The sequence below is a fragment of the Anaerococcus jeddahensis genome (genome assembly GCF_001182725.1).
Taxonomy (GTDB): domain Bacteria; phylum Bacillota; class Clostridia; order Tissierellales; family Peptoniphilaceae; genus Anaerococcus; species Anaerococcus jeddahensis.
Genome location: NZ_CWHU01000005.1, coordinates 576,712 through 634,382 on the forward strand (window position 1 = coordinate 576,712; position 57,671 = coordinate 634,382).

Here is a 57,671-nt window from a genome sequence, read left to right on the forward strand (position 1 = left end):
GATAACTTCTCATCAGCCCTTTCAGGATTAGTTGGAGGAGTTCCAACAACAACCTATGGTGAAAATATAGGAGTTATGGCAATAACTGGAGTATATTCAGTCCAAGTAATAGGAGGAGCAGCAATAATTTCAATATTAATGGCATTTATAGGACCACTTGCAGCCTTAATTCAAACAATACCTGGAGATGTAATAGGAGGAGTAACCTTCTTGTTATACGGAATGATAGGAACAAGCGGAATCAGATTATTAGTAGACCAAAAAGTAGACTATTCAAAATCAATAAATTTAATCCTAACCTCAACAATATTTATAGCAGGACTTTCAGGTCTATCAATAAAATTTGGCTCAATCAAATTACAAGGCATGGTACTAGCTTCTGTAGTAGCAGTTTTACTATCAGCATTTTTAACCTTATTAAGAAAATTAAATTTAATAAATCATTAAAATTTTAAAAGTTCATCATTAAGATGGACTTTTTTAAAATAAATAAATTTTTAAAAATAAAAAAACATAATTTGAAAAAAATTTAGAATTTAAAATTAAAAATGGGCAAAAAAATGGAGCCACTTCCCAGGATCGAACTGAGGACCTCATCCTTACCATGGATGCGCTCTACCGACTGAGCTAAAGTGGCACTGGAGATAATATACCATAGAAAAAATATTTTTGCAAATTATTTTTAAATATGCAAAATAAACGGTATAGTGAATATAATTGTAGTAAAAATATAAAATTTATGGTATAGTAATTTTATAATATTTAGGAGGAAATAATGAGTAAAGAAACATTTGAAAGAAGTAAACCACATATTAATATTGGTACAATCGGACACGTAGACCACGGTAAAACAACAACAACAGCAGCAATCACCCAAGCATTAAATAAAAAATATGGAACAGGTGAATTCATAGACTACGATAAAATTGATAAGGCTCCAGAAGAAAGAGAAAGAGGAATCACAATCAATACATCTGTAGTAGAATACGAAACAGAAAAAAGACACTACGCACATATAGATGCACCAGGCCACGCTGACTACGTTAAAAACATGATTACAGGAGCAGCACAAATGGACGGAGCAATCCTAGTAGTATCAGCTGCAGACGGTCCAATGCCACAAACAAGAGAACACATCCTATTAGCAAGACAAGTAGGAGTTCCAAAAATCGCAGTATTCCTAAACAAAGAAGACCAAGTAGACGATCCAGAACTAATCGAATTAGTAGAAATGGAAGTAAGAGATCTACTATCAGAATACGACTTCGACGGAGACGATGCACCAGTAATAGTAGGATCTGCATTAAAATCATTACAAGAAGGCGGAGAAGGCGAATGGTCAGATAAAATATTAGCTCTAATGGATGCAGTAGACGAATACTTCGACATCCCAGAAAGAGATAACGACCAACCATTCCTAATGCCAGTAGAAGACGTAATGACAATCTCAGGAAGAGGAACAGTAGCAACAGGAAGAGTAGAAAGAGGAACACTAAAACTAGGTTCAACAGTAGAAATCGTAGGCCTAACAGATAAAACAAGAGAAGTAGTAGTAACAGGAATCGAAATGTTCCATAAATCACTAGACGTAACAGAATCAGGAGATAACTGTGCATTACTACTAAGAGGAGTACAAAGAAACGAAATCCAAAGAGGACAAGTAATAGCAGCACCAGGCTCAGTACACCCACACACAGAATTCGAAGGCCAAGTATACGTACTAACCAAAGAAGAAGGAGGAAGACATACCCCATTCTTCTCAGGCTACAGACCACAATTCTTCTTTAGAACAACAGATGTAACAGGAGACATCCAACTAGAAGAAGGAACAGAAATGGTAATGCCAGGAGACAACGCAACATTCAAAATCAAATTACAAAAACCAATCGCTCTTGAAGAAGGATTAAGATTCGCAGTAAGAGAAGGTGGAAGAACAGTTGCTTCTGGAGTTGTTTCTAAAGTAATTCAATAATATTATTTAGAGCGAGTCTTTTAGACTTGCTCTTTTTTTAATTTATTTTGGCTAGGAGTTTATATGAAATATAAAAAAATATTTATATTATTTTTGTTTTTAATTTCTATTACATTTTCTTCTTGTGCTTTTAAAAATAATAAAAAAACAGATGAAAGTAATTCAGTATCTGATATAAATTCTAATTTAACTTTAAATAATAAAAAGGAAAAGAAACCTAAAGGTGAACCGTATCTTGTAGGTGTTGCCCCTGATGATTACAATATGGATTATGATACATCTAGATTAAAATCATTAAATGAAAAAAAATCTAAATTTTATCCCAAAGATGGGGTAAAAGGTATCTATTTTAATCCTTATTCTGCAAATGATCCAAAATCTTTAAAAAAAATAGTTAATTTAATTGATAGCACTAAGTTAAATACAGTTGTTATTGATGTTAAAGATGATTGGGGAAACATTACTTGTGATTTTAAATCTAATGATAAAGATATAAAGTACGCCACTGATAAAATTATTGATGCAAAAGATTTTATTTCAAAAATGCATTCAAAAGGAATATATGTGATTGCAAGGATTACAACTTTCAAAGATTCTGTTATGTCTGAAAAACATCCTGATTGGGGATTTAAATTAAATGATGGTTCTTTGTTGGTTAATGGACTTGGAGAATCTTTTGTTAATCCATATATGGATGAAGTTAGAAATTATAATTTGAAAATTGCTGAACTTGCAGCTAATGCTGGTTTTGATGAAATTCAATTTGATTATGTGAGATTTGCTGAAGGATTTGAAAATATGGGCGATAATTTATATTATTCTAAAGGCAAATGGGAAAATCTAAAAATGAAAGATGGTGACAAAAGAGTTAATGCCATTACTAGTTTTGTAAAAGATGCTAGGGAAGTCCTTCAAGACTATGATACTCCATGTGGTGTTGATGTTTTTGGTTATTCTATGCAAGTTGGAAGAGCTGATGGAATCGGTCAAGATTTTAAAGAAATTTCTAATCAAGCTGATGTAATGAGTTCTATGATTTATCCGTCTCACTGGGGATTTTATGCATTTGATATTGCAAAGCCAGATCTTGAACCTTATGAGCTTGTAAAAAGATATTTAAAAGAAGAACAAAAAGAATTTTCTGAAATTGAACATAAGCCTCAATCAAGACCATGGATTCAGGATTTTACTGCTTCTTGGATTGGAAGTGGAAATTACATGGAATATGACAAGGAAGCTGTCGAAGCTCAAATAAAAGCTATTTATGATTCTGGTCAAAATGAATTTTTACTTTGGAACTCGGCGTCAAAATATACTAAGGACGTTGATTATTAAAAGAAAGTAGATTTTATGGAAAAAAAATTAAAAGAAAAAATTGAAGTGGCTATTAAGGCTGTTGAAATTATAATATGTGTAAGTATTTTATTTTCTTTAATTTTGTCAATACCAATTCTTGGAAAATATGCAATTTCTGTAATAAAGGCTTCGGATTTTAAACAAAATTATGACCTGTTAAATGAATTTTTAAAGTTTGCACTTTTATTGGTTGTAGGAATTGAGCTTATTGAGATGATTTTAACTAAGTCTCATGAGGCAATCCTAACCTTAATTTTGTTTGTAATAGCTAGGAAAATGCTTTTATATTCAGTTGATTTGATAGATATTTTAGTTGGTTCTTTATCAATAGGATTAATATTTGTTATTATTAAATTTGTTGTTAAAGATGATAGCTTAATGGCGAAAATTGATAATACTTATTCGGCAGCTATGACTGTAAAAAAAATAAAACAAGATTACAAACTAGATATACCTCAAGATATGTCAAATACTTTGGGTGGTTTAGTTTATGAAATAGCTAAGGTCGAAGGTATAGACGAATTAAAAGAAAATACAAGACTAATATATGGATCTTATAAATTTAAGATAATTAGCATGAAAGATGGAGTTATTAAAAGAATTAGAATTGAAGAATTAAAATAATAGAAAAATCATTAGCTTAAGCTAATGATTTTTTTTGAATTTATATTCTATGATTTTTTCTAAATTGGGAAGGTGTCAAGCCCACTTTTTTTCTAAAAACTTGGTTAAAATATGATTGAGAATTAAATCCTACTATTGATGAAATTTCTTCCATTGAATGATTGGTACTTATGAGTAAATTTTTGGTAACTTCTATTCTTTTTAAAATTAAATAGTCAATAGGGGTAACCCTATAGGATTGTTTAAATTCTGCAATTAAATGAAATTTATTCATATAAGCCATTTTTGAAAGACTTTCAAGTTTAATATCTTCTGAGTAATTATTATCGATGAAATTTTTTATGTAATCAATTTGTTTGTTGATTTTAATGTCGTTTGTTATAACTATTTCATCTTCGAATTTTCTAAGTAAGGTTATTACAAATTCGCTTGCTTTTGCATTTGCCATTGATTGGGCAAAAATATTGTTAGAATTAAATTCTTCATTAATAATATCAAAAGATTTTATAAAATAATCTTGGTCTTTTTCTATATTTTTATAAATGTATTTATCTTCATCAATATTATCATCATTTAAAAGATTTTTTACAAAAATACTGTCTACTCCAAAAGATATATAAACTAAATTTTCATCTTCTCCTGAGTATATACTGTGGCCAACATTTGAATTGATGATAAAAAAATCATCTTTATTTGTATTTATTACCCTATCTTCAATTGAAAATTTTCCCTTTCCGTCTAAAATAAAATAAAATTCCGTAAAGGGATGAAAATGAATCCTAGAATTTATATTATTGGAAGTGGAAAATTTTTTTGCATAAAGCACTTTGAGATAGATACTTTGCATAGTTGAGTTATCGTTTTCGTGTTTATCTAAAATTTCCATAAAATTTGTTCCTTATTTCTTTTATTCACATTATATTATACATAAAAAATCACTTTACTACAAGATGATTTCCGGGGATAAGAAACATATATGATATAATAAATAATGAATTAAAAGCTGATTATTTTATATTAAATATGGAAAGGAAGATAGATGGATACTAGGAAATATTTAGATGGGGAATCGTTTGATGGCTTTAAATTTTTTGGAAATCATAAAAAAAGTAAAAATTCTTATATTTTTAGGACGCTTGGTCCAAATGCCAAAAATATTTACATAGTAGGTGACTTTAATGGTTGGAAAGAAGAAAAACTTAGAAAATATTCAACTGGTGTTTTTTCAAAAACTATAAATAATGTTAAAGAATATGATAAATATTTATATGTAATTGAAGATAAAAATGGTAAAAAATCATATAAATTAGATCCATTTTCCAAATTAACAGATGAAAAATATGAAAATTCATTAGTTTTTGATAAGGCTTTTGAATTTTCTTATAAAATTAAAGAAAATAAAAATTTAAATATTTACGAAATAAACTTTAGAAATTTTGATGGTAAAATTTTTTCAAATGAAAAGTCTATTGATAAATTCATTTTTTATGTAAAAGAAAATAACTTTACTCATGTAAAATTAATGGATGTTTTTACTTACAGTTTTTCATATAATGAAAAATTACTAAATTTAGAAAAGTTAAAATTATTTATTGATATCTGTCATAAAAATGATATAGGAATAATAATGGATTTGGATATTTCTTCTTTTTATCCAAGTGAAAAATATTTATTAAGATTTGATAATTCTAATATGTATAACTACGACTATGATGACATTTTGTATAATTATGATGGAAGAATAAATTTAGATCCAAGCAAAAAAATTGTTAAATCATTTATTTTATCTTTCATTTCATATTTATTTGATGAATTTAAGCTAGATGGCATATCTTTTATAAATTTAGAAAATTTGATATTTTGTCAAGGAGATAAGTCTAGAGGTTTTAACCATAATTGGTTAGATCTTATCAAAATAATAAATACCCATATAAAAAACTTAAATAAACTAAGTCTTGGATTTTATAATTCTATTTGGAATGATGATATAGATTTTAATCTTGGATTTTCCTATATTTATGATAGAACTATGGCAAAGATAATAAAAATTATGCAAAATTTTCCATATAAAAGATATAATTATTCTAATATTGTAAAAAATTTGATTGAGACAGATTTTAAAAAATTTATTCTTGGTTTTAATTATTATGATAGTTTGGGTGAGGGGGCAAGTCTTGCTATGAAAATGCACTCAGATGAAAAAAAATATGACCAATTGAAGTCCCTATTTTTACTTACCTATACCTTAAATTCTAAAAAAATCCTTTTTATGGAAGATGAAATTGGATCTTTAGAAACTTACAGTTTTGATAAAAAAATAGATTTTAAAGCAAAAAATCAAAATGAGAAAGATTTTAATAAATTTTATAAGAAAATTTCCAAATTTCTCTTTGATAATAAGGAATTTTATGAAGAAAATAGCAAGACTCAAATTTTAGACATTGAAGGTTATTCGCTTTTTGCTTTTAAAAGAAAGTCTAAAAATTTTGAGTATTTAATTATAATTAATTTGACGGATTTGGAATATAAGATTAAATATCTCGATAAAACAAAAACAGTTTTGACAAGTTTTGATGAAAATTTAAAAAATAAAAATATTATACCTGCTTTTGGATCAGGAATATATAGAATAAAATAAAAGAAGCTCTTGCAAATAATAAATTTTGCAAGAGCTTCTTTTTATAATTTTTTAATCAATTTATATTCATTTTCTAAATTATGGGCAATATTTGTAAATCTTTCTAAAATTGTTTTTCTTGTAATTATTCCAACAAAATAGCCATTTCTGTGGGTTATACATATAAAATTATTATTTATTAGAAGCCTTAAAACATCTTCAAGTTCTGAATCGTCAAATAAAATTGGGACAATTTGATCCATAACTTCGCTGACCTTGGTTTTGGTAAGAATTTCTTCATTAAAAAAAGTAACATCTTCTGATGAAATTACAATTTTTGAAATTGAAATTAAACCTCTGACCCTATCCTTGTCATCAAGAACTGGAATAGTTTGATAGCCACGATTTGAAAGAACAATTATTGCGTGTAAAAGCGTATCATCTTCTCTTAATACAGCAACATCACTTGCTGGAGTTATTATATTTGCAGTAGGTTGATTAAATAATTTTTTTAATTTTTCACCAATCATTTTTACTCCTTCTTAAAAAAATAGCCTTTTGTAAAAACAAAAGGCCTTATAGAGTATATTATGTAAGCACACCCAAGCTTGTACAATAAAATTTATACGTTACTCAAACAGCCAGCTCATGACAGGTAACCTTACGGCACATAAGAAGATCTACTTAATGCTGCTACGTTCCCGTCCTGACATGGTTCATAGTTTCCTATTGCGTAAGACCCATCAATCAACACCGCTTATTTGAGGCAGACTATATATTTTAAAATCCTAACTTGGGAATTCAATCCTGCTGTAGCGGATTGCAGGTTACAGGGCACCGCTAACTCCCCATCTAGTGCATGGCGGAGAGCAAGGGATTTGAACCCTTGATACACTATCAATGTATACACGATTTCCAATCGTGCTCCTTAAGCCACTCGGACAGCTCTCCATGCTTACAGATTTAAACTATACTTTATTTTTAAAAAAATTCAAATAAATTTAAAAGTAAAAAAATATTTTCTCTATGGTATAATCTTTAAGGAAAGGAAAGATTATGGCAAAAGCTTTATATAGAGAATACAGACCCCAAAAATTTTCTGATGTTTTGGGTCAGGATAGGGTTGTAAATGTTTTAAAAAATCAGATTAAATCTGGTCAAATATCTCACGCATATTTATTTGCTGGAGAAAGAGGATGTGGAAAGACAACTTGTGCAAAAATTTTTGCCAAGGCTATAAATTGTCTTAATCCCAAAGATTCATCTCCATGTGGCGAGTGCGAAAATTGTAAATCCATAGAAGAAGAATCTACTATGGATGTTGTAGAAATGGATGCTGCAAGTAACAGAAGAATAGATGATATTAGAAATTTAAAAGAAACTGTAGTTTATCCACCAAATAATTTGAAATACAAGGTCTATATTATTGACGAGGCCCACATGATTACAAGAGAAGCTTTCAATGCTTTATTAAAAATTATGGAAGAGCCACCAAGTCATTTAGTTTTTATTCTTGCTACAACAGAAATTGAAAAAATTCCAAAAACTATTTTATCAAGAGTTCAAAAATTTGAATTTAATAAAATAGGACGCGATGATATTATTAAACAAATTGACATAATTTTGTCTGACAGAAATATTTCTATGCAAGAAGAAGGAAAGGACCTTATTGTAAAAAAAGCAAAGGGAGCAATGAGAGATGCACTTTCTATTTTGGACCAAGTTTTATCAATAGAAAAAGATTATTTTTCTCTAAAAGATGTAGAAAATATTTTAGGTTTAGTTGATTTTGAATCTTTGGACAAATTAGTTGATAATATAATTTCCTACAATCAAAAACAATCCTTGGATTTACTTTTTTATTTAAGAGAAAACGACAAGGATGATGAAGATATATTGGATGGGCTTGTTGGATATTTTAGGGATATTATGGTTTATAAGACAAGCCAAAATGAAGAATATATAGAAAATTTAGATTATCTTGAATTAATAAAAGAAAAAATTAAGAAAATTTCTTCAGAAAGGCTAGTTGGATATCTTGAAATATTAAATGAATATTCAAATAGGATGAAATTATCTGATAATTCTTCACTTCTTATGGAAATGGCGATTTTAAGACTTATAAATTTAAAAGATGAAGAAGATATCCTATCAAGACTTAAAAAATTAGAAGAAGAAAAAAAAGAAAATATAATCGACATAATAAATAAATTGGTTGATCAAAAATTTGAAAATATAAATCCAGATAAATTTATAGTAAAAGAAAATTCTAATCCTATTAAAAAAGAAAAAATAGAGGATGAGGAAAATCTAGTAAAATCTTTTGAAAATAATAATATTTCAGATGATAAAAAAATAATAGAAGAAGAAAAAAATGATCATGAAAATCTTATTGAAAAATATGAAAATGTAGAAAAAACAGAAGAAAATAGTGAAAAAAGTATAAGTCTTGACAAGGACCAAGAAGAACTTTTTGTAAGTGAACTTTCATCAACATCCTCACCAATTTTAAGGGCTATGTTTAAAGATGAAGGTTTTAATTATGATATTTTAAATGAAAAATTCATAATTTATTATTCTAATGTTTTGTATTACCAATTTTTAGAAGAATCCAAGCCAAGAATGAAAGAAATTTTGAAGGCGGTTACAGGAAAAGAATTTGACCTAAAAGTTTCATCTATTGACAAAAAAATTTCTAACAAGAATAATAGTATAAGAGGATCTAAAAAAGATTCACAAGATGATGTAATAAAAAAACTAGAAGAAGTTTTTGATAATGATTTAATAATTGAAGAATAAAGGAGAAAATTATGGCAAGAGGCGGATTTCCAGGCGGAAATATGAACAACATGATGAAAAAAGTGCAAAAAATGCAAAAAGAAATGGCAAGGGCCCAACAAGAAATTGAAGAAAAAGAATTTTCTTCAACAGCTGGTGGCGGGGTTATCGAAGCTGTTGTAAATGGTAAAAAGGAATTAGTTAAAATTAATATTGATGAGGATGTTGTTGATCCTGAAGATACAGAAATGCTCGAAGATTTAGTTGTTGCAGCTGTAAATGATGCATTGAAAAAAGCTGACGAATACACACAAAGAGAAATGGGAAAATTAACAGGAAATATTAATATTCCTGGACTAATGTAATGAGTTTGTATCCTGAAAGTTTAACTAAATTAATTGAGCAATTCCAAAAACTTCCAACAATTGGTAAAAAAAGTGCCGAAAGACTTGCGATGAGTATAGTAGGAAAAGATCTCGACAGTGTAGAAGAATTTTCAAATGCTCTTCTTGAAGTGAAATCCAAAATTCATCCTTGTAAAATTTGTGGAAATTTAACAGAAGATGAAGTTTGTGGAATTTGTAAAGATGTTTCAAGAGAAGATAGTATAATTTGTGTAATTGAAGATGTGAAAAATTTATATGCCATTGAAAAATCACAAGTTTTTCACGGAAAATACCATATTTTGGGAGGACTCATTTCTCCTTCCGATAATGTAAAGGCAGAAGATTTATCTATTGATAAATTATTAGATAGGATTGATAAGGAAAATATTACAGAAATTATTTTGGCGATTTCTTCAACAATTGAGGGAGAAACCACTTCCTTGTTTTTGGCTCATTTATTAGAAGGAAAAAATGTCAAGGTTTCTAAAATTGCATCAGGGATTCCTGTTGGATCAAATTTGGAATATTTTGACCAACTCACTTTAGAAAGGGCCTTGGAAAATAGAAGAGAAATTTAATTTTTTGGAAAAATTAATTTATTTTGTGATATAATGAGAAAGAATTAACAATAAGTTTTGTAGATAAATTAATCTAATAAATTTTTGAAAAAATTTTAGTTTAGTGGAAAATTTTAAAGCTGAATATAAAACTTAACAAAACCATCCTTTTAGGGTGGTTTTTAATCTTAAAGGAGAAAAAATGGCTATTTATAATGTAAAATCAAAAAATGCGGAAGAATTTATTAATCACGAAGAGATTTTGGAATCCATGGAATATGGTAGAAAGCACAAAGATGATAGGAAATTAATTAAAGAAATTTTAGAAAAGGCAAAAAAAGCTAATGGTTTAAATCACAAAGAGGCATTTGTACTACTTTCTTGCAATCAAGATGATTTAAATAAAGAAATATTTTCCTTAGCAAAAAAGTTAAAGCTTAAATTTTATGGTAACAGAATAGTTTTATTTGCCCCACTTTATTTATCAAATTATTGCGTAAATGGATGTTTGTACTGTCCTTATCATGCGAAAAATAAAACAATACCTAGAAGAAAATTAAGCCAAGATGAAATTAGAAAAGAAGTTATAGCTCTCCAAGATTTAGGCCACAAAAGGCTTGCTCTTGAAACTGGAGAAGATCCTGTAAATAATCCTATTGACTATGTTCTAGAATCAATTAAAACAATTTATTCTATAAAACACAAAAATGGATCAATAAGAAGAGTTAATGTAAATATAGCTGCAACTACAGAAGAAAATTATAAAAAATTATTGGATGCAGAAATTGGTACATATATTTTATTCCAAGAAACTTATAATAAGAAAAATTATGAACTGCTCCACCCAACTGGTCCAAAACATGATTATGATTATCACACAGAATCTATGGATAGGGCAATGAGTGCAGGAATTAATGATGTTGGATGTGGAGTTTTGTTCGGACTAGAATCTTATGAATATGAATTTATTGGACTTTTGATGCATGCAGAACATTTGGAAGCTAGATTTAATTGTGGACCTCATACAATTTCAGTTCCAAGAGTTCAACCTGCTGATGATATTGATCCGAATGAATTTGACAACTCATTGAGTGATGAAATGTTTGAAAAAATTGTAGCTTGCCTAAGACTTGCAGTTCCTTATACAGGAATGATAATTTCTACAAGAGAGTCCAAAAAAGTAAGGGAAAAAGTTTTGGATCTTGGAATAAGTCAAATTTCTGGAGGTTCAAAAACTACAGTTGGTGGTTATTCTGATGATATTGGAGATGTAGAAGGATCAAATCAGTTTGAACTTGCAGATGATAGAAGTCTAGATGAAGTTGTTGATTGGTTATTAAATATGGATTATTTGCCATCATTTTGTACTGCCTGCTACAGAGAAGGAAGAGTCGGCAAAGACTTCATGAAAATTGTTAAAAATTATGGAATTGGAAATATGTGCCAACCAAATGCTATTTTGACACTAGATGAGTATTTAACAGATTATGCGAGTGAAAAGACTAGAAAAGATGGAAGGGCCTTAATTGATAGAGAAATTGAAAAAATTGAAAATGAAAAACTCCGTATAAATACAAAAAAATGGCTTGATCAAATTAGAGATGGAAAAAGAGATATACACGTATGATAGCATATAATTCAGAAAGACTTAGCTTTGTTTTGTTGGGCAAGACTAATTCAGGAAAATCTTCTTTTTTAAATTTTATTAGTGACCAAGATGTTTCAATTGTTTCAAGCAATAAGGGAACAACAACAGATCCCATAAAAAAATCCATGGAAATCCACGATTTTGGTCCAGTTTTATTTTATGATACTGCAGGTTTTGATGATGATACAAGTTTATATGAGAAAAGAATTTCAAAAACAAAAAAGACAATCGAAAAAGCCGATGTGATTTTGTATTTGTTATCAATAGATGATGAAATTGACGAGCTTTTGGATTTAAAAAATAAGCATAAAAATATTTTATTCATTGCAAGCAAGCAGGATTTGGAAATTGGGAAAAATATTTTTGAAAAATTTGAAAGCCTTGATCCTTTGCTTATAAATTTGAATAAAAAGGATGATAGGGAGAAATTTTTTGAAAAAATTAGGTCAAAATTTGAAATTGAAGATAAGACTATAACAAAAAATCTTGTAAAGGCTAATGATTTGGTTTTATTGGTAATTCCTCAAGATGCTGAAGCACCAAAATTTAGGCTAATAAAGCCACAAGTTATGACTATAAGAGAAATTATAGACAAAAATGCTACGGCAGTTTCAACAAATCTTGAAAATTTAGAAAATACTTTAAATTCATTTAAGAAAAAACCAGACCTTGTTATAACTGATTCCCAATATTTTAAAGAGGTTTATAATATTTTGGATAAGGATATAAAACTTACTTCATTTTCAGTTTTATTTTCTGCCTTTAAGGGAGATATAAAATATTATGTAGAATCAGTCAAAAAACTTGACCAAGGAGCAAAAAAAATTCTAATAGCAGAAGCTTGTTCCCATCCACCAATGACTGAAGATATAGGAACAGTAAAAATTCCAAAACTTTTAAAGAAAAAATATAAGGATATAGAAATAGACTTTACAAGAGGAGAGGATTTTGAAGATATTGAAAAATATGATCTTATAATCCAATGTGGAGCTTGTATGTTTAATAAAAAATACGTCATAGAAAGAATAAAAATGGCGAAAGAAAAAAATATTCCCATGACAAATTATGGGATAGTTTTGGCATATTTAAATGGAATTTTGGATAAAATTTATAAATAGAGGCCTTGGATCAAAGAATTTATTTCTTTGGTCCAAGGCTATTTTTTATTATTTCTTGGCTATTTTTATAAAAAATTGACGGATCTACACTTTTTTTGTTTCGTTTTTTTAGAGTCAACAAGTAAAGACTGTTTTTTGCCCTTGTAAGACCAACATAAAAAATTCTTCTTTCTTCTTCAAGTCTTTCCAAATAATCTTCTCCATCCAAAATAATAGGAAATTCATTTTTAACCAAGTCAATTATAAAAACTTTATCATACTCAAGCCCTTTTGAGGAATGAATTGTTGAGAGTTTTATATTAGATTCTTTTAAAGATTTTGACTTTTTTTCGATTAGGTCAATTTTTTCATAAATTTCTTCAAGATTTTTGCAAGATTTGGAAAAATACATTAAACTTTCTATATAAATATCCTTGTTTATAGTTTCTTCATCGTATTTTCGACTTATCATATTTATATAAGAATTATAAGAGAGACTTTTGTAAATAAAGGAGATTTTTTTGTCTATTGGAAGTTTTCTTATATGGATTAATTTCTTTTCAATATTAAAAAGACTATCTTTTTTGAAATCTTCAATTTGAGAATTTTCATAAAAATCAAAAATATTTTCATTAATAGCCTTATACCTTAATTTTTCAATATCTTCTTTTGATAAGTAGGTTACGATTTTATAATAAATATCTGAAAAAATCTCGACATCTGAAAAATCTTCTGAAAATTTAATTATATTTACCATATCAATAAAAATTTTAGATTCAAAAAAATCAATAATATTTGATCCTATTGTAAAATCTATATTATTTTCTAAAAAATATGAAATTAAAGAAATTGCAGATATATTATTTCTAAATAAAATCCCAGTGTTTTCATTTTTATCAATATTTTCTAATATATAGGTATATTCCTTGCTAAAATCAGAAAAAGTTTTGATTTTAATTTGTCCAGGGATTTTTCTAGAAGTTATGAAAGTTTTTTTATACCTATCTTTATTTTGCCCTATAAAATTTTCCCCTAAAATTACTATATTTTCACAAGACCTGTGATTTGTGTCAAGGTTTAAAATTTTGGCATCCTTATATATATTTTTAAAATTTAAAAGGTATTTTGGATCAGCTGCCCTAAAAGAATAAATAGATTGGTCATCATCAGCAACAATCAAAAGATTATTTTCAGGCCAAACAATTTTTTCTAGAATTTTAAATTGCAAAAGGGAGGTATCTTGGCCCTCATCAAGTTGAAAATATTTGTATTTATTTTTTATAGATTTGAGTAATGCCTTATCTTCCAATAATTTTAAGGCTAAAACTTGCATATCATCAAAATCTAAAAGGTGTTTTTCCTTTTTTACTTTTTCATATTCAAAATAAATTTTTTTGATATTTGAAATTTCAACTTGGTCAAGATAAGAAGGATCAAGGAGGGAGTTTTTCATGAAAGATGTTTTTTGGAAAAACAAATTCAAATCTTCTTTTGAAATTTTTTTATTATTAATCTTTTTATAAATTTCACCCACAAGATTGTATTTATTATAAATTTTTTCATCTTCAATAAGCTTTACTTCTCTATTATATTTTTTTAAATAATTTCTAATTATAAGATAGCAAAAAGCGTGAATGGTCATAAAGTTTGATTTTTTTCCATCAAATCTTACTTCCATATCCCTAGCCTGAGTTTTAGAAAAAGTTAAATTTAAAATATGTGAAGGATCAATATTTTTGGATAAAATTTTAATCCTTTCTAAAAGCATGGTTGTTTTTCCAGATCCTGGAATTGCTAAAACCAACATGGGACCATCCAAATGATTTGCTGCTTGTAATTGTTTGCTTGTAAATTTCATATTTATATTTTATCATATAAGTATAAGAATTTGCTTAGCATTTGCCAATAGATTCATTTAACAATTGTCTATTTAAGGTATAATATTAAAAATGGGAGGAATTATGTTAACTACAAATTTTTTAAAAACTAGAACTTCTACAAGAGATTTTAAAGATCAAGATGTAGATGAAACAAAAATCAAAAAGATTTACCAAATAATTACAGAAATTCAAAATAGATTTGGTGAAAGCGATCTTAACTATCAAGTAAATAAAAAAGGCGAAGAAGTTTATTTCAAATTAAAAGGAAATGCAGGTTACAAGGGAGTTATGATTAAGGCTCCATTATATGTTGGACTTGAAATTAAAAACGAAAACAAAAATGCCCTAGTAAAAGGAGCTTATGGTCTTGAAGAATTAATTACAAAATTAGAAGAAGAGGGACTAGGCTCATGCTATATTACAGTAAGTGGAGTAAGTGATGATATTTTAAAATCAGCTTTTGTAAATGCTGAAGGAAAAATCATGTCTATTCTTGCAATCGGTGAAGCTTCAAAAGAAGAAGTAAGAGAACACAGATATGATGATAGAAAAGGAATAAATGAATTTGTATTTATTGATAGCCTTGATCACAAAGCAAGCGTTGAAGAATTATCTCAAAGAGGACTTGATGATTTATTCTCATACCTAAGATTTGCACCATCATCATACAATTCACAACCATGGAGATTTGTTTTGATTGATAATCTTGTAAAATTATATCTAGAAGACTACAAAGATGAAGCAAATTTAGTAGATGCAGGAATTGTAATGTATTATTTTGACCAATTAACAAAAGATATTTCTATAAATTCAAATTGGGATGTTGATGTAAAATTAGATCAAGAAAAATTCCAATTTATTGCCCAAAAAGAATTATAAAATATAGAAGGAATTTTAATGATAAGACTTTATACACAAAACGATATAGAAAAAATGTATGGGGCTTCAGAAATTCTTTGCCAAACACACCTTGCAATAAAAGAAATTATAAGAGCCGGAATTACCACAAAATATCTTGACGAATTTGCTAATAAATTTATCAAGCACAAAAATGCAAGACCAGCTCAATTAGGTTATCAAGGCTTTCCATATACACTTTGTATATCTGTAAATGATGAAATTTGCCATGGATTTCCTTCAGATTATAAATTAAAAGAAGGAGATGTAGTTTCAATAGATAATGTTATTGATTACAAGGGTGGACTTGCTGATTCATGTTGGACCTACAAAATTGGGAAATTAAGCGAAGAAAATGAAAGATTAGTTGATGTAAATTTAAAAGCTCTTTACAAAGGAATAGAAGCTGCAAAACCAGGAAATAGAATAGGCGATATAGGCCACGCTATCCAAGAATACGTTGAAGGCGAAAATGGATTTTCAGTAATAAGAGATTTTATTGGACACGGCATAGGCAAAGAAATGCACGAAGATCCCCAAGTTCCACACTACGGAAGAAAAGGATTTGGTCCTAGGATAGAAGAAAATATGGTATTTACAATCGAACCTATGATTGCTGTAGGCGATTGGAAATCAAAAATGGATGCAAATGGATGGACAGCAAGAACCAAAGATGGTTCAGTTTGTTCACAATTTGAACACCAACTTGTTATAAGAAAAGATGGGGCAGAAATAATAACTGACCAAAACAAGTTTTCTTTAACAGAAGAAGATAAAAAATTTATAGAAGCATACAAATAGGAGAGAAATCTCCTATTAGAGCGTATACAAATCCTCAAGCACGAATATCTGACTTCCAAAATTGGTGATTTCTAAATTTTAAAATTCTAAAATCGTAAACTCGCTAACGCTCAAACAATGCGATTTTTGTCGAATTTTTAAATTTGAAATCAAATCAATTTTTTCCGTATGATATTCTTAGCGTGAGGATTTGTATACTTTGTCGACAGTCTGATAGGAGAGAAATCTCCTATTTTTTTATAAAAAATAATTTTTTTCAAAAAGATAAAATATACCAAAATAAAGTAAATAAGTGAAAATAAATAATAAAAATACAAAATAAAATGTTTTCAAATTTATAATTAACAAAAATACCAATAAGGAAATCTCATGATTTGCAAATAAATATAAAAAAATATGAAAAAAATTTTAGAAAAGACTTAATAAGTAATTAAAAAAATGGTAAAATATAAAATAAATGAGGGGGACTTATGGATATATTAGTTATAGGATTTGCATTATTTGCAATGTTTTTTGGAGCGGGGAATTTAATTTTTCCACCAATGTTGGGATATACTTATGGAGATAAGTGGTTATTGGCATCAGTTGCCTTTACAATTGTAGGTGTGGGGCTAACTTTATTGGCTGTAGTTAGTATGGCAAAAAGACATGGAAATATTTTTACTTTTACTTCCCTTGCAGGAAATAAACTTTCAAAAGCAATTATTTTAATTATAGCTCTTTGCATTGGACCTCTTGGAGCAATACCAAGGACGGCTGCAACAAGTTTTGAAATGGTTCAATCTGCAGGATTTAATATAAATATTTTTGTCTTTACAATGATATTTTTTGGCCTATCCTTATTTTTAGCCTTGTCAAAAAACTCGGTTGTAGATTTGATAGGTAAGTTTTTAACACCGATTTTATTAATTTCATTATTAATAATGATAATATTTGGAGTAGTAAATCCAATTGGGCAAATAAAAGAAATTAATTTGAGTCAAGGAAAAATATTTTCCGATTCAATGCTTGAAGGATACAATACTATGGATGCTTTGGCAGCTCTTGCTTTCACACCAATTATTGTTGAAAGTGTTATAAAAAAAGGATACAAAAACGAACTTTTGAAAAAAACAATCCAAGCATCATTAATTGCAGTTTTGGGTCTTGCTTTTGTTTATGTTTCTTTGACATTTTTGGGAGCAAGTGTTTCAACTAGTATAGATACAGATTCAAGAGTAAGCTTGTTAAATTTTATAGCTGAACAAGTTCTAGGAAATAAGGGTAAATTTGTTTTAATAGCAGCAATTATAATGGCATGTTTTACAACATCAATAGGTTTGATTTCATCTATATCAAATATATTTGCCGAATTTTCAAAAAACAAAGTTTCATATAAATTTTTTGCAATAGTAATAGCTTTGGTTTCATTAATACTTTCAGCTCTGGGAGTAGAATCAATAATCAGATTAACAGGACCATTTTTACAATTTGTTTATCCTTTAGCAGTTATCTTGGTTATATTTAACTTGATTGGAAAAGATCATATAAGTAAACTTGTAATAAGAAATTCATTTTTTGTAGTTGCAATAGTTTCTTTTATAGATGCTTTTGTTAACTTGATGGAAATTTTATCAGATATGTTTAATGTAAATATTTCAATATTAAAATCTTTAGAATCAATATTAAAAGGATTTGTAAAAATAATTTCTTTAAATATAGTAGATTTTCCATGGGTAGTACCAGTACTTGTAACTATAATAATTACAAGCTTGTATTTAAAATTAAATAAAAATAAATAATTTTTACATCCAAATTTTTGGATGTTTTTTTATTTAAATTTTTGCAAATTTTTTATAATCCTGTATATTTTTATTGTAAGTAGATACAAAAGAAAAAGGATTTCAAAATCCAAAATAAAATTTTGAGAAATGTTTGATAAATTTTTAACTACATGTTATAATTATATTGTAAGTTAAAATAACAAATTATCAGATATAAATTTGAAAGGGGAAATTATGACAAGAAAAGTAGTAATTGCAAGTGCAGCTAGAACTCCAGTTGGAAGCTTTGGTGGAGCATTAAAAACAAAAAGTGCTGTAGATTTAGGAGTAGTTGCAGCTAAAGCAGCTATCGAAAGAGCAGGAATCAAACCAGAAGATATTGAAGAAACTGTTTTAGGTTGCGTTTTACAAGCAGGACTTGGACAAAATGTTGCTAGACAAATTTCACTTGGTGCAGGAATTCCTATTACAACTCCAGCTATGACAATCAATAAAGTTTGTGGATCAGGTCTTAGAACAGTTTCATTAGCAGCTCAAATGATTTTAGCAGGAGATGTTGATGTAGTATTAGCAGGTGGATCTGAATCAATGTCAAATGCTCCATTCTTATCAAATGAAGCTAGATGGGGAGCAAGAATGGGCAACAAAAAATTTGTTGACGAAATGATTACTGACGGTCTTTGGGATGTTTATAATGACTATCACATGGGAGTTACAGCTGAAAACGTAGCTAAAGAATATGGAATTACTAGAGAAATGCAAGATGATCTTGCAGCAGTAAGTCAACAAAGAGCAAGCAAAGCTCGTGCTGAAGGAAGATTTAAAGATGAAATCGCTCCAGTAGAAATTAAAGATAGAAAAGGAAATGTTACAGTAGTTGAAGATGATGAATATATAAGAGACGGTGTAACACAAGAAGGAATTTCTAAATTAAGACCAGCATTTATAAAAGATGGTACAGTTACAGCAGCTAACGCATCAGGAATCAACGATGGAGCAGCTTGTCTTGTAGTTATGAGTGAAGAAAAAGCTAAAGAATTAGGAGTTAAACCACTAGCTACAATCGTAAGCTATGCATCTGCAGGAGTTGATCCAAAAGTTATGGGAACTGGTCCAATTCCATCAAGTAAAAAAGCTCTTGAAAAAGCAGGATGGAAAGTTGAAGATCTCGACTTAGTTGAATCAAACGAAGCTTTCGCAGCTCAATCATATGCTGTAAGAAATGAAATGGGATTTGATCCAGAAAAAACAAATGTAAACGGTGGAGCAATTGCAATAGGTCACCCAATCGGAGGATCAGGAGCAAGAATTCTTACAACACTTTTATACGAAATGGAAAAAAGAGATTCTAAAAAAGGACTCGCTACACTTTGTATAGGTGGAGGAATGGGAACAGCTCTAGTAGTTGAAAGATAATAATTTTATAAATAAAAAAAGGTTGCTATAAACAGCAGCCTTTTTTGTTTGTAAATATAAAATTTTTAAAAAATAAAACTACTCAAAATGAGTAGTTAAATTTGATCTAGTGAAATTTGATTTTTATTTTTTTCTCTATCTTTCATTTTTCTATTGAAGCATGATCTACACAAGGGTTCGTAGGAATCTTGGGCGCCTATTTCAATCCTATCTTCATTGTAAGATTTTCTAAATGAAACCCAAGCATCTTCACCGCATGATGCACAAATTGCATGATGTTTTATTAACTCATCAGCTATTGGCATTAATTCTTTTACAATTTCAAAAGGCCTTGCCTTATAATCCATATCAAGACCAGATACAACAATTGTAATGTGATTTTGCATAAGTTTTATAAAATATTCAACAATTTTTGATGGATGGTCTGGAAAAAATTGAACTTCATCAATTCCTATTGCATCAATTTCATTGTTTTGTGCATATTCTAAAATTTCTTTTACAGACTCTATTTTTATTGCATCAAGCTCTAGATTATCGTGGCTTATAATTTTTTCGTCTTTGTGCCTTGAATCTACTGATGGTTTAAAGGCTACAGTTTTATAGCCTGCAATTTTCATCCTATACAATTCACGCCATAGGGAAGTGGTTTTTCCAGAAAACATTGAACCTGTGTGAACAATAAGTTTTGCTTGTTTTTTCATATTTCACCTAAACATTGAATTTGAAGTTGGTAATATCTCCATCTTTCATAACATAATCTTTTCCTTCCATACGAAGTTGACCATGCTCTTTAACTTTCGTCATATTACCATATTCTTTAAGGGTATCAAAACTTACGATTTCTGCTTTTATAAAACCTCTTTGTATATCTGTGTGGATTTTTCCAGCAGCGTCAACCGCCTTTGTTCCATTTGTAATTGTCCAAGCCCTTGTTTCATCTTCTCCAGTTGTTAAAAATGAAATTAAATTTAATGTTTTGTAAGAATCTTTTATAACTTGATCGCAACCAGATTCATTAAGACCGATCATTTTCAAAAATTCTTTCTTTTCTTCATCACTTTCAAGCTCTGAAATTTCTTGTTCTATTTTTGCACTTACTACAGAAACTTGGGCATTTTCTTCTTTGGCAAATTCTCTAACTTTTTGAACAAATTCGTTATTATCTCCATTATCTGCAACGTCTGTTTCATCTACATTACAAACATATATAATTGGTTTTGTTGAAAGAAGTTGGTAAGTTTTAAGAAGAGCTTTTTCCTCATCGTGTAAATTTAAAACTCTGGCAGATTTTCCTTCTTCCAAAACTTCTTTTATTCTTTTTAATAATTCAACTTCACTTCTTGCTGATTTATCTGATTTTGCAACTTTTTCTCTTTTTGCCAAAACTTTTTCAACAAGTTCAAGGTCTGAAAGTATAAGTTCAAAATTTATTGTTTCAATATCTCTTAGTGGATCGATGTTTCCGTCAACATGGGTTACATTTGGATCATTAAAACAACGTAAAACTTCAACAATCGCATCAGTTTCTCTGATATTTGACAAAAATTTATTTCCCAATCCTTCGCCCTTGCTTGCTCCTTTTACAAGTCCTGCTATATCATAAAATTCTATAGCTGCTGGTACGATTTTTTTTGAATTGTGCATTTTTGCAAGATAATCAACTCTATAATCTGGAACATTTACAAGTCCTACGTTTGGATCTATTGTACAGAAAGGATAATTTGCAATTTCTGCTCCAGCTTTTGTAATAGCATTAAATAAAGTTGATTTGCCCACATTTGGTAGGCCAACTATTCCTAATTTCATTTAATCACTCTCTCTTTTTTATTCTTTATTTAGCATTATTAATTATATATAAAGAGATTGAAAAAATCAATTTTATATTTTTTCTTAAATTTTCTAACAATGGTATAATAATTTATAAGATAAAAATTAAAGGAGAAATTATGAATATTAATCAAAGACTAGAAAAGCTTAGAGAGCTAATGGCTGCTAGAAAAATAGATGCATATATTATAAATACTTCTGATCCTCACCAATCAGAATATATCAGTGATTATTACAAAACTCGTGAATATATTTCAGGTTTTACAGGTTCTGCTGGAGTTTGTGTTGTTACAAAAGATAAGGCAAGACTTTGGACAGATTCTAGATATTTTTTGCAAGCTGAAAACGAATTGAAATTTTCCGAATTTGAATTTTATAAACAAGGCTTTGAAGAAGATCCTACTATGGAAGAATTTTTGCTAGAAGAAGTAGGAGAATTTGGAAAAATTGGTTTTGATGGAAATTGTTATTCTGTTAAAGATTATAAATCTTTAAGTGAAAATATGGGATCACGCGCCTTGGTTTATGATTTAGACTATATTTCTCAAATTTGGGAAGATAGACCAAGCCTTCCAAAAGAAAAAGTTTGGATTTATGATTTAAAATATGTTGGAGAAAGCCTAGAATCAAAAATAAATAGACTTAGAGAAGAACTTAAGAAAAAAGATTGCGACTATAATTTTATTGGCTCTCCAGAAGATATTTGCTACCTTTTAAATATTAGGGGAAATGACATCGGGTTTACACCAGTAGTTTTATCATATTTGTTGGTTTCAATGGATGAAATTCATCTTTGCATAGACCAAGACAAACTTGACGATGAAGTTTTAGAATATCTAAAAGAAAATAAGGTAAAAGTTCATTCCTATGATTATATTTATACTTTATTAAAAAATATAAAGGGCAAAAATAGGATTTATATAGATCCAGAAAGAACAAATGTAGCAATTTTTGATTCAATTAATTCAAATGTTAGAATTACAAGCGGAATAAATATCTCAACTCAAATGAAGGCTGTAAAAAATGATACAGAAATAGAAAATGAGAAAAAAGCCTATATTATTGATGGAGTAAGTCTTGTTAAATTTTTCAATTGGGTTGAAGTTGGAACAAGTACAGGATCTTTGACAGAGCTTATAGCTAGCAAAAAATTGCAAGATATAAGAAAAGAAAACGAAACATATATAGAAGACTCCTTTGAAACAATTGCAGGCTACAAAGAAAATGGGGCCATTGTTCATTATGAACCAACATCACTTTCATCAAAAACTTTAGAAGAAAAATCACTCTTGTTGGTTGATTCAGGAGCTCATTACAAAGAAGGAACTACAGATATAACAAGAACAATTGCCCTTGGAGAGCTTACAGAAGAAGAAAAAGAAAATTATACTCTTGTTTTAAAATCTCACATAGCTTTGATGAGTGCAAGATTTAAAGAAAAAACAAAGGGACAAAGACTAGATGCAATTGCAAAATATCCATTGTGGAAGGCTTGTAAAGATTATTTCCACGGAACAGGCCATGGAGTTGGATTTAGCCTAACAGTTCACGAAGGTCCAAATAATATTTCTCAATTTAATGACGTAGAATTATTAGAAAATATGACAACTTCAATAGAACCAGGTTTATATATAGCAAATAAACACGGGGTAAGAATTGAAAGTGAAGTTTATGTAAAAAAAGATTTGGAAAATGAATTTGGTAAATTCATGAAATTTGAATGTCTAACCTATGTCCCAATAGATACTAGACCAATAAATATGGAAATGCTTGATAAGTGGGAGATAGAATGGATTAATACCTACAATAAAAAATGCCAAGATGTCTTATCTCCATATCTTGAAGGATCAGATTTAGAATATTTAAAAGAAAGTTGTAAAGAAATTTGATGAATAATCAAATAAAAGAAAAACTAAAAGAGTTACCAGACCTACCAGGCGTTTATATAATGAGAAATAGCCAAGATGAAATAATCTATGTTGGAAAGGCTATAAATTTAAAAAAACGTGTAAGCCAATACTTTGACAACAACAAAAATAAGGGCAGAAAAGTCCTTGCCATGGTAAGTCATATAGATCATTTTGAATATATAATTGTAGAAAATGAGGTCGAGGCTCTTGTATTAGAATCAAATCTAATAAAGAAAAATAGGCCGAGATACAATATTGTTTTAAGAGATGATAAGCAGTACCCATATATAAAAATCACAAATGAAAAATTTCCAAGAATACAAAAGGTAAGAAATGTAAAAAAAGATAAGGGCTTTTACTTCGGCCCTTATCCTGATGCTTATGCTGTAAATGATGTTATAGAATTATTTCACATCCTTTATCCATTTAGAACTTGTAATTTAAATTTCGACAAGGGTCAAAAATTAGATAGACCTTGCCTAAATTATTATATACACAGGTGTAAGGCTCCTTGTATTGGAAAAGAAAATGAAAATGAGTATTTGGAAAATATAAAAAAAATAAGAGCATTTCTAGAAAATAAATCAGACCATATACCAAATTTAGTAATAGAAAAAATGAATAAGGCAAGTGAGAGCTTGGACTTTGAAAATGCAGCAAAATACAGAGACTATCACAGAGCCTTATCAACCATTTCTCAAAAACAAAAAGTCACAACTACAAATGGAGACGATATGGATATAATAGCCATGTCCAAGGGAATTTTTTATGTTACCATGCAGGTATTTTTTATGAGAGATGGGAAAATTGTAGATAGGGAACACTTTATAATCAAAGATGATTATAGGGAAAATGATGCCGATATTATGTCATCATTTATGAAACAGTTTTACCTAAATTTAATGTATATACCAAAAGAAATTTTGGTTAGAACCATGCCTTCAGATCAAAAGCTTTTAAAATCATTTATTGAAAATAAAAAAGGAAAGAAAGTAAATATAACTTGCCCAAAACTTGGAAACAAAAAAGACTTAGTTGATATGGCTTACAGGAATGCAAGCGATATGATGAGAAAATATGAAAAAAGACTTGAAGAAAAAGAAAGAAAAAAACATTCTGGTTTAAACGGACTAAAAGAAATTTTAAATTTAAAAGCTATAAATAGGATTGAAGCATACGATATTTCAAATACATCAGGGGTTCAATCAGTTGGATCAATGGTTGTATTTCAAAATGGGATAGCTGAAAGAAAAGAGTATAGAAAATTTAAAATAAAAACTATAGTAGGACCAGATGATTATCATTCACTTGAAGAAGTTCTTACCAGAAGATTTCAAAGGGCAAAAAAAGAGATTAAAAATAATAACACCTATACAGGGTTTGGAAAATTGCCAGATTTAATTTTGATGGACGGAGGCAAGGGCCAAGTAAAATCTGCCAAAAAAGTCTTAAAAAAATTAAATTTTTCAATAGAAGTTGCAGGACTTGTAAAAGATGACAAGCATACAACAAGAGCGATTATCTATGAAAATGAAGAAATACCAATTAAAAAGCGAGATCCAGTTTACAAATTAATCTATGAAATTCAAGAAGAAGCTCACAGATTTGCCATAAACTATCACAGAAAATTAATGGGTCAAACAATGAAAAAATCTGAGCTCGATAATATTAATGGGATAGGAAAAAGAAAAAAAGAAAATCTTTTGAGGCATTTTAAAAGTGTGAAAAATATAAAAAAAGCAAGCCTTGAACAATTGCTGGAAGTAGATTTGATTGGAGAAAATCAGGCTCTTGAAATAATAAAATATTTCAAATTGAATAATTAAAGAGGAAAAGATGGAAAAACAAAAAAGTGTAAAATTAAGTTATGTAGTTGATATTTTGCGCCTTGAAATAGTTCATAAATCGACAGATTATGATGAAGTTATTTTGCAAAGCCCAGATATCAATAGGCCAGGTCTACAACTTACAGGATATTTAGAGGAATTTCCATACAAAAGGCTGCAAATTATTGGTAGTGTAGAATACACTTACCTAACAAGCCTTGATAATAAAATGCAATATGAAAGATTTAGGGGGATTTTATCTTATAAAATGCCAGCTATATTATTTTCATACAATGCAGGTCTTCCAAAAGATATCTTAGATTTAGCAGATTATTACGATATAACAATTTTAAGATCAAAGTTACCAACAACAAAATTAACATCAATAATTTCTCAAGAATTAGAATATATTTTTGCAGATAGAACTCAAGTTCACGGCGAATTATTGGAAGTTTTTGGTGTGGGAGTTTTAATTCTTGGAGAAAGTTCTGTTGGAAAAAGTGAAACTGCACTTGATCTTGTAAACAGAGGACACAGGTTGGTTGCAGATGATGTAGTAGAATTGGCAGCTTATGACAATAAAGTTGTTGGACAAGCACCAGAAAATATTAGGCACTATACAGAAATTAGGGGTCTTGGAATTGTTGATGTAAGAAGATTATATGGAACAGGTTCTGTAAAAGTTTCAACAGAAATCGATTTAGTAATTGAACTTGAACATTGGAGAGAAGATTATGAATATGACAGACTTGGACTTGATGATCATTTTACAGAAATACTAAATGTAGAAATTCCAAAAATATTAATTCCAGTAAGGGCTGGAAGAAATTTAGCCATGATTATAGAAGTAGCTGCTATGAATCAAAGAGAAAAATCAATGGGCTATAATGCAGCAAAAGTTATGACCGATAATTTATTTAAAGATTCTAGCAATGAAAATTAGCTTGTGAAAATATTTGATATTAACTTGACTAATGATGTAAAAATGTTTATACTTAAAATAGTGTTAACGATAATTGATTCATATAATTTTTAGGAGGTCTTAAATGACAATTAAAAGAGCTATGAAGACTATGGATGGTAATACTGCAGCTGCTCACGTATCTTATGCGTTTACAGATGTAGCAACAATCTATCCTATTACACCTTCATCACCAATGCCTGAAGCAGTAGATGTTTGGGCAGCAAATGGTAGAAAAAACGTATTTGGTAGACCAGTTCAAGTAAAAGAAATGCAATCAGAAGCTGGTGCAGCAGGAGCAGTTCACGGCGCACTTGCAGCAGGAGCACTTACTACTACATATACAGCAAGTCAAGGATTATTATTAATGATCCCAAATATGTACAAAATTGCTGGAGAAAGATTACCAGGTGTTTTCCATGTTGCAGCTAGAACTTTAGCAACTCACGCACTTTCAATTTACGGTGACCATTCTGACGTTATGGCAGCAAGACAAACAGGATTTGCTATGCTATGTTCAGGATCAGTTCAACAAGTTATGGACTTATCACCAGTTGCTCACTTAGCAGCTATTGAAGGAAGAATACCTTTCTGTAATTTCTTTGATGGATTTAGAACAAGTCACGAAATTCAAAAAATCCAAGTATGGGATTATGATGATTTAGCTCCATTAGTAGATTATGAAGCAGTAGATAGATTTAAAAACGAATCATTAAATCCAGAAAGACCAAAAACTATTGGTACAGCTGAAAAGAATATTTTCTTCCAAAGAATGGAAGCTTCAAACCCAGCTTATACAAATATAATTGGTATAACAGAAAACTACATGAATAAAATTAATGAATTAATCGGTACAAATTACGGATTATTCAATTACTATGGTGCAGATGATGCAGAAGAAATCATCGTAGCTATGGGTTCAGTTTGTCAAGCAGCTGAAGAAGCAATTGATAAATTAGTAGAAGATGGTAAAAAAGTAGGTATGGTTGAAGTTCATTTATTCAGACCATTCTCAAAAGATCACTTACTAAAAGCTATACCAAAAACAGTTAAGAAAATTGCTGTTTTAGATAGAACAAAAGAAAAAGGTTCAATTGGAGAACCATTACTATTAGATGTTAAATCAGCTTATTATGATGTTGAAGATAAACCACAAATAATAGGTGGTAGATATGGTCTTTCATCAAAAGATACAATACCTGCAGATATTGAAGCAGTATTTAAAAATCTTGAAGGTGAAATTAAAGATGACTTCACAATCTCAATAGTTGATGATGTAACATTTAAATCTCTTGAAAGAACTGACTTAAGAATCAGACAAGAAGGAACAAGCAGATGTAAATTCTGGGGATTCGGATCTGACGGAACTGTAGGAGCAAATAAACAAGCTATTAAAATCATCGGAGATAATACAGACATGTATGCTCAAGGATATTTTGACTACGATTCTAAAAAATCTGGTGGACTTACAGTATCTCACTTAAGATTTGGTAAAAATCCAATTAGATCAACCTACCTATTAGACGAAGCTGACTTTATTTCATGTTCAAAACCAGCTTACGTTCATCAATATGACTTATTAGCTGGACTTAAAGATGGTGGTACATTCTTACTAAACTGTCCTTGGTCAGAAGAAGATTTAGAAGAACATCTACCAGCAAATATGAAAAGATATATTGCTGAACACAATATTGACTTTAATATAATTGATGCATCACATATTGCTGAAAATATTGGATTAGGTTCAAGAACAAATATGATTATGCAATCAGCATTCTTTAATCTTGCAAATGTAATTCCAATAGATCAAGCAGTTAAATTCTTAAAAGATTCTATAGTTAAAGCTTATGGTCACAAAGGTGATGATATAGTAAACATGAACTACAAAGCAGTTGATAAAGGAATTGACGCAGTAGTTAAAGTAAATGTTCCAGAATCTTGGAAAGATGCAAAAGATGAAGTTAAAGAAGAAAAAGAACTTCCAGAATTCATCAAAGACATTGTTAAACCAATGATTGAACAAAAAGAAGATGACCTTCCAGTTTCAGTATTCAAAGATAGAACAAACGGAGACTTTGAACCAGGTACAACTCAATACGAAAAAAGAGGAATTGCTCTTAATGTACCAGAATGGCAAATTGACAATTGTATCCAATGTAACCAATGTTCATATGTTTGTCCACACGCTGTAATTAGACCTTTCTTAGTAACAGAAGAAGAAAAAGCTAATGCACCAGAAGGATTTGAAACAAAGAAAGCTATTGGTAAGGGAATGGATGGATATGATTTCAGAATCCAAGTTTCACCACTTGATTGTACAGGTTGTGGAAACTGTGCTGATGTATGTCCAGCTCCAAAGAAAGCTCTTCTAATGAAACCTTTCGAAGAAGAAGTTGAAAAAGAAAAAGATAATTGGGAATACGCACACGAAGAAGTTGGATACAAAGAAGACGTTATGGATCCAATGACATTAAAAGGATCTCAATTTAAACAACCATTACTTGAGTTCTCAGGAGCTTGTGCAGGCTGTGGAGAAACTCCATACGCTAAACTTGTTACTCAATTATTCGGTGACAGAATGTATATAGCTAACGCTACAGGATGTTCATCAATTTGGGGAGCTTCAGCACCAGCAACACCTTATACAACAAATGCTTGCGGACAAGGTCCAGCTTGGGGTAACTCATTATTTGAAGATGCAGCTGAATATGGATATGGTATGAAACTTGCAGCTGATTCAAACAAATTACTTCTTGAAACTTACATGAATGAATTTAACGAACTTGGATTAGATTCTGAACTAAGCGAAGCATTTAAAGCATGGTTAGAAGGAAATGAAGATGTTAAAGCATCTAAAGAAGCTACAGCTAAAATCCTTAACCTTGAAGATAAAGCTAAATCAATAAGCGATGAAAAAGCTAAAGATTTACTTCATAAAATTTATACACTAAAAGATTATATGATTAAAAAATCAGTTTGGATTTTCGGTGGAGACGGATGGAGCTATGATATTGGATTTGGTGGAGTTGACCACGTACTTGCAAGTGGAGAAAACATCAATATCTTAGTATTTGATACAGAAGTTTATTCAAATACAGGTGGACAATCATCTAAAGCTACACCATTATCAGCAGTAGCACAATTTGCTGCATCTGGTAAAAAGGTTAGAAAGAAAGACCTTGGTCTAATGATGACTTCATACGGATATGTTTACGTAGCACAAGTTGCTATGGGAGCAAATCAAAACCAAACAATAAAAGCTATGAAAGAAGCTGAAAGCTATGATGGACCATCTCTAATCATCTGCTATGCACCATGTATCAACCACGGTATCAGAATTGGTATGGGTAAATCTCAATTTAGAGAAAAACAAGCTGTTGATGCAGGTTACTGGCACTTATGGAGATTCGATCCAAGACTTGCTGATGAAGGAAAGAATCCATTCCAATTAGATTCTAGAGAACCTAAGGAATCATTCCAAGAATTTATCCAAGGAGAAGTTAGATACTCTTCACTTAAGAGATCATTCCCTGAAACAGCTGACCAATTATATCAAGAAGCAGAAAAAGCTGCTAAAGATAGATATGAAACATATAAGAGATTAGCTGGTAAATAATATAAATTAAATAAAAATTATAAAGGATGACTTAGCTCATCCTTTTTTTGTGGAAAAATTTAAAAATTTTAAAAAATTTTTTAGATTTTAAATTTATAATTATGTTTATAATTGAAAATTTTGTTTTGAAATTAAATGAAAATTTTTACTAAATTATAATAATCTCTTATTTGTGGTATAATATTTTATATATTAAAACTAAAATGGAGGAGTTTATGGCAATTAAGTATAAAAACAATTACGGTAAAGTTAGTATTTCAGAAACAGTAATTGCAAATATTGCTGCAGCTTCTGTAATGGAGTCCTACGGGGTTGTAGGTCTTGCCAGCAGAAGTACTAAAGATGGATTATATAAACTTTTAGGCATTGAAAATATGAACAGAGGCGTAAAAGTTGTTAGAAATATAGATGGATCTGTAACAATAGATATATCATTATTTTTAAATTATGGTGTAAGAATAGCAGTTGTGTGCCAAAATATTATTGAAAATGTTAAATACAATGTAGAACATTCTCTTAGTGTTGGTGTTGCAAGTGTAAATATTTTAGTTCAAGGAATAAGAAGTTAGGAGAAATATGAAGAAAATCGATAGTAAAAAGTTCAAAACTTTAATTATTAAATCTTTTGAACTTCTTAATGAAAAAAGGGATGTTGTCGATAGTTTAAATGTATTCCCTGTTCCTGATGGTGATACAGGTACTAATATGACTATGACAATGAAATCTGGTGTAGAAAGAGTAAAGGAAAATGAATCATCATCTTGTTATGATATTGCTAAAGCTTTAAGCCAAGGAACTTTGATGGGGGCTAGGGGAAATTCTGGTGTAATTTTATCCCAACTTTGTCGTGGTATGTCTAAAGCCTTGAAAGGTCACGATATTATTGAAGCAGAAAATATAAAAGAAATTTTTGATACTGCAAATAAAACTGCATATAAAGCTGTAATGAAGCCTACTGAAGGTACAATTTTGACTGTATCAAGATTAATGGCTGAAGAGGCTAATAATTCTTTTGAATATAATATTGATATTGACAAATACTTATATAAAATCATAGGTGCAGGTCAAAAAGCCTTACTTGATACTCCAAATTTACTTCCAGTATTGAAGGAAGCCAAGGTTGTTGACTCTGGTGGACAAGGTTTGATGTTTTTGCTTGAAGGAGCTTTGAAAGCATTAAATGGCGATATCGATATTGAAACTGACCTATCTGAAATTGAAATTGAGGATTTGCCTTCAAAAGATTATAATGTTGACTTATCTATTAGCATTGGAGAAGATGAAAAAGATGAATTGCTTGAAAAATTAAACGAAATATCTACTTCTTTGTCTGAATCTTTTGACAATGGAATTTTATATATATCTTTTGATTGTGACAGTATTAATGATTTATTAGAAAAAGTTTCTTCATATGGTCAAGTTTTAAAAATGAATGTAGAAAATACAAATCCTGATGTTTTAAATAATATAAAAATTAACAAAAAACCTGCGAAGAAATATGGATTTATAGCTGTTTCTAGAGGAGAGGGCTATGATAAAGTCTTTGAAAGTTTAAATGTCGATATAATTATTGCTGGTGGTCAAACAATGAATCCATCAACTGAGGATATTTATAAGGCTATTGAAAAAGTTGATAGTGAAAATGTAATAATTTTCCCAAATAACAAAAATATCATAATGAGCGCTAAGCAAGCTTGTGATTTATCTGATAAGACTTGTAGGGTTGTTGAGACAAGGTCCATTCCTGAATCTTTTTCTGCACTCTTATCTTTTGATGAAGATGAATCTTTAGATGAAAATATGGAAAATTTCAATGATGCTATTGAAGATGTTAGAGTATGTGAAGTTACTATAGCTGTTAGGGATACTAATGTTAATAATGTTGAAATCAAAAAAGATGAATATATTGGAATTGTTGATAATAATATAGTAACTAGCAAAAAAACTATTGAAAAAACCGCAAGGGAAACTTTAGAAAAAGCTGTAGATGATGATACATCTTTAATTACTATTTATTATGGTGAAGATATAGAAGACAAAGATGCAAAAAAACTTCAAAAATTTGTCCAAAAGAAATTCAAAGACTGTGATGTTGAATTAATTTATGGTGGTCAACCTTTATATTATTATACAATTACCTTGGAGTAGGATAGATGGATCTTTTAGATCTTAAGGGTATAGGAAAAAAGAAAAAAGAATATTTATCAAACTTATCTATCTATAAGGTAGAAGATTTATATAATTATTATCCTAGGGAGTATGAGGATAGGTCAAAAAAATTTGATTTATCCCATGGTCTTGATGGAAATAAGCACTATTATGAGTGGAAAATTGAATCAAAAGTTTACACAAACTATAGCAAAAAATTTTCTATTTCTTATCTTTATGCAAGTGAAAATGATAAAAGGATAAAAATTGTTTTTTTTAATGACAAATTTTCCCCTAGATCTTTAGAAATTGGTAAAACTTACAAATTTTATACTAAAGTTGTAAAAAATGGCTACGAATTGGAGTGCCATAATCCAGAATTTTCAAATCTTGATGATAAGAGAATTGGAAATATTGTTCCAATCTATCCTTTAACAAAGTCATTAAATAATAAAAATTTATCAGATTTTATTTGTCAGGCCTTGGAAAATTTTAATCAAGAAGAAATTTTATTGGATAAAAAGGTTCTTGATCAATTTAATTTTTCTAATAAACTTACAAATCTTAGGGAAATTCATTTTCCAACTAGTATAGAAAATTTAAAAAAAGCTAAGAGTCAGATAAAAATTATTGATTTTTTAAAGGAATTAATTTTTATTTATCTAATGCAAAAAGAAAATTCCTACCAAGATTTAAAATTGGATTTTGATTTGGATAATATTTTAAATAGGCTTGATTATAAATTGACACCTAGTCAATCTAAGGCACTACTTGAAATTTTAGAAGATTCTTCAAGTAAGTCAATTATGAATAGGCTTTTGTGCGGAGATGTTGGGAGTGGAAAAACTATAGTTGCCTTGATTGCTATGATTATTTTTTCTATAAATTCCTACCAATCTTGCATGATGGTGCCTACTGAAGTCTTGGCCATTCAACAATATAAAAAAAATAAAAAACTTATTGAAAGTTTTGGTTTAAAATTTTGTCTTTTGACTTCATCCGTTAAAAATAAGGATGAAATTAAAGAAAAAATCAAAAATGGGGAAGTTGATATAGTTATTGGAACCCATGCTCTTATTGTTGAAGATGTAGAATTTAAAAATTTGAAATTAATAGTTGCTGATGAGCAGCACCGTTTTGGAGTTAGACAAAGACAAGCCTTGTATGAAAAAGGTAATGATGCAAATTATCTAACAATGACAGCTACTCCAATTCCTAGAACTCTTTTTTTAAAGATGAAAAAGCTCTTAGACTTATCTCAAATTACAGAGCTTCCAAAGGGAAGAGGAGAAATTATAACAGAGCTTGTTCTTTTATCTATGGAAGCTAGTTTATTTTTAAAAATCAATAATTTTATCGAAAAGGGCAGACAAGTTTATGTCGTGAGTGATTCTATTGATAGTGATGATGAAAATAGTCTAGAAAATTTATACAAACGCTATAAGAAAAATTTTAAAAATGCTCGTATTGAAAAACTTCACGGAAAATTAAAAGCTGATCAAAAAGAGAAAATTTTAAAAGATTTTTCAGATGGTGAAATTGATATATTGATTTCTACAACTGTTATTGAAGTTGGAATTGATGTATCCAATGCAAATTGTATGGTAATTTACAATGCTAATAACTTTGGTTTATCATCTCTTCACCAACTTAGGGGAAGAATTGGTAGGGGAGAACACAAATCCTATTGTTATTTGATAAGCAAAAATATTGATGAAAGATCTAAACTAAATATTATTAAAAATTCAAATGACGGTTTTGAAATCGCAAAAAAAGATCTAAAGTTAAGGGGAGCAGGTAAAATTTTATCTACAATCCAACATGGTAAAAATCTTGATGATTTAAATTATTTAAATCTAAAAGAAGATGAAATTGATTTATGTTTTAAAATTTTTACTTATTTAAAAAATAATAATTTTGATGGTGTAAATTTTACTTACTTAGAAAAATATTTTAATATAGATAAGAGGATAGTGTTAAATTAATGAGAGTAGTAGCTGGAAAATACAAGGGATTTAATTTAAAATCACCAAAATCAAATAATTCAAGACCAACAGATAATAAGGTAAAGGAAGCTGTAATGGCTATGCTTTATCCTTTTAAAGAAAATTTTACAGTTCTTGATTTGTTTTCATGTACTGGACAAATGGGAATAGAATTTTTATCTCATGGGGCAAAGGAAGTTATTTTTGGTGAATTAAATAATTCTAATTATAGGATACTCAAAGAAAATATTGAAAAGACAAAAAGCGAAAATGCTAAATGTATAAGAGGGGATTTTAGAAAAGTTTTAGAAGTTTTAAAAGATGAAAATAAAACTTTTGACTACATATATTTGGATCCTCCTTATAAAGAGGATTATTTGAAAATTAGTCTAGAAACTATATTAGTCTACCATTTGTTGAATAAAGATGGTATAATAATAAGCGAATCAGATAAGGATATTGATTTTTCTCACATGACTAATTTAAATTTAATTAAAGAAAAAAAATATGGAAGGAAAATCATAAAAATTTATTGCTATGAAAGTGATATATCCAGGTAGCTTTGATCCTATTACGATCGGACATTTAGATATAATTAAAAGATTAAATGATATGTTTGATGAGGTAATCATTGCTATATTGATAAATGAAGCCAAGCACTCTCTTTTCTCAATTAAAGAGAGAAAACAATTAATAGAAAAAGATATTGAAGAATATAAATTAGAAAATGTAAAAGTAAAAACATTTGAAGGTTTATTGGTCGACTTTGCAAAAAAAGAAAATTCAAAAATAATAGTTAGGGGAATTAGGGCTATTGCAGATTATGAGTATGAGATGAATATTGCTCAATTCAATACTAATCTTTACCCAGGTCTTGAAACTATATTTTTACTTTCTGACCCAAAATTCTCGTTTATAAGTTCAAGCGGAGTAAGAGAGCTAGCTAGTTTTGGTGGAGATGTATCTAAATTTGTATCAAAAAATGTAAAAAAAGCTATATATGAAAAAAATAATCTAGGAGGAAAAAATAATGGCAAATATTAATGAACTTATTGATGAAATTGAAGATATAATGGACAACGCTAGTTCAGTACCATTTTCAAGAAAGGTTTCTGTAGATCCAGACGAAATTTTTGAAATAGTTAGGGACATGAGAGATTCCCTACCAACAGAAATTAAAAATGCTCAATGGATTAACGATGAAAAAGAAAGAATTCTTCAAGAAGCTGATAACGAAGCAAGATCTAAGGTTGAAAATGCAAATAATGAAATTAAAAATTTCAAAGAACAAGCTAAAAGTCAATATCAAAGAATGATTTCTGAACATCAAATAACAGCCCAAGCTAGACAAGAAGCACAAAGAATTCTTGAAGAAGCAAATCAAGAGGCTAATAAAATTAAACAACAATCATACCAATACATTGACCAATTATTTACAAAATCAAGTGAAAACTTCAACCAATTGGCTCAATCATTGGAAAAAAATAAACAACATATATTAAATCAAAAATAAAAAAATCCTCTATATTGAGGATTTTTTTATTGAGATTTTTTGTTTGTAATCGTAATCGAAGTCTCTTCCTATGAGTAGTGAATAAAGGTTAGAGGCTTTATTTATTTGCTCACAAATTATTTTATTTTCCTTATCTAACTTTTCCAAATCTTTTTTTTGAATTACAACATCAAGGTCCGTTTCTTTAAATAAAGTTAAGGCTTTTTCGTTAAAGGCAAGTACTTTTATGAAATTGATATCAATTTCATTTAAAAAAGTTTTATTATCTAGTAAATAATTTATCATAAGTCTTTTTATCCTTGAACTTGTAAATCTTTGACTTGAAGAATTTTTTAAAAAATCTTCATAAGATTTATTTTCTCTAGCCATTTTTATTAAATAATTATCCATACCTTCCTCAAAACACAAAATATTTTTCATATTTCTTTTTTCAATTAAGATTTTATAAGAAAAAAGATTATACAAATAATTATTATTAGGAAAAAAAGAATATTGGTTTTTAAATTCATTAATATATTTGTAAGAAATTTCTGGCAAGTACTCTTTTATTTTTATATCATTTATATTATTTCTAATTGAGCTTGATGATGCGAAATGATTAAAATTAAAATTTTCATCCTTATTCATAGATTTTTGTCTTTTTATGGGAAGAGCTTTTATATTTGAATTTAAATTTTTGATTGCCCTAAAATATTCTAGAGCAAGGATATTATTTGCCGAAAAAAATTGTTCATCATCAACGTATTTATTGGATGAAAGATAGGAGGACTTGGCGTAAGACATTCCTTGTTTTAGATAAGTTTTTATATCTTTATTTATCTTATCTTTATTATCAAATAATTTTTCACAAGTTATAAAAAAATCTTTCTCTTTTATATTTTCAATTCCAAAGGCAAGATAATCAATTTTTAATTTATTTAAAATTTCTATATTTTTTTGGGCAAATAAATTTGCAGCTTGCAAAGAAATAAATGAGGGCATTTCAATTACAAGATCTGCAGAAATCATGGCGGAATTTGCTCTTTTATATTTATCGATAAGACTAATCTCACCTCTTTGGACAAAGTCTCCACTCATTATAGAAATTAGCAAATCTGCATTTGTAATTTCTCTTGCTTTTTTTTGTATGTAATTGTGGCCGTTATGAAACGGATTATATTCTGATATTATTGCTAATTTTTTCATAATTACTCCTTTATTTATTATATCAAATAGAAAAAAATAAAGTGAAAAAATATTTTGATTTATTACATAATTTTACATTTAAATTTAAAAAAGTTAATAATAGTGGTATAATATTAAAAAAAGACCGATTAGGAGGATATATGATATCAGCAAATGATTTAAGAAAAGGAATAACTTTTGAATATGATGGGGATGTTTATCAAGTAATTGATTTTCAACACGTAAAACCAGGTAAGGGTGCAGCTTTTGTTAGGGCAAAAATAAAATCTGTAATGCAAGGTGGAAATAAGGATGTAACATTTAACCCAAATGAAAAGTTTGAACAAGCTATAATTTCTACAAAAGAAATGCAATACTTATACAATGATGGACAATTGTATTATTTCATGGATCCAGAAACTTTTGAACAAATTCCAGTAGATAAGGATGCTGTTTCTGAAGCAATTCCATATATCAAAGAAAATGATACAGCTACAATGAGATTTTATAAAAATAAACCATTTTCTATTGAAGCACCAAATTTTGTAGAGCTTGAAGTTATTAAAACTGAACCAGCAGTTAAAGGTGATACAGCGACAAACGTAACAAAACCTGCAGAAGTTGAAACAGGAGCAATTATAAATGTACCAGTTTTTGTAAATGAGGGAGATGTTATAAAAATTGATACAAGAAAAGGGGAATATTTATCCAGAGTATAAAGGAGATATAATGACAAGAAGTTTTAATTTTGGAAGTGTTAGAATTGCCAATGAAACTATTGAAGCTATAGCAAGAAAAGCTTCAAGCGAAGTAAATGGTGTAATTGAAGTAAACACAAAATCCAATAAAGAAGCTAAAAATACAAAAGTATCTGTTATGAATGGATTTATAATTATAGACTTAAATCTTGTACTTAATGCAGATGTTAATGTAAGAAAAACTATTAAAAACGTTCAAGAAAATGTAAAAAGACAAGTTGAAACTATGACTGGCTTAAAAGTTAAAAGAGTCAATGTCGAAGTTAATAGTTTAGTAATACAATGAATAGAAAACAACAAAGAGATTGGGCTTTCAAATTAATTTTTGAAGACCAAATTAAAAGCCTTAATGATATTGACCAAGCCCTTATTAATCACGAAATAGATCTTGATAAAGATTCATTTTTATATGAATCTTTAAAAGCCTACGTAGAAAATTTCGAAAAAATAGAAAAAATAATTAATGATCAAATTGGCTCAAGTGCACTAAAAAGACTTTCAAAAGTTGATAGGTCAATTTTATTTTTGAGCGTAAATGAATTTGAAAATATGGAAATTCCAGTAAGTGTATCTATTAATGAAGCTGTAAATATAGCAAAAGAATATTCTACAAGCGATGGTTATAAGTTTATAAACAGTGTATTAGGAAAAATTGCAGAAAAGAGAAAATAGTTGAAATCTTTAAGCGTTAAACAATTTAACCAATATATAAAAACTTCTTTTAAACACGATCCCTTATTTCAAAACATAAGTATAAAAGGTGAAATATCCAATTACAAAATTTCTCACAATCACATATATTTTTCATTAAAAGAAGATAATGAAATTATTGATTGTGTAATTTATTATTATGAAGATAAAAATTTAGACCAATATAATAATGGAGATGAAGTTGTTGTTGATGGAAATCTTATATACAACAGCTTTTTTTCTAAAATTTCTATTGCAGTAAAAAATATAGAAAAAATGGGACTTTCTAAAGATTATTTATATTTTTTGAAAGTAAAGGAAGATTTTTATAAAAAAGGTTATTTTGACGTAAATCTAAAGAAAACTATATGCGATTATCCTAAAAATATTGGCCTTATAACATCTGACAAATCAGCTGCCATAGTTGATTTTCTTTCAGTTATAAACAAAGAAATATCTGATATAAATATATATTTGTATCCAGTTAAAGTACAAGGACTTAGTGCAAAAGATGAAATAATTAATGCAATTGATGTTCTTGATAAAAAAAATCTGGATGCAATTGTCCTAACCCGTGGAGGTGGGAGCAAGGAAGATTTGAAAGTCTTTAATGAAAAAGATATTGTAGAAAAAATTTACCAAGCAAAAAGTCCAATAATTTCTGCCATAGGCCACAAAATCGACTTGTCTTTGACAGATCTAGTAAGTGATTTGTCTTTACAAACTCCGACTGAGGCAGGTTCTTTTTTGGTTAGAAATTATAAAAAAATTAGAGATCAAATAAATAAAATTTTTATAGATATTAAAAAAACCCTTGATAGAAATATTGAAATTAAAGAATTAAAGCTTAAAAATATGAAAGTAAAACTTAACTCTTATAGCCTTGATAATTTGTTAGATTCAAAGTCTAAAAACCTAGATGATATTTTTGAAAAAATCAAAGATAAGCTTGATAAAAATATAGGAGAAAAAGAAAATAAGCTTTCGATGTTGGGCTTAAAACTTAATTCTTTGAAATCTATTTTGGATATTAGAAAAAAAAGTATTTTTGTTAAGGATTTTGATGGAAAATTTATCTATTCAAAATATTCTTTAAAAAATAAGGATAAGGTAAAAATTATATTTGCAGATGGAGAAGTGAAAGCTGAGATTTATGATGGATAACAACTTTGAAGAAAATTACAAAAAAATGGAATCTTTGCTCAAGGATTTAGAAGACAATAAGGATAATATTGATAAAAGCCTTGAAATTTACAAAGAAGCCAAAGAAATTTATGATAAGCTTAATAAAAAAATCAATGATTATAAGGCGAAGGTTGAAATAATAAATAATGACGAAAATGAATAAAGAAGTATTTGATGAAATTTTAATAAATGACAAAAAACTTATCGATAAGGCAATGGCAAAAAAATTTGAGGATGATAATCCTTTAAAAGAAGCCTTGATATATGCTAGTGATTCTGGAAAAAGAATTAGACCTGTTGTATTTTTAGAAACTATAAAAATGCTTTTGGGAGAAGAGGTAATTGATGAAAAAATAATTGATTTTGCCCTATCTCTTGAAATGGTTCATGCTTATTCTTTGGTTCACGATGATATGCCTTGTATGGATAATGATGATTACAGGAGAGGAAAGCTTACAGTTCACAAAAAATTTGGAGAAGATTTAGCAGTTTTAGTAGGAGATAGTCTCCTTTCTTTTGCTTTTGAAAATGTTCTAGCTTTGAGTATATATGACCAACGTTTTCTTTTACCTGGAAAATATTTGGCAAGGGCTTGTGGAAAAGATGGAATGATAAAAGGTCAAGTTTTTGATATAAAAGCTAAAAAAAACGCAGATTCATCCTACGTTCTAGACGTGTATAAAAACAAAACTGCAAGACTATTTATGGCAGCTCTAGTTATGGCTGGTCTTTATGCAAAAGTGAGCGATGAAAAAATCAAAAAACTTGAAGACTATGCTTATTATTTGGGACTTTCTTTTCAATTACAAGATGATATTTTGGACAAGTATGATGAAATTGAATTAAATATTTTATCATGTATTTCTATGGATGAGGCAAAAAAATTACTATTGGACTTTAATAAAAAAGCAAAAGAAAATATTAAAGACTTTAAGGACAATGATTTTCATATTTATTTAATTGATTATTTAACAGAGAGGATTAAATGAAAAAATATACTAGACAAAGACTTATTTTAGATATTATTCAAAATAATGAAGTAAAAACACAAAGTCAACTTTCAAACTTATTAAAAGCTCAAGGAGTAGATGCTACTCAAGCAACAATTTCAAGAGATATAAAAGAGCTTAGAATTTCAAAAGTTCAAACTGATGATTATGATTACAAATATACTGTAATTGATACAGTTTATGATTCTTTAAATGAAAGAATGGAAAAAATATTTAAGGAATCCGTTCTCTCAGTAGAAAGATCTTACCAATTAGTTGTAATTAAAACTATTTCATATACAGCAACTGTTTGTGGTCTATATATTACAAATGCAAAACTTGAAAATATAGGTGGAATTGTAACTGGTCTTGATACAATATTTATTACACCAAAAAATATTGATGAAGTCGACGATTTAATTGAAATTTTAAGAAGTATGGTGAAGTAAGTGTTAGCTGAGTTATTTATTAATAACCTAGTAATTATTAAAAGAGATCATTTATTTTTTGATAGCGGATTTAATGTTTTATCTGGAGAAACTGGATCTGGTAAAAGTTTGATACTTGAAGCTATAAATATAGTTTTGGGAAAAAGGGCCAACAAGGATATAATTGGAAAATTTGATGACAAAACAATTGTTGAGGCTGTTTTTGACCTAGATTATGAAACTATAAAAAAATTAGAAAATAAAGATATAACTTTTGATGATAATAAGCTAATAATTACAAGAACTATTAACCAACAATCATCATCCATTAGAATTAATGGAAGAGTTGCAAATCTTTCTTTGGTTAAGGAAATTTCAGTTTTGCTTATAGACATTTATAAGCAAGGTGATTCAAATATTTTTATGGATAAGGATAACTACCTTGATATAATTGATGCTTATAATAAAAATGATAATGATATAAATTTGAAAAATGAAATTAGCAATTTATATAAGGAAAAAAACAATTTACTAAAAAAATTTGAAAATTTCAATTTAAGTGATGAAGAAGTTTTAAGAGAAAAAGAACTTATAAATTATCAAATAGATGATATTGAACAAATTGATTTATTAAATATTAATGAAGAAGAAATAGACCAAGAATATAAGAAATTAAATTCTATAACTGAGCTTAGGGAAAGTATAGAAAAAAGTGAAGAATTAATCTCATCATTTGACTATGACCAAATAAGTATAAGCTCACTTCTTGCAAGTTTATCTTCAAATCTATCAGAATTTTCAGGAATTGATAAGAGTATTGAAGAAGTTAATGATAAAATTTATACTCTAATTGATTTGGCTAATGAAATTTATTCTGAGCTTGATTCATATAAGGAAAATCTTGACCAAAATCCTGAAAGACTTTATGAACTTGAGATGATAAATCAAAAACTTTTTGATTTGAAAAGAAAATATGGTACTAATATAGAAGATATTTTAAAATATTACGATAAAATTTCTTTAAGACTTAAAGAATTAGAAAAAATTTCTGATTTTAAGAAAAATATCAACAAAGACATTAAAGAAATTGACGAAAAATTAGAAAAAAAATCTAAAGAACTTTCAAAAATAAGAAAAGATAAGTCGAAAAATCTAGAAAAAGAAATTAAAAGCGAAATTCAATCACTAAATATAGTAAATGGAGATTTTAAGGTTTTATTTAACAAAAAAAATATAGATTCCAATGGAATTGATGATATAGATTTTCTAATCAAAACTAACAAGGGTGAAGATTTAAAATCCTTGTCAAAAACTGCATCTGGAGGAGAAATTTCTCGTATTGTTTTATCCTTTAAAAAAATATTTGCAGATTATGATAAAATTGATACCATGATATTTGATGAAATTGATCAAGGAATAAGCGGAAGAACTGCACAAATTGTTGGAGAAAAAATATTAGATTTATCAAAGGAAAGGCAAATTCTTGCCATAAGCCATCTTCCACAAATTGCATCTCTTTCAACAAATCACATCTTAATAGAAAAATATGATGAAAAAGATTTGACCATATCTAAATCTACAAATATTGAGGGAGAAGATAGGACAAAAGAGATAGCAAGATTATTGGCTGGAGTTGATATAACAGACAAAACCATAGAATCTGCCAAAGAAATGATTGAAATGGCTCATGATTTAAGAAAAGGAAAATAATATGGATAATTATGAAAAAACGATAAAAGTGGACAATATTTATGAAGGTAAAATTCTTTCACTAAGAGTTGAAACTGTAGAAATGCCTGATAAAAAATATTCAAAAAGAGAAATAGTTGACCATATGAAGGGAGTAGGAATTATTGCTTTTGATGGTGAAGATTCTATATATTTAGTTCGCCAATATAGAAAGGCTATAGATGAATTTACTCTAGAAATTCCAGCAGGTCTAGTTGAAGCAAATGAAAAACCAATTGAAACTGCAAAAAGAGAATTGCAAGAAGAAATTGGTTATAAACCTTTGGATATAGAATATTTATTTGATATGCACGCATCTCCTGGTTTTACAAATGACAAATTATCCTTCTTTTTGGCAAAAGATTTAGAAGAATCAAAACTAGAAGAAGATGAAGACGAATTTTTGGAAAGAAAATCATTTAAAATTGACGATATTTATAATATGGTTATAAATGGTGAAATTACAGATGCAAAAACAATAATAGCTGTATTGTATGCAAAAAGATTGATTGATGAAAAGTAATAGTTTAAATATTGATTTGGAAGTTTACACAGGACCTTTTGATGTTTTGTTAAAACTTATTGAAAAACAAAAAGTAGATATTTATGACATAAAAATAGAAGATATAACAAGCCCTTATATGGAGGCTATCAACGAAATGGATATTCCTCTTGGTCAATTAAGCGAGTTTATTTATATATCTTCTATTTTGTTATATATAAAATCCAGCAAATTAATGCCAAAGGATAATGATGACACTATAGAAGAAGATTTTATATCCTATCTTATAGAATACAAAAAAATAAAAAGTGTAGAAGATGATTTAAAAAATTTAGAAAATGAGGCAAAATCATATTTTACAAAATACCAAGAAGATCTATCCCAATATAAAAGTGAAGATGAAATAATAGCAAAAGATGTAAATATTTTAAAAAATGAATTTACAAAATTAATCAAGGCCTATAAAAATGAAAAAATAGAAAAACCTGATTTGATAAAATCTATAAAAAGACTTGATGTAAATGATTATATAAAAAAAATAAGAAATACTTTGAAATTTACAAAATCAATAAGGTTAAATAAAATAACTGATGAAATAAAATCAAAAGCAGCTTGTATTGGGACATTTTTGGCCTTACTTGAGCTTGTAAGATTGAAAGAAATTTACTTAGAAGAAGAAAATACAAACGAGTTTTTAATAATAAAAAGGGAAAATGATGAATGATACTTATTTAAAAGGAATTATTGAAGAAATTTTATATATTTGGGGTGAACCAATTGATATCAATGATCTTTCAAAAATTATTTTTGATGCCGAGAAATCTGAAATAAGAAAGGCAATAAATGAAATGATGGTTGAAAGAAATGAAAATTCATCTGGTCTTATTATTAAAAAATATGAAAACAAATATCAATTTTCAACTAGGTCAGATCATGAAAAATATATTTCAAATATAGTAAAAAAATCTGAAAAGAATTTGTCAAATTCTTCACTCGAAACTCTTTCAATAATCGCCTACAAGCAACCAATAACTAGGGCTGAAATAGATAAAATAAGAGGAGTTAAATCTCAATCAACCATTGATTCTCTTTTGGATAAAAAATTAATAAAAGAAAATGGTAGGCTTGATAAGATTGGAAAACCAATAATTTATGTGACTACTGATTTATTTTTGAAATATTTTAATATTTCAAGCCTTGACCAATTGCCAAAAATAGATGAAGAGATATCAGGTGAATTAGATGAGGATTAATAAATTTATAGCAAAAACAGGACTTGCTTCAAGAAGAAAAAGCGAAGAATATATAAAAAATGGCTTAGTTTTTGTAAATGGGAAAAAGCTTGAAGACTTATCTTACCAGGTAAAAGATGATGATGAAGTTAAGGTGAATGGTAAAATCTTAAAAATACAAGAAAAATTTTATTATAAATTGAATAAACCACTTGGATACATTTCTTCAAATTATGATCCCCACAATAAAAAAGACTTAAATGAGTTAATTAAAATTGATGGGAGATTTTTTTGTGCAGGAAGACTTGACAAAGACAGCCACGGCCTTATGTTAATTACAAATGATGGAAATATTACCAACAAAATAATTCATCCAAGTAAGGAAATTAATAAAACATATTTGGTAAGAGTCGATAAGATATTATCAAAAGCTCAAGAGGAAAAATTTAAAAATTCAATAAAATTATCCGAAAATGAGATAACAAGTAAGGCAAAAATTTCTTTAATCGATAAAAATCAAATTCTTTATAAGGTTATAATCCACCAAGGTTATAACAGGCAGGTTAGAAGGATGTTTTCTTATTTTGGCATAAAAGTTTTGGATTTAAAAAGAATAAAAATTGGAGAAATTGAACTTGGTAACTTAGAAGATGGTGCATATAAAAGGCTTAGTCAAAAAGAATTTGAATATTTAGAAAGTTTATAAATTATGGAAATAGGAATAATTGGAGCAGGAGCTAGCGGGATTTTTACTGCTATAAATGCTAAAGATGAAAAAAATAATATCACCTTAATAGAAAAAAATGAAAAAATTGGGAAAAAATTATTTATAACTGGTAAGGGCAGGTGTAATATCACAAATGCAAAATTTTTTGATGAATTTTTAGACCATATTTTGGTTAATAAGAAATTTATGTATTCATCATTTACAAATTTTGATAATTACGCTCTTATGGACTTTCTTGAAAATAAAGGTTTAAAACTTACAGTTCAAAGGGGAGATAGGGTTTTTCCAAAAAGTGAAAAATCTAGTGATGTGATAAAATTATTTGAAAAATTATTAGATGATAAAAAAATAGATTTAAAATTAAATGAAAATGTTCAAAAAATCAAAAAAGAGTCAAATAAATTCATTGTAGAAACAAACAAGAATACTTATGAATTTGATAAAATAATCATTGCAACAGGAGGACTATCTTATCCTTTGACTGGATCAAATGGTGATGGCTACAAATTTGCTAAAGCTTTCTCCCATAAGATTATTAGTCAAAAACCAGGACTTTGTCCTATAAAAATTTCAGACCATGATTTAGATTCATTAAATGGAATTTCTTTAAAAAATGTAAGTTTAAATGTAGAGTGTGAAAAGAAAAATTATAGTGAATTTGGCGAGATGCTTATAGGGAAAAATTTCATTACGGGACCTATTGTTTTAACAATGTCATCATTAATTAATAGGCAAAAGGTGAAAAATATTTATATTGACTTAAAAGCAAGTCTTGATTTTGAAAAGCTTGATAATAGATTAATAAGAGATTTTGAAAATAATTCTAACAAGGATATAGGAAATATTTTAAAAAAATTGCTTTTAAATGCCTTTGTTGATGTAATTTTAAATAGAGCTCAAATAGACTACCACACAAAAGCAAATCAAATTACAAAAGAAGAAAGATATAGGCTAATTGGTGAAATTAAACACTTTAATTTGAATTTTGCAGGACTTTATCCAATAAAAAATGCAATTATAACTTCTGGAGGAGTAGATTGCAAAGAGCTTGATCCAAAAAGTATGGAATCAAAAAAAGTTTCGGGACTTTATTTTGTTGGAGAAGTAACAGATGTAGATGCTCTTACTGGTGGTTATAATTTACAAATAGCATTTTCACAAGCTTTTGCATGCGCAAAAGATTTAAGGAGGACTAATGAGTAATTTTATTATAGCTTTGGATGGTCCAAGTGGATCAGGAAAAAGTACAATAGCAAATATTTTGGCAAAAAAATTAAAAATTTCATACCTAAATACAGGTTCAATGTACAGGGCCTTAACCCTATTCTTTTTAGAAAATGGTATTAATAATGAAGACAAAATTGACCTTAAACTTCTTCAAAATATAAAAATAGATATAAATGAAGATAGGGTAATTTTAAACGGTAAAGATGTAAGTGAAGAAATTAGAAATAAAATTGTAACAGAAAATGTGTCTTGGGTTTCATCAATTCCACTTGTTCGTAAATATTTGGTTGATATGCAAAGAAAAATTTCGGAAAATAAGTCAATAATACTTGATGGACGTGACATAGGAACTGTAGTTTTTCCAAATGCTAAATATAAATTTTTTCTAGTTGCATCAAGTGAGATTAGGGCAAAAAGGCGTTATGAGCAAAATGAAATTGATAAATCTTTAGAAGAGATTCAAAAAGATATAGAAAAAAGAGACTATATTGACTCTCACAGAGAAATTTCACCCCTAAAAAAAGCAAGTGACGCTATAGAAATTGATTCATCAAATTTAACAATTGATGAAACAATAAATGAAATTTTGGGAAAAATGGATAAAGAAGATGTTTTATAGACTTATATATTCAATACTTAGAATAATAGCAACTCCTTTATTTAGAATAAGGGTTCATGGGATTGAAAAAATTCCAGAAAACAGAAAATATATAGTATGCGCAAATCATAAGTCAATGATTGATCCTGTTTTTATAGCCCTTGCACTTGATAGGCAAGTTCATTTTATTGCAAAAAAAGAATTATTTGAAGTACCAGTTTTAAAAAATATTTTAAAATTTTTAAAAGCCATACCTGCTCAAAGAGATGGAAAAGATTTGTCAGTTTTAAGAGATTCAATTAAGCTTATTAAATCTGGAAAAATTTTGGGAATATTTCCAGAAGGGACAAGAGTAAAAGAAGTAAAAAGAGAAAATATAAAAGATGGGGCAGGATATATTGCACTCAAATCAAAAACTGATATATTAACAATAGAAATCATATCTTCTTATAAGCCATTTTTTAAAACGGACTTGTATATAAAAAATCTTGTAAAAGTTGAAGATTTTAAAAATTTAAAATCAAAAGATGCAATGGAAAAAATAATGGATGAAACTTATGAGAAAATGTATGAAAATCACAAGTTTTTAAGAAAGGTTTGAGATGAAAATAATAGTAGCAAAAAATTCTGGCTTTTGCAATGGAGTTAGAAGAAGTGTAGATCTTGCAAATAAAACAAGCGGAAAAAATATAAAATCATATACACTTGGACCCTTGGTTCATAATCCAACTCAAGTAAAAATGCTTGAAGAAAAGGGTGTTGGTGTAATTGATGAAAAAGAAGCTTTAAATTTAAAAAATTCACAAATTGTTATAAGAAGTCACGGTGTAAGTGAAAAATTAAAAGATGATCTTAGGAAAAATTCTAATGACGTAATTGATGCAACTTGTCCGGTTCTTATAAATATTTATAAAAAAATCAAAGAAAAAGAAAATGAAGGTTATACCATAATAATTATAGGAGATAAAGATCATCCTGAAATAAAAGCTATGGCATCTTACGTAAATAATGGTATAATAATTAAGAATGAGACTGAAGCAAAAAATATTACAAATATGTCAAAACTTTATGTTGTTAGTCAAACAACAAACAGAATTGATTTTTTTGAGAATATTGCTCATGAGTTAGAGAAGACGAATGATGATGTAGTAATAGAAAATACAATCTGCAATGCTACAAGATTAAGGCAAGAAGCATGTAAGAGCCTTTCGAAAGAAGTTGATTGTATGATTGTTGTTGGTGGTTTTAATAGTTCGAATACAAACAAGCTTTATCAAATAGCACAAAAGTATTGTAAAAATGTTAAAAGAATAGAAACTGTTAAAGATCTACCTTTGCAAAAGCTCTCAAATTTTAATATAATAGGGGTAATCGCTGGTGCGTCCACACCAGATCAGGTTATCGAGGAGGTAGTTAATAGGATGGATGATTTAACAAACGAAGAATTAATGAATAGCATTGAAGACAGTATGAAAAAAATATACCCAAGAGATGTTATTAACGGAACAATTATTGATGTGAAGGATGATGAAGTTTTTGTAGACATTCAATATCGTGCAGATGGTATTGTAAAACTTGACGAAATGAGTGAAGAACAAAGAGAAAATCCTAAAGATCACTTTGAAATTGGTCAAGAAGTTGAAGTTTATGTTATAAAAATAGATGATGGTGAAGGCAATGTAGCTTTATCTACAAGAAGAGTAGAAGGAATGAAAAACTGGAAAACTCTAAGAGAAGCTTTTGAAAACGAACAAACTGTTGAAGGTGAAATATCAGGAGCTAACAAAGGTGGTTTAACTGCTAGAGTTATGGGAATCAATGGATTTGTTCCAGCAAGCCAAATTGCACCATATTTTGTTAAAAACTTCAAAAAATTTGTTGGTGAACATTGGGATCTTAAAATCATTTCAATTGATGAGAGAAAAAATCGTCTAGTTTTATCAAGAAAAGACATTGTTGAAGAAAAACTTGATGAACAATGGGATGAATTAGAAGAAGGACAAGTTATAACAGGAAAAGTAGCAAGATTAACCGACTTTGGTGCTTTTGTTGAAATAGGAAGCCTTGATGGATTACTTCACGTTTCTGACATATCCTGGACAAGAGTTGAACACCCAAGAGATGTACTAAACATTGGCGATGATATTGAAGTTAAAATCTTAAAACTTAATAAAGAAAAAAATAGAATTTCTCTAGGAAGAAAACAACTTCTTGAAAAACCATTTGCAGAATTTGCAAATGAACATGAAGTTGGCGACGTTATTACAGGTAAAGTTGTAAACTTACTTGACTTTGGTGCTTTCGTTGAAGTAAGCGAAGGTGTTGAAGGTTTAATTCACGTTTCTGAAATTTCATGGGATCACGTTGAAAAACCATCTGATGAATTAAATGTTGGCGATGAAGTAGAAGTAAAAATCTTAAGCATTGATCCAGAAGAAGAAAAAATTGGTCTTTCAATTAAAGCTTTAAAAGAAGCTCCAGAAAGAAGTGAAAGAAAACCAAGAAGAAATTTTGAAGAAAATAAAAATAGATCTAATGCTAAAGCTAAAAGAAAAGCTGAGAAGAAAGAATTAAATAATGAATTTGGTGATAACGACTTAAATAATAACATTGGATTTGCTATAGAAGAAGTATTATCAGGAATAGAAATAGAAGACTAAGATTCTACTGAAGAATAAACTGATAAATGACAATTACACAAAAAGAGATGGTTTAAATCATCTCTTTTTTAGCTTTAAGGAGATATATGCATTTAAAAAATAATGAAAAGTACAAGAATTATTTTAATGGAAAAAAATATAATATCACAACCTTCGGTTGCCAGATGAATGAGCATGATTCTGAAAGAATTTCTTATATCCTTGAAGAGATAGGATATACTTTTACAGAAAATAGAAATGAGGCCGATTTTATTTTATTTAATACATGTCTTGTTAGAGAAAATGCAGAATTAAAACTTTATGGTCAAGTTTCTAGTTTGAAAAAATTAAAAGAAGAATATCCAGAAAAAATTATTGCAGTTTCAGGTTGCATGATGCAAACAAGTGTTGCAAGAGAAGTTATTGAAAAAAAGCACAGGGAAGTTGATATAATTTTTGGAACAAAAAATATAAATTCTCTTCCAGATCTTTTATTTAAATATCTAGAAACTGGAGAAAGAGTAATTGATGTTTCTGAAGATAATGTCAAAGATGATTATGTAAATTATAATAGCAAAAATAATTTTCAAGCTTATGTAAATATTATGACAGGATGTGATAATTTCTGCTCTTACTGTATAGTTCCTCAATCAAGAGGAAGAGAAGAAAGCAGAAGACCATCTCATATTATTGAAGAAATTGAAAATTTGGTTAAAAATGGCTATAAAGAAGTAACTCTTTTGGGACAAAATGTTAATTCCTATGGTAATAAGTCTGATTTTAATGTGACTTTTCCTGAACTTTTAGAAAGATGTGCAAAAATTGAGGGCCTTCAAAGATTAAGATTTACAACAAGCCATCCGAAAGATTTATCAGATGATTTAATAAGGGTAATGAAAGAAAACGACAATATATGTAATTATTTTCATCTGCCTATGCAATCAGGATCTGACAAGGTTCTAAAAGATATGAATAGAAAGTATAATAAGGAACAATATCTTGAAAAGGCGAGAAAACTTAAGGAATCTATTCCAAACATAGCTATTTCTACAGATATAATTGTTGGATATCCAACTGAAACTGAAGAAGATTTTAAAGAAACTTTGGATGTTTGTAAGAAAGTTGGTTTTGATACAGCCTTTACTTTCAAATATTCACCAAGGCCAAAAACAAGGGCTGCAAAACTTGACCCTTTAGATAATAAAATTGTTCAAGATAGGTTCGACAGATTACTTGATACCTTGTATCCGATTTTTAATGAAAAAAACAAAGAATATATTGGAAAAGAAGTTGAAGTCTTATTAGAATCTGAAAGTAAAAATAATAAAAATGTTTTGACTGGTAGAACAGACACATTTAAACTTGTTCATGTAAAAGCAGATAAAAAATTAATAGGACAAATAGTTAAGGTGAAAATCACAGATAATACTTCATTTACTATTTCAGGTCACTTAGTTTAAGAATTTAAGAAAGAAGGCTTTATGAAAGCTTATGTAGTCAAAGCAAAAGCTAAATATGGCAAATTACCTAGTAAAGAAATTTGCAGAGATTTATTATATGAAGATAGTTTTGAAAGAAAAATAGATATAATTCGAAATAATAACAGTGAAATACCTAACGTTAATTCGAAAAAAGATTTAGAGATATATCTTTCAAACAAATTATATGATGATATATATTCATTTTTGAAATTTTTAAAAGGAGAAGAAAAAAATTTCTTTTTAAAATATATTTCAAGTTTTGAAGTTCAGCTTATGCAATTAATAGTTCAAGCTATATTAAATGACCATTTAACAGACAGTTTAGATCTTATAAAAAGAGAAAAATTTTCTCATAATATAAATGTGTCAAAAGATGATGATTTTAAAAGTTTCGTAGAAAAATCAAAACCTACAAGATATTACAGAACTCTTTATCCGTTTTTAAATGAAAATATGGAAAGGGATTCGTTAATATTTTTGATTTCAAATGCTCTAAATAAATTTTATTATAGGGATCTTTTGGATGAATGTAAAAAGTTACCAAAAGACATAGGAAGTGAGCTTAGAGATTTTATTGGAAGAAAGATTGATATTTTTAATATAGAAATGTTATTTAGGTTAAAAAACTATTTTTCATTAAATGATTATGAAACATTCAATTATTTAATTGAAGGAGGCAAATATTTAAAAACTGATGATTTAAAGAAAATGTCAAATTTATCTTTCGATGAGTTTAAAGAAGAAATTTTAAATAGTCAATATAAAGATTTCTTCTTATCCACTTATAATTTTTATAAAGCAAAAGAAGATCTACTAAGTGAAAATTCCAAGAAATTGGAAAATTCAAAGTTTGATTTATTAAAATTAATTTATATAGTTGATATGATGACAATTTCTAATAAAAATATAACTTGTATTTTAGAGTTTGATGAAACTTTTGATAAGGATGAAAAAAAGCACTATATAATAAAGAGGTGATAAAATGGCTGTCGAAAAAATGCACTTGGTTAATATTATGGCAAAACTTGAAAACCTAGATGATTTTCTTGAAGATTTGATAAACATAGATGAATTTGACCAAGTTGATGCTTTTAGACAAATACAAAACAGGGAATTTTCTATTAGGGCAAGTGAAGAAAATATTGATAAAACTGAAGATTTTAATGATCTTGAAAGTTTTGAAAAAGTTGATTCTTCCTTTATAAAAGATCTCGAAGATATAAAGGATTTTTTAAACATTGAAGATTCATCTGATGGTAAAAGAATTGATGAAGAAAAACTTGAAAAATTAATTAAGGTTTTTGAAGAAAATATAGAAAAGAAAAAAGAATTAGAAGAAAGAAACAAAAAGCTTGAAGAATATATTAATAACCTACAAGCCTTAGAAAATGAAGAAATAAATATTAATAAGATTAGAAATCTAAATTATTTTAATTACAGACTTGGGGAAGTTAGTAAGGATGGTAGGTTCATTTTGAAAAATAACTATGATTCTATACCATCATTAATTATTCACTTACAAAAAAATGATCCAGATATTAATATAAATAAAGAAGCCTTAAAAAGTATTTACAGCATTGATGACGAAACAAGTAAATTAAGATTTGATACTGATAATATCATCAAAAATGAAAATGATAATGTCAATAATGTAAGTATTGATTTGAATAAAGAATATGAAAAGAAAACCAAAGAAGATTCTAGTAAAATTTATGATGATATTTTAAAACAAGCTGATGTGAAAAATAAAGAGATTGAAAAATTCTATGAAAAAAGAAAGTCTGAAAGTCAAAAGATTTTTAGTTCTAAAAAAGATAGTATAGTAAAAGAATTTTTTGAAAAAATTATAAATTAGGTGAAAGGAGGTTTTATGAAATTATTAGAACGATTGGGTTTTAAAGATAAGAATAATAATTTAAACCAGTCAATTGAAAGTGGTAATGAGGACTACCTCTTAGTTTATCCTAAAAGTGTAGAAGATGAAGTAAACAGAACAATATCATCTCTTGGTTTTATTGATAAGGAAATCCCAGAAAAATCAAGTCTTGAGCAAATTAAAAAAGAATACAAAGAAAATCAAGAAAAGCTTAAAGAAGTAAATAAAAAACTTGAAAAAATTAAAGAAGAAAATATAGATGATTTGAAAAATCTTCCAAAAACAATTGATTTTTATAAAAAATCTTCTAAACTTAAGGAAAAAATGCTTAAGGGAAGAAAATATTTTTATTTATCAGGTTGGGTTCCACAATCAAAAATCCAAGTGGTAAAGGATACAGTCGACAAGTATGAAGACAGCTTAGTCGATCAAAAAAAAAATAGCCAGACAATAGCAAACCCACCCACGAAATTAAAAAATAATAAGATAGCTAGACCATTTGAATTTTTGGTAAACATGTATGGAGCCCCAAATTACAATGAGCTTGATCCAACAGGGTTTTTTGCAATAACCTATATGCTCTTGTATGGAATGATGTTTGGAGATTTGGGACAAGGATTGATATTTATTCTAGCTAGCTTTTTAATAGAAAAGAAAAGTAAAATTTTTGGTCAATTAGTAAGAAGAATCGGTTTTTCAGCATCATTTTTTGGTTTGATGTATGGATCATTTTTTGGAATTGAAGATTTGATACCAACATTATTAATAAAACCATTTGATAATATTTTAAAAGTCTTAGTTGCTTCAGTTGCTTTTGGAGTTATTTTACTTTTAATATCTTATATATTAGGAATATATAACAAACTTCACAAGCAAAAAGATTTGGAAGAAGGAGTTTTTGGAAAAGATGGTATAGCAGGATTAATAATGATGATTTCATTTATTTCAATAATCCTAAATATAGTAAAAGTAAATCCTATACCTATGCCTGTTTCTATAATCTTACTTATTTCATCAATAGTTTTGATGATATTTAAGCAACCAATTTCAAGAAGGCTTTTAGATATGTATCCGATATATGACCAATCAAGTTCTGATTATTATATTGAAAGTTCATTTTCTATAATTGAAGCTTTACTTTCAGTTTTCTCAAATTTAGTTTCCTTTACAAGGGTTGGTGCTTTTGCAATAAATCACGTTGGTTTATATATGGCATTTGAGGTTATGAGCAAACTTGTAGGTGGCGGATTTATAGGAATAATAATTTTAATATTCGGAAATATTTTAATTATTGGTCTTGAAGGAATGATAGTTTTCATTCAAGGATTAAGGCTAGAATTTTACGAAATGTTTAGTAAATATTACAAGGGAGACGGACAAAAATTTAGTCCAATAAGTAAATCATAAGGAGATAACAATGATTTTAATTTCAATATTAGCATTAGCTTGCGTAGTAATTACAATTTATTCAGGTTTATACCTACTTAAAAACAACGAAGATGGATCAAAAGAAAAAATTAGAAAAGCATTAAAAATTAATTTATCAACATTTATACCTATAATGGTAATGATTTTGGTTTTAGTTTTACCAAATGGTGTAAAGGCAGCTGCAGCAGGAAATGCTAGCCAAGCAGGAAATGGTTTAAAATATATTGGCGCAGCTTTATCAACAGGTCTTGCAACAATTGGTACAGGATATGCAGTAGGTCAAGTAGGATCAGCAGCTCTTGGTGCAATATCAGAAGATGCTTCAATTCTTGGTAGAACAATAATTTTCGTAGGACTTGCTGAAGGTATTGCAATCTTTGGTGTAATTATTTCTATAATGATTTTATTCTCTTAAAATGAAAGCAAAAATTATAACAAATGACATGTCTTTTCTTCTTGGCTTTAGGCTTGGAGGAATTGATGGTCAAATTGTAGAAAATAAAGAAGATATATCTTATAATTTCAAAAATTTTACTAAAGAAAAAGACTTAGCTTTAATTATTTTCTCAAAGGATTGTTATGAGAAAATCAAAGAAGAAGTTGAAAATTATAGGGTAGAAAATGCTACTCCTTTAGTGGTAGTTTTGGATTAGTAAAGGAGAATTGAATGCTTGATTTAAGTGCAAAAATTTCGAGTTTTAGAAAAATGGTTTGGTCAAACGAAAAAAGAAAAAGCGAAAAGCAATTGTATGATTCAACAGACTATTCTTCAAAAACTTTAAATGAAATAAAAAATAATTTAGAAAAAAATTATAATCAATATATTGAAAAAAGAGAAGAATTTGCTAAGGCAAGAAAAAATGAAAAGATAGCAAATATTTCTCAAATTAAAAAAACTTCTTATTACAAGTTTAAACAATCACTATTAAACCAATTAATTGATGAAATAAAAGAAGAGTTGAAAACTTATAGCAATAGCGATGAATATAAGAAAAAACTTGTAAAAGAAGCAAATGAAGTATACAAAAATTTATCAGAAAATAATAAAGATTTAATTTTATGTGTAAAAAAATCTGACCAAAATTTGTTCGATTTTAATACAGATATAATGGATGATTCTAAAATTGGTGGTTTTGTTATAAAAAATAAAGATTTAACCTACCAATATGATTATTCTTTAGAAAAAAAATTAGAAAATTACAAATACGAAATTGGTAGTAAATTTTATAAGATAATTTCTGATGAATTTGAAAAAGAAATGGAGGATGGTGATGACTCCAACAATTAAAACAATAAATGGTCCAGTTATAGAAGCAAGAGATGCATCAGACTTAAAAATTAGAGAGATGGTGACAGTTGGTGATTTAAAACTAATTGGTGAAGTTGTATCAATTGATGGAGATTATGCAACAATCCAAGTTTACGAAGATACTTCTGGTCTTAAGGTTAATGATGAAATAATTAAAACTGGTAGGCCCTTATCAGTAAGACTTGGGCCTGGCATGATAGGAAATATGTTTGATGGAATCCAAAGACCTCTTGACAAAATAGCAGCTAAACACGGATCTTTTATTCCATCAGGACTTGGTCTTTCAAATCTTGATGAAGATAAAAAATGGGATGTAAAAATAAAAGTTAAAGTTGGAGATAAAATAAAAAAAGGCCAAATTTATGCAACTATTGATGAAAGTCCCATAATTGAGCATAGACTTATGTCAAATGTTGACGGAGAAGTTGTAGAAGTATCAGCTGACGGCAAATATACAATTGAAGATGTAGTTGTAAAAGTTAAAACTGATCAAAAAATTGAAAATTTAAAACTATATCAATATTGGCCAGTAAGAATCCAAAGACCTATTAAAAGATCAAAATCTTTAAGTGAGCTGCTTCTTACAGGTCAAAGAGTTTTGGATATATTTTTCCCAATAGCAAAGGGAGGAACTGTTGCAATTCCAGGAGGATTTGGAACTGGAAAAACAATGCTTCAACACCAATTAGCTCAATATTCCAATGCCGATATAATTATTTATATTGGTTGTGGTGAACGTGGAAACGAAATGACTCAAGTTCTTGAAGATTTTCCAGGACTTATTGATCCAAATACTGGAAGAGGTCTAATGGAGCGAACAATTCTTATTGCAAATACTTCAAATATGCCAGTAGCTGCAAGAGAGGCGAGTATTTATACTGGAATTACTATGGCTGAGTATTTTAGAGATATGGGTTATGATGTTGCTTTGATGGCAGATTCTACTTCAAGATGGGCAGAAGCCTTGAGAGAAATTTCTGCAAGACTTGAAGAAATCCCAGCTGAAGAAGGATATCCTGCTTATCTTGGATCAAGACTTTCACAATTTTATGAAAGAGCAGGAGATTTTCACAATTTAAATGGAAGTCAAGGATCTGTTACTTTAATTGGAGCAGTTTCTCCAACAGGTGGAGATTTTTCTGAACCTGTAACAGAAAATACCAGAAGAAGTGTAAATGTATTTTTGGGTCTTGATAAAAATCTTGCCTATTCTAGACATTATCCTGCTATAAATTGGCTAACATCATATTCAAACTACCTTAATCAAATGTCAGATTACTATGAAAATATTACTGGAGAAGATATAATTTCACTCAGAAATAAAATGATGGAAATTTTAACTGAAGAAGATAAGCTTCAATCAATAGTAATGCTTGTTGGAAAAGATTCTTTATCAAATAAGCAAAAAAATCTTTTGGATGTTGCAAGTGTTTTAAAAATTGCATATCTTCAACAAAATGCTTTTAATGATATTGATAAATATGTCCCATTAGATAAGCAAATACAGATGTTAAAAGTTATAGAAAATTATTATAAACTTTCTAATGAAGCAATTGATAAGGGTATTTCTTATAAAAATCTTTATAATAAATCTTTAATTTCAAAGATTAACTCAATGAAATATGATATAAAAAATGATGAAAGTGAAAAATTTGTAGAATTAAACAATTATATTCGCTCATATTTTCAAACATTAGAAGAAGGTGAAAAATGAGAAAGCAATATACAAGAATTAAAAAAATAGAGGCATCTATAATTGAACTTGAAAAAGTTGAAGACATTGCCTATAACGCAGTTGTAAAAATTCATACTTTGGGAGAAGATTTTATTGGACAAGTTGTAAAAATTGAAGATGAGACTGTAACAGTTGAAGTCTATGGTAATACTCAAGATTTTTCTCTTAATGATATTGTAGTAGAATTTGAAGAAAAACCTCTTGAAATTCCTCTTAATGAATCTATTTTGGGTAGAACCTTTAATGGAATTGCACGACCAATTGATGATGGTGGAGAAATTTATTCTGAGAAATTTTATTCAGTGGAAGGAAACCCGTTAAATCCAGTTGCAAGAGAATACCCAAGAAACTTTATCCAAACAGGAATTTCATCAATTGATATTTTGACAACTTTAAT

The 57,671-nt window shown here is 28.3% G+C and carries 55 protein-coding genes, 2 tRNA genes and 1 other RNA gene (2 of these 58 only partly in view); 49 read left to right on the forward strand and 9 right to left on the reverse strand.

The features are described 5' to 3' along the window. Window positions 1-447, forward strand: partial view of a uracil permease gene (gene uraA, locus BN2087_RS05815; RefSeq protein WP_049690885.1) — the 3' end only. 819 nt of this gene lie to the left of the window's left edge; 447 of the gene's 1,266 nt are visible here — the last part of the coding sequence; the start codon falls outside the window, past its left edge; it ends in the stop codon at window positions 445-447. A gap of 114 nt (window positions 448-561) precedes the next feature. On the opposite strand, the gene BN2087_RS05820 is transcribed toward uraA, so the two are convergent. Continuing rightward, window positions 562-637: transfer RNA gene (locus BN2087_RS05820), tRNA-Thr, on the reverse strand. A gap of 138 nt (window positions 638-775) precedes the next feature. Here BN2087_RS05820 and tuf point away from each other — a divergent pair. From tuf to BN2087_RS05835, 3 genes are all read left to right on the forward strand, one after another. Next, on the forward strand, window positions 776-1,972 hold the full coding sequence (tuf, locus tag BN2087_RS05825; RefSeq protein ID WP_049690886.1) for an elongation factor Tu: 1,197 nt from the start codon (window positions 776-778) through the stop codon (window positions 1,970-1,972). Window positions 1,973-2,035: 63 nt separating this feature from the next. Continuing rightward, window positions 2,036-3,307 (forward strand): putative glycoside hydrolase, encoded by a 1,272-nt coding sequence (locus BN2087_RS05830; protein WP_049690887.1) that lies wholly within the window; start codon window positions 2,036-2,038, stop codon window positions 3,305-3,307. 15 nt (window positions 3,308-3,322) lie between these two features. Continuing rightward, window positions 3,323-3,952: an HlyC/CorC family transporter associated domain-containing protein gene (locus BN2087_RS05835; RefSeq protein ID WP_049690888.1), complete on the forward strand. Its 630-nt coding sequence runs from the start codon at window positions 3,323-3,325 to the stop codon at window positions 3,950-3,952. A gap of 40 nt (window positions 3,953-3,992) precedes the next feature. On the opposite strand, the gene BN2087_RS05840 is transcribed toward BN2087_RS05835, so the two are convergent. Next, complete coding sequence (locus BN2087_RS05840; RefSeq protein ID WP_049690889.1) at window positions 3,993-4,838, reverse strand: AraC family transcriptional regulator; 846 nt, start codon at window positions 4,836-4,838, stop codon at window positions 3,993-3,995. Between the two features lie 153 nt (window positions 4,839-4,991). Here BN2087_RS05840 and BN2087_RS05845 point away from each other — a divergent pair, with 153 nt between their 5' ends. After that, on the forward strand, window positions 4,992-6,590 hold the full coding sequence (locus BN2087_RS05845; protein ID WP_049690890.1) for a GlgB N-terminal domain-containing protein: 1,599 nt from the start codon (window positions 4,992-4,994) through the stop codon (window positions 6,588-6,590). Window positions 6,591-6,631: 41 nt separating this feature from the next. Here the strand turns inward: BN2087_RS05845 and cbpB are convergent, their stop codons facing one another. From cbpB to BN2087_RS05855, 3 genes are all read right to left on the reverse strand, one after another. Then, the gene (gene cbpB, locus BN2087_RS05850; RefSeq protein WP_049690891.1) at window positions 6,632-7,099 is read right to left on the reverse strand and encodes a cyclic-di-AMP-binding protein CbpB; all 468 of its coding nucleotides are present in this window, start codon (window positions 7,097-7,099) and stop codon (window positions 6,632-6,634) included. 64 nt (window positions 7,100-7,163) lie between these two features. Continuing rightward, window positions 7,164-7,430: signal recognition particle sRNA large type (gene ffs, locus BN2087_RS09130), an RNA gene on the reverse strand. Continuing rightward, window positions 7,430-7,520 (reverse strand) — tRNA-Ser (locus tag BN2087_RS05855). The genes ffs and BN2087_RS05855 overlap by 1 nt, the downstream gene beginning before the upstream one ends. 105 nt (window positions 7,521-7,625) lie before the next feature. Here BN2087_RS05855 and dnaX point away from each other — a divergent pair. The 5 genes from dnaX (at window position 7,626) to hydF (ending at window position 13,056) form a co-directional block, all read left to right on the forward strand. Then, window positions 7,626-9,368, forward strand: a complete 1,743-nt coding sequence (gene dnaX, locus BN2087_RS05860) for a DNA polymerase III subunit gamma/tau (RefSeq protein WP_049690892.1) — start codon at window positions 7,626-7,628, stop codon at window positions 9,366-9,368. Between the two features lie 11 nt (window positions 9,369-9,379). After that, the gene (locus BN2087_RS05865; protein WP_049690893.1) at window positions 9,380-9,712 is read left to right on the forward strand and encodes a YbaB/EbfC family nucleoid-associated protein; all 333 of its coding nucleotides are present in this window, start codon (window positions 9,380-9,382) and stop codon (window positions 9,710-9,712) included. Further along, the gene (recR, locus tag BN2087_RS05870) at window positions 9,712-10,311 is read left to right on the forward strand and encodes a recombination mediator RecR (protein WP_049690894.1); all 600 of its coding nucleotides are present in this window, start codon (window positions 9,712-9,714) and stop codon (window positions 10,309-10,311) included. Before BN2087_RS05865 ends, recR begins: the two co-directional genes overlap by 1 nt. A 181-nt stretch (window positions 10,312-10,492) precedes the next feature. Next, window positions 10,493-11,917, forward strand: coding sequence for a [FeFe] hydrogenase H-cluster radical SAM maturase HydG (gene hydG, locus BN2087_RS05875; protein WP_049690895.1), 1,425 nt, complete (start codon window positions 10,493-10,495; stop codon window positions 11,915-11,917). Then, the gene (hydF, locus tag BN2087_RS05880) at window positions 11,914-13,056 is read left to right on the forward strand and encodes a [FeFe] hydrogenase H-cluster maturation GTPase HydF (RefSeq protein WP_049690896.1); all 1,143 of its coding nucleotides are present in this window, start codon (window positions 11,914-11,916) and stop codon (window positions 13,054-13,056) included. Before hydG ends, hydF begins: the two co-directional genes overlap by 4 nt. 19 nt (window positions 13,057-13,075) lie before the next feature. On the opposite strand, the gene BN2087_RS05885 is transcribed toward hydF, so the two are convergent. Continuing rightward, on the reverse strand, window positions 13,076-14,893 hold the full coding sequence (locus tag BN2087_RS05885) for an ATP-dependent helicase (RefSeq protein WP_049690897.1): 1,818 nt from the start codon (window positions 14,891-14,893) through the stop codon (window positions 13,076-13,078). 103 nt (window positions 14,894-14,996) lie between these two features. Here BN2087_RS05885 and BN2087_RS05890 point away from each other — a divergent pair, with 103 nt between their 5' ends. From BN2087_RS05890 to BN2087_RS05905, 4 genes are all read left to right on the forward strand, one after another. Then, window positions 14,997-15,794 carry a nitroreductase family protein gene (locus BN2087_RS05890; protein ID WP_049690898.1) on the forward strand — a complete coding sequence of 266 codons (798 nt, stop codon included), beginning with the start codon at window positions 14,997-14,999 and terminating at the stop codon, window positions 15,792-15,794. Between the two features lie 18 nt (window positions 15,795-15,812). After that, the gene (map, locus tag BN2087_RS05895) at window positions 15,813-16,613 is read left to right on the forward strand and encodes a type I methionyl aminopeptidase (protein WP_049690899.1); all 801 of its coding nucleotides are present in this window, start codon (window positions 15,813-15,815) and stop codon (window positions 16,611-16,613) included. A gap of 470 nt (window positions 16,614-17,083) precedes the next feature. Then, window positions 17,084-18,394, forward strand: coding sequence for a branched-chain amino acid transport system II carrier protein (gene brnQ, locus BN2087_RS05900; RefSeq protein ID WP_049690900.1), 1,311 nt, complete (start codon window positions 17,084-17,086; stop codon window positions 18,392-18,394). A 216-nt stretch (window positions 18,395-18,610) separates the two neighbouring features. Then, window positions 18,611-19,792 (forward strand): acetyl-CoA C-acetyltransferase, encoded by a 1,182-nt coding sequence (locus BN2087_RS05905; protein WP_049690901.1) that lies wholly within the window; start codon window positions 18,611-18,613, stop codon window positions 19,790-19,792. Window positions 19,793-19,887: 95 nt separating this feature from the next. Here BN2087_RS05905 and BN2087_RS05910 read toward each other — a convergent pair whose 3' ends face one another. Further along, entirely contained in the window at window positions 19,888-20,493 is a 606-nt protein-coding gene (locus BN2087_RS05910; RefSeq protein WP_049690902.1) for a thymidine kinase, read from the reverse strand. 7 nt (window positions 20,494-20,500) lie between these two features. Continuing rightward, window positions 20,501-21,598 carry a redox-regulated ATPase YchF gene (gene ychF / locus BN2087_RS05915; protein ID WP_049690903.1) on the reverse strand — a complete coding sequence of 366 codons (1,098 nt, stop codon included), beginning with the start codon at window positions 21,596-21,598 and terminating at the stop codon, window positions 20,501-20,503. A gap of 140 nt (window positions 21,599-21,738) precedes the next feature. On the opposite strand from ychF, the gene BN2087_RS05920 reads away from it, so the two are divergent. The 10 genes from BN2087_RS05920 (at window position 21,739) to BN2087_RS05965 (ending at window position 35,578) form a co-directional block, all read left to right on the forward strand. Continuing rightward, window positions 21,739-23,508 (forward strand): aminopeptidase P family protein, encoded by a 1,770-nt coding sequence (locus BN2087_RS05920; protein ID WP_049690904.1) that lies wholly within the window; start codon window positions 21,739-21,741, stop codon window positions 23,506-23,508. Then, window positions 23,508-25,355, forward strand: coding sequence for an excinuclease ABC subunit UvrC (uvrC, locus tag BN2087_RS05925; protein ID WP_049690905.1), 1,848 nt, complete (start codon window positions 23,508-23,510; stop codon window positions 25,353-25,355). The genes BN2087_RS05920 and uvrC overlap by 1 nt, the downstream gene beginning before the upstream one ends. Window positions 25,356-25,365: 10 nt before the next feature. Continuing rightward, window positions 25,366-26,298, forward strand: a complete 933-nt coding sequence (gene hprK / locus BN2087_RS05930; RefSeq protein ID WP_049690906.1) for an HPr(Ser) kinase/phosphatase — start codon at window positions 25,366-25,368, stop codon at window positions 26,296-26,298. A gap of 103 nt (window positions 26,299-26,401) precedes the next feature. Next, on the forward strand, window positions 26,402-29,932 hold the full coding sequence (nifJ, locus tag BN2087_RS05935) for a pyruvate:ferredoxin (flavodoxin) oxidoreductase (protein ID WP_049690907.1): 3,531 nt from the start codon (window positions 26,402-26,404) through the stop codon (window positions 29,930-29,932). A gap of 215 nt (window positions 29,933-30,147) precedes the next feature. Then, a complete protein-coding gene (locus BN2087_RS05940) occupies window positions 30,148-30,501 on the forward strand; it encodes an Asp23/Gls24 family envelope stress response protein (RefSeq protein WP_049690908.1) in 354 nt (117 codons plus the stop codon). Window positions 30,502-30,508: 7 nt separating this feature from the next. Further along, on the forward strand, window positions 30,509-32,080 hold the full coding sequence (locus tag BN2087_RS05945) for a DAK2 domain-containing protein (protein WP_049690909.1): 1,572 nt from the start codon (window positions 30,509-30,511) through the stop codon (window positions 32,078-32,080). 5 nt (window positions 32,081-32,085) lie between these two features. Then, window positions 32,086-34,065: an ATP-dependent DNA helicase RecG gene (locus BN2087_RS05950; RefSeq protein WP_049690910.1), complete on the forward strand. Its 1,980-nt coding sequence runs from the start codon at window positions 32,086-32,088 to the stop codon at window positions 34,063-34,065. Continuing rightward, on the forward strand, window positions 34,065-34,625 hold the full coding sequence (gene rsmD, locus BN2087_RS05955; protein WP_049690911.1) for a 16S rRNA (guanine(966)-N(2))-methyltransferase RsmD: 561 nt from the start codon (window positions 34,065-34,067) through the stop codon (window positions 34,623-34,625). The genes BN2087_RS05950 and rsmD overlap by 1 nt, the downstream gene beginning before the upstream one ends. Further along, window positions 34,603-35,109 carry a pantetheine-phosphate adenylyltransferase gene (gene coaD, locus BN2087_RS05960; RefSeq protein ID WP_049690912.1) on the forward strand — a complete coding sequence of 169 codons (507 nt, stop codon included), beginning with the start codon at window positions 34,603-34,605 and terminating at the stop codon, window positions 35,107-35,109. Before rsmD ends, coaD begins: the two co-directional genes overlap by 23 nt. Next, a complete protein-coding gene (locus BN2087_RS05965; RefSeq protein ID WP_049690913.1) occupies window positions 35,096-35,578 on the forward strand; it encodes an ATPase in 483 nt (160 codons plus the stop codon). Before coaD ends, BN2087_RS05965 begins: the two co-directional genes overlap by 14 nt. A 9-nt stretch (window positions 35,579-35,587) precedes the next feature. Here the strand turns inward: BN2087_RS05965 and BN2087_RS05970 are convergent, their stop codons facing one another. Continuing rightward, window positions 35,588-36,763, reverse strand: coding sequence for a nucleotidyltransferase family protein (locus BN2087_RS05970; protein ID WP_049690914.1), 1,176 nt, complete (start codon window positions 36,761-36,763; stop codon window positions 35,588-35,590). Window positions 36,764-36,903: 140 nt separating this feature from the next. On the opposite strand from BN2087_RS05970, the gene efp reads away from it, so the two are divergent. From efp to BN2087_RS06095, 25 genes are all read left to right on the forward strand, one after another. Next, window positions 36,904-37,461: an elongation factor P gene (gene efp / locus BN2087_RS05975; protein WP_049690915.1), complete on the forward strand. Its 558-nt coding sequence runs from the start codon at window positions 36,904-36,906 to the stop codon at window positions 37,459-37,461. A gap of 10 nt (window positions 37,462-37,471) precedes the next feature. Next, window positions 37,472-37,786: an Asp23/Gls24 family envelope stress response protein gene (locus tag BN2087_RS05980; RefSeq protein ID WP_049690916.1), complete on the forward strand. Its 315-nt coding sequence runs from the start codon at window positions 37,472-37,474 to the stop codon at window positions 37,784-37,786. Then, a complete protein-coding gene (gene nusB, locus BN2087_RS05985) occupies window positions 37,783-38,172 on the forward strand; it encodes a transcription antitermination factor NusB (protein WP_049690917.1) in 390 nt (129 codons plus the stop codon). Before BN2087_RS05980 ends, nusB begins: the two co-directional genes overlap by 4 nt. Then, entirely contained in the window at window positions 38,173-39,354 is a 1,182-nt protein-coding gene (xseA, locus tag BN2087_RS05990; protein ID WP_049690918.1) for an exodeoxyribonuclease VII large subunit, read from the forward strand. Continuing rightward, window positions 39,344-39,538, forward strand: a complete 195-nt coding sequence (gene xseB, locus BN2087_RS05995; RefSeq protein ID WP_049690919.1) for an exodeoxyribonuclease VII small subunit — start codon at window positions 39,344-39,346, stop codon at window positions 39,536-39,538. The genes xseA and xseB overlap by 11 nt, the downstream gene beginning before the upstream one ends. After that, entirely contained in the window at window positions 39,531-40,364 is an 834-nt protein-coding gene (locus BN2087_RS06000; RefSeq protein ID WP_245190851.1) for a polyprenyl synthetase family protein, read from the forward strand. The genes xseB and BN2087_RS06000 overlap by 8 nt, the downstream gene beginning before the upstream one ends. Continuing rightward, window positions 40,361-40,813, forward strand: coding sequence for an arginine repressor (locus BN2087_RS06005; protein WP_049690921.1), 453 nt, complete (start codon window positions 40,361-40,363; stop codon window positions 40,811-40,813). The genes BN2087_RS06000 and BN2087_RS06005 overlap by 4 nt, the downstream gene beginning before the upstream one ends. Beyond that, window positions 40,814-42,502: a DNA repair protein RecN gene (gene recN, locus BN2087_RS06010; protein ID WP_049690922.1), complete on the forward strand. Its 1,689-nt coding sequence runs from the start codon at window positions 40,814-40,816 to the stop codon at window positions 42,500-42,502. A 1-nt stretch (window position 42,503) separates the two neighbouring features. After that, window positions 42,504-43,043: an NUDIX hydrolase gene (locus BN2087_RS06015; RefSeq protein ID WP_049690923.1), complete on the forward strand. Its 540-nt coding sequence runs from the start codon at window positions 42,504-42,506 to the stop codon at window positions 43,041-43,043. Next, window positions 43,033-43,746, forward strand: coding sequence for a segregation and condensation protein A (locus tag BN2087_RS06020; protein WP_049690924.1), 714 nt, complete (start codon window positions 43,033-43,035; stop codon window positions 43,744-43,746). The genes BN2087_RS06015 and BN2087_RS06020 overlap by 11 nt, the downstream gene beginning before the upstream one ends. Then, window positions 43,739-44,275, forward strand: a complete 537-nt coding sequence (gene scpB, locus BN2087_RS06025) for an SMC-Scp complex subunit ScpB (protein ID WP_049690925.1) — start codon at window positions 43,739-43,741, stop codon at window positions 44,273-44,275. Before BN2087_RS06020 ends, scpB begins: the two co-directional genes overlap by 8 nt. Then, on the forward strand, window positions 44,265-44,960 hold the full coding sequence (locus BN2087_RS06030) for a pseudouridine synthase (RefSeq protein WP_049690926.1): 696 nt from the start codon (window positions 44,265-44,267) through the stop codon (window positions 44,958-44,960). The genes scpB and BN2087_RS06030 overlap by 11 nt, the downstream gene beginning before the upstream one ends. A gap of 3 nt (window positions 44,961-44,963) precedes the next feature. After that, window positions 44,964-46,184 (forward strand): BaiN/RdsA family NAD(P)/FAD-dependent oxidoreductase, encoded by a 1,221-nt coding sequence (locus BN2087_RS06035; protein ID WP_049690927.1) that lies wholly within the window; start codon window positions 44,964-44,966, stop codon window positions 46,182-46,184. Next, a complete protein-coding gene (cmk, locus tag BN2087_RS06040; protein ID WP_049690928.1) occupies window positions 46,177-46,827 on the forward strand; it encodes a (d)CMP kinase in 651 nt (216 codons plus the stop codon). The genes BN2087_RS06035 and cmk overlap by 8 nt, the downstream gene beginning before the upstream one ends. Further along, the gene (locus BN2087_RS06045; protein WP_049690929.1) at window positions 46,817-47,407 is read left to right on the forward strand and encodes a lysophospholipid acyltransferase family protein; all 591 of its coding nucleotides are present in this window, start codon (window positions 46,817-46,819) and stop codon (window positions 47,405-47,407) included. The genes cmk and BN2087_RS06045 overlap by 11 nt, the downstream gene beginning before the upstream one ends. Window position 47,408: 1 nt before the next feature. Next, window positions 47,409-49,466: a bifunctional 4-hydroxy-3-methylbut-2-enyl diphosphate reductase/30S ribosomal protein S1 gene (locus tag BN2087_RS06050; protein ID WP_049690930.1), complete on the forward strand. Its 2,058-nt coding sequence runs from the start codon at window positions 47,409-47,411 to the stop codon at window positions 49,464-49,466. An 86-nt stretch (window positions 49,467-49,552) separates the two neighbouring features. Continuing rightward, entirely contained in the window at window positions 49,553-50,905 is a 1,353-nt protein-coding gene (gene miaB, locus BN2087_RS06055; RefSeq protein WP_049690931.1) for a tRNA (N6-isopentenyl adenosine(37)-C2)-methylthiotransferase MiaB, read from the forward strand. Between the two features lie 21 nt (window positions 50,906-50,926). Further along, window positions 50,927-51,904 (forward strand): V0D/AC39 family V-type ATPase subunit, encoded by a 978-nt coding sequence (locus BN2087_RS06060; protein ID WP_049690932.1) that lies wholly within the window; start codon window positions 50,927-50,929, stop codon window positions 51,902-51,904. Window positions 51,905-51,908: 4 nt separating this feature from the next. Further along, window positions 51,909-52,781, forward strand: coding sequence for a V-type ATP synthase subunit I domain-containing protein (locus tag BN2087_RS06065; protein WP_049690933.1), 873 nt, complete (start codon window positions 51,909-51,911; stop codon window positions 52,779-52,781). A 15-nt stretch (window positions 52,782-52,796) separates the two neighbouring features. Further along, window positions 52,797-54,209, forward strand: a complete 1,413-nt coding sequence (locus BN2087_RS06070) for a V-type ATP synthase subunit I (protein ID WP_049690934.1) — start codon at window positions 52,797-52,799, stop codon at window positions 54,207-54,209. A 10-nt stretch (window positions 54,210-54,219) separates the two neighbouring features. After that, window positions 54,220-54,645 carry an ATP synthase subunit C gene (locus BN2087_RS06075; RefSeq protein ID WP_049690935.1) on the forward strand — a complete coding sequence of 142 codons (426 nt, stop codon included), beginning with the start codon at window positions 54,220-54,222 and terminating at the stop codon, window positions 54,643-54,645. 1 nt (window position 54,646) lies between these two features. Beyond that, the gene (locus BN2087_RS06080; RefSeq protein WP_049690936.1) at window positions 54,647-54,883 is read left to right on the forward strand and encodes a V-type ATP synthase subunit F; all 237 of its coding nucleotides are present in this window, start codon (window positions 54,647-54,649) and stop codon (window positions 54,881-54,883) included. Window positions 54,884-54,897: 14 nt separating this feature from the next. Next, a complete protein-coding gene (locus BN2087_RS06085) occupies window positions 54,898-55,518 on the forward strand; it encodes a V-type ATP synthase subunit E (protein WP_049690937.1) in 621 nt (206 codons plus the stop codon). Continuing rightward, complete coding sequence (locus BN2087_RS06090) at window positions 55,502-57,253, forward strand: V-type ATP synthase subunit A (RefSeq protein ID WP_049690938.1); 1,752 nt, start codon at window positions 55,502-55,504, stop codon at window positions 57,251-57,253. The genes BN2087_RS06085 and BN2087_RS06090 overlap by 17 nt, the downstream gene beginning before the upstream one ends. After that, on the forward strand, window positions 57,250-57,671 hold the 5' end (the start) of the coding sequence (locus tag BN2087_RS06095; RefSeq protein WP_049690939.1) for a V-type ATP synthase subunit B. Its footprint extends 952 nt past the window's final position; 422 of the gene's 1,374 nt are visible here — the first part of the coding sequence; the start codon lies at window positions 57,250-57,252; its stop codon lies off the right edge, out of view. Before BN2087_RS06090 ends, BN2087_RS06095 begins: the two co-directional genes overlap by 4 nt.

Coding starts and splice junctions, on each gene's coding strand:
- BN2087_RS06065 (WP_049690933.1), top strand. CDS start 51,909: ATGGCTGTCGAAAAAATGCACTTGGTTAATATTATGGCAAAACTTGAA.
- BN2087_RS05905 (WP_049690901.1), top strand. CDS start 18,611: ATGACAAGAAAAGTAGTAATTGCAAGTGCAGCTAGAACTCCAGTTGGA.
- coaD (WP_049690912.1), top strand. CDS start 34,603: ATGAAAGTGATATATCCAGGTAGCTTTGATCCTATTACGATCGGACAT.
- BN2087_RS05920 (WP_049690904.1), top strand. CDS start 21,739: ATGAATATTAATCAAAGACTAGAAAAGCTTAGAGAGCTAATGGCTGCT.
- BN2087_RS05890 (WP_049690898.1), top strand. CDS start 14,997: ATGTTAACTACAAATTTTTTAAAAACTAGAACTTCTACAAGAGATTTT.
- BN2087_RS06000 (WP_245190851.1), top strand. CDS start 39,531: ATGAATAAAGAAGTATTTGATGAAATTTTAATAAATGACAAAAAACTT.
- BN2087_RS05940 (WP_049690908.1), top strand. CDS start 30,148: ATGGCAATTAAGTATAAAAACAATTACGGTAAAGTTAGTATTTCAGAA.
- nusB (WP_049690917.1), top strand. CDS start 37,783: ATGAATAGAAAACAACAAAGAGATTGGGCTTTCAAATTAATTTTTGAA.
- BN2087_RS06015 (WP_049690923.1), top strand. CDS start 42,504: ATGGATAATTATGAAAAAACGATAAAAGTGGACAATATTTATGAAGGT.
- BN2087_RS06080 (WP_049690936.1), top strand. CDS start 54,647: ATGAAAGCAAAAATTATAACAAATGACATGTCTTTTCTTCTTGGCTTT.
- BN2087_RS05980 (WP_049690916.1), top strand. CDS start 37,472: ATGACAAGAAGTTTTAATTTTGGAAGTGTTAGAATTGCCAATGAAACT.
- BN2087_RS06035 (WP_049690927.1), top strand. CDS start 44,964: ATGGAAATAGGAATAATTGGAGCAGGAGCTAGCGGGATTTTTACTGCT.
- dnaX (WP_049690892.1), top strand. CDS start 7,626: ATGGCAAAAGCTTTATATAGAGAATACAGACCCCAAAAATTTTCTGAT.
- nifJ (WP_049690907.1), top strand. CDS start 26,402: ATGACAATTAAAAGAGCTATGAAGACTATGGATGGTAATACTGCAGCT.
- hydG (WP_049690895.1), top strand. CDS start 10,493: ATGGCTATTTATAATGTAAAATCAAAAAATGCGGAAGAATTTATTAAT.
- BN2087_RS06005 (WP_049690921.1), top strand. CDS start 40,361: ATGAAAAAATATACTAGACAAAGACTTATTTTAGATATTATTCAAAAT.
- BN2087_RS06060 (WP_049690932.1), top strand. CDS start 50,927: ATGAAAGCTTATGTAGTCAAAGCAAAAGCTAAATATGGCAAATTACCT.
- BN2087_RS06045 (WP_049690929.1), top strand. CDS start 46,817: ATGTTTTATAGACTTATATATTCAATACTTAGAATAATAGCAACTCCT.
- BN2087_RS05945 (WP_049690909.1), top strand. CDS start 30,509: ATGAAGAAAATCGATAGTAAAAAGTTCAAAACTTTAATTATTAAATCT.
- hprK (WP_049690906.1), top strand. CDS start 25,366: ATGGAAAAACAAAAAAGTGTAAAATTAAGTTATGTAGTTGATATTTTG.
- recR (WP_049690894.1), top strand. CDS start 9,712: ATGAGTTTGTATCCTGAAAGTTTAACTAAATTAATTGAGCAATTCCAA.
- BN2087_RS06070 (WP_049690934.1), top strand. CDS start 52,797: ATGAAATTATTAGAACGATTGGGTTTTAAAGATAAGAATAATAATTTA.
- cmk (WP_049690928.1), top strand. CDS start 46,177: ATGAGTAATTTTATTATAGCTTTGGATGGTCCAAGTGGATCAGGAAAA.
- BN2087_RS05865 (WP_049690893.1), top strand. CDS start 9,380: ATGGCAAGAGGCGGATTTCCAGGCGGAAATATGAACAACATGATGAAA.
- BN2087_RS05835 (WP_049690888.1), top strand. CDS start 3,323: ATGGAAAAAAAATTAAAAGAAAAAATTGAAGTGGCTATTAAGGCTGTT.
- BN2087_RS06050 (WP_049690930.1), top strand. CDS start 47,409: ATGAAAATAATAGTAGCAAAAAATTCTGGCTTTTGCAATGGAGTTAGA.
- map (WP_049690899.1), top strand. CDS start 15,813: ATGATAAGACTTTATACACAAAACGATATAGAAAAAATGTATGGGGCT.
- efp (WP_049690915.1), top strand. CDS start 36,904: ATGATATCAGCAAATGATTTAAGAAAAGGAATAACTTTTGAATATGAT.
- hydF (WP_049690896.1), top strand. CDS start 11,914: ATGATAGCATATAATTCAGAAAGACTTAGCTTTGTTTTGTTGGGCAAG.
- miaB (WP_049690931.1), top strand. CDS start 49,553: ATGCATTTAAAAAATAATGAAAAGTACAAGAATTATTTTAATGGAAAA.
- BN2087_RS06075 (WP_049690935.1), top strand. CDS start 54,220: ATGATTTTAATTTCAATATTAGCATTAGCTTGCGTAGTAATTACAATT.
- BN2087_RS06090 (WP_049690938.1), top strand. CDS start 55,502: ATGACTCCAACAATTAAAACAATAAATGGTCCAGTTATAGAAGCAAGA.
- xseB (WP_049690919.1), top strand. CDS start 39,344: ATGATGGATAACAACTTTGAAGAAAATTACAAAAAAATGGAATCTTTG.
- BN2087_RS05840 (WP_049690889.1), bottom strand. CDS start 4,838: ATGGAAATTTTAGATAAACACGAAAACGATAACTCAACTATGCAAAGT.
- tuf (WP_049690886.1), top strand. CDS start 776: ATGAGTAAAGAAACATTTGAAAGAAGTAAACCACATATTAATATTGGT.
- brnQ (WP_049690900.1), top strand. CDS start 17,084: ATGGATATATTAGTTATAGGATTTGCATTATTTGCAATGTTTTTTGGA.
- BN2087_RS06020 (WP_049690924.1), top strand. CDS start 43,033: ATGAAAAGTAATAGTTTAAATATTGATTTGGAAGTTTACACAGGACCT.
- BN2087_RS05845 (WP_049690890.1), top strand. CDS start 4,992: ATGGATACTAGGAAATATTTAGATGGGGAATCGTTTGATGGCTTTAAA.
- BN2087_RS05970 (WP_049690914.1), bottom strand. CDS start 36,763: ATGAAAAAATTAGCAATAATATCAGAATATAATCCGTTTCATAACGGC.
- BN2087_RS05950 (WP_049690910.1), top strand. CDS start 32,086: ATGGATCTTTTAGATCTTAAGGGTATAGGAAAAAAGAAAAAAGAATAT.
- ychF (WP_049690903.1), bottom strand. CDS start 21,598: ATGAAATTAGGAATAGTTGGCCTACCAAATGTGGGCAAATCAACTTTA.
- BN2087_RS06030 (WP_049690926.1), top strand. CDS start 44,265: ATGAGGATTAATAAATTTATAGCAAAAACAGGACTTGCTTCAAGAAGA.
- BN2087_RS06085 (WP_049690937.1), top strand. CDS start 54,898: ATGCTTGATTTAAGTGCAAAAATTTCGAGTTTTAGAAAAATGGTTTGG.
- cbpB (WP_049690891.1), bottom strand. CDS start 7,099: ATGATTGGTGAAAAATTAAAAAAATTATTTAATCAACCTACTGCAAAT.
- uvrC (WP_049690905.1), top strand. CDS start 23,508: ATGAATAATCAAATAAAAGAAAAACTAAAAGAGTTACCAGACCTACCA.
- scpB (WP_049690925.1), top strand. CDS start 43,739: ATGAATGATACTTATTTAAAAGGAATTATTGAAGAAATTTTATATATT.
- BN2087_RS05830 (WP_049690887.1), top strand. CDS start 2,036: ATGAAATATAAAAAAATATTTATATTATTTTTGTTTTTAATTTCTATT.
- rsmD (WP_049690911.1), top strand. CDS start 34,065: ATGAGAGTAGTAGCTGGAAAATACAAGGGATTTAATTTAAAATCACCA.
- BN2087_RS05910 (WP_049690902.1), bottom strand. CDS start 20,493: ATGAAAAAACAAGCAAAACTTATTGTTCACACAGGTTCAATGTTTTCT.
- BN2087_RS05965 (WP_049690913.1), top strand. CDS start 35,096: ATGGCAAATATTAATGAACTTATTGATGAAATTGAAGATATAATGGAC.
- BN2087_RS05885 (WP_049690897.1), bottom strand. CDS start 14,893: ATGAAATTTACAAGCAAACAATTACAAGCAGCAAATCATTTGGATGGT.